The following is a 55959-nucleotide window of genomic DNA, read 5'->3' on the forward strand; positions in this document are numbered from 1 at the left end:
GGGCGCCGGGAACGGTGACTGAGCGGACGGTGGGGCTGATATGCATGGTCATACCCGTGCAGACCGTCGCCACGCGGGAAATTCATCGTGAAGTCGTATCGTGACCGCCATGATCAACGGCGCTCATGTCATCGTCTACAGCAGCGACGCCGAGGCGGACCGCGCGTTCTTCCGCGACGTCCTGGAGTATCCCAACGTCGACGTCGGCGGCGGCTGGCTGATCTTCAAGCTCCCGCCCGCCGAGCTGGCCGTCCACCCGGCCGACGGCGCCGGTTCGCATGAGCTGTACCTGATGTGCGACGACGTCAACGTCACGATCGAAACATTGACCGCCAAGGGTGTTACGTGCGGACCGGTCAGCGAGGAACGCTGGGGTCTGTTGACCAGCATCCGGCTTCCCGGCGGCGGCGAACTCGGCCTGTACGAACCGCGGCATCCGCGGGCCACCGAGCTGTAGCGCTACTCCTCGCGCAGCCTCGACTCGACGAACGCCTCCAGCGCCTCCCACTGTTCAACCGCCTTGGCGTACGGAGGGTTCGGCCGAAGCACCGTGTCCGGATCCAGTGCGTGGGCGACGAAACGTCCCAACGGCTGGTCGGCGTCCAGCGTCTCCTCGACGGTGGTGTCCTCGGCGTAATCGCCGACGTCCCTGAGGAATTCGACGGCCAGTTCGAGCTGGTCGCGGTCGACGGAATCGGGGCCGTCGGCAAGGTCGTCGGCGATGCCGGTCAGCACGTAGATGTTGTCGTCGGTGACGTCAATCTGCAGCGAACCGTCGGTGGCCGCGGTGCGGATGTCGTCGTAGGTCGCCAGATCCGACAAGTCGTGGTCGTGTTCGTCGGCCAGATAGCGCGCCAGCGACCGCTCCGAGCCGAACACGCTTATTCTTCCGTTGCGGCCCAAGAAGATCGGCTCGTCGTCCAGGTAGCAGCGCAGCGTGTAGTACGTACCGGCGCCGGTCATGATCCGGACCGGGTCGATGCCGACCTTGACCCAGAAATCGTCGTCGCTGCCCAGCACCAGGCCTTCGGCGTGGTCTTCGAGGGCGTCGGTCTCCTCGACGTCGTCCTCGGTTTCCTCGGCCTCGGTGTCGACGGTTTCCTCTTCGACCTCTTCGGGCTCTTCGGGCTCGGGGGCCGGCTCGGCCAGTTCTGCTGCCGCCTTCTCCGATGCGGCCGCGTCGACGTCGGGGGTGCTGACGATGGTGTCGATCGCGTCGACGACGTTGTCCCAGCCGCGCCCGATCACCGCTTCGATTTCCGCCCAGCGCTTGCGGCCGCTGCGGCCGCCGAACGCGTCGATGCCGCCGCCCAGCGTGGACAGCACCGGGTTGCCGTTGAAGAACTTGCTGACCGCAGGCAGCTCGCACACCGATCCGATCGACGACACGATGGCCAGCGTGCGGTGCAGCTCGTTGACCGCCTCCTCGTTGAGCTTCTCGGCGACCAGCTCCGGTACACCGACGAGGTCGTACTGCCGCTCTTCCGCGGGGTCCAGCCGGTGCGCGTTCGCCTCGGTCAAGGCCTGCCACGCCGGGTGGTCGCTCAGGTCGTTGTCGGTGTTGGTCCTGACGAACGCCGCCAGGTCGGCAGCCGACTCGAACGCATAGAGGTCCTCGTCCTTGCCGAGGAAGGCCTCCCACTCGTCGCCCTCGTCGCGCCAGCGTGGAGCCCACAACGTGTAGAGGTCACCCTTGGTCAGCCCAAGCCGGATCGGCACGATGTCAGCAGCCATGCGCGACAGCCTAACCATCGGGATCGTCGCTTCGCGGTGATGGTCACCCGGCCAGGGAGATGACGGCCAGCGCGGCCACACATGCAAGCACGACGGCGGTGGTCAGACCGTAGACGACCAGCCCTGCGATGCTCATCGTGAAGCGGCCCATCAGGTCGCGGTCGCGCCCGATGCCGATCATCGCGAAGAGCAACGGCACGAGCAGAACGGCGTTCAGGACCTGGGTGGCCACCAGGATCGTCACCAGCGGAGCCCCCGGGATCAGCACCACCAAGGCGCCGAGCCCGGTGACGACTCCGAATGCCAGGTAAAAAGTCTTGGCCTCGCTGTACGGGTCATCCAGCGCCGCTTCGACGCCTGCATATTCACAGACCGAATAGGCCGTTGAAAGCGGCAGTATGGACGCGGCAAGCAGCGCGGCGCCGATCAGTCCGACGGCGAACAGCGTCGCCGCGGCTTCCCCGGCGAGCGGTTGCAGCGCCACCGCGGCATCCGCCGCGTCGGTGATGGAACGGCCGTCTCGGTGCAGTGTCGCTGCGCAGGCCACCACCACGAAAAATCCGATGACGCCGGTGAGTACGGCGCCGGTCACCACGTCGATGCGCTCCAAGGACAGGTCTTCTGTGCGCAGCTTCTTGTCGACCGCGTACGACTGGATGAACGACAGACCCCACGGTGCCAGCGTGGTGCCCACGGTCGCCGTGATGATGGCGATTGCCTCGCCGTTGGCAGGCATCGTCGGCACCAGGAGTCCACGCATCGCGGCGTCCCATTGGGGGTGGGCCAGGAAGCCCGACGCGATGTAGGCGAGGAACACCGTCGACAGCGCCAGCAGGAAATGCTCGACGCGATGGAAGCTCCCGCGTAGCACGAGCAGAGAAACGATCACCGCCGCCGCAGGCACACTGATGTAGCGGGTGACTCCGAAGACCTCGAAACCCGCTGCGATACCGGCGAATTCGGCGCACGTCGTACCGATGTTGGCGACGACCAGCGCAGCCAGCACCGCGCCGCCCACTCGGACCCCGTAGCGCTGGCGCACCAGGCCGATCAGGCCCTGTCCGGTGACCACCCCCATGCGGGCGGCCAGGCTGTGGAAGAGCACCAGCGCGACGGTGGACAGCAGTAGCACCCACAGCAGCTGGTATCCATAATCGGCACCGAGCAGCGAATACGTGGTGATGCCGGCGGGGTCGTCGTCCGAGAGCCCGGCGAGCAGGCCGGGGCCCAGCACCGCCAGCAGTGCACCGACGCCTAATGCCTTGCGTCTCCTCACGCGCCGGCTCGGCGTTGCAGAGTATGACGGCGACGGGGCCATACGTGAAAGCGCAGAAGCCGTCGACCTCTCAACACTGGAGGACGCGCGAGACGACTCTGCCAATGCCTCGCGTGTTCGACGGGCATGGCGGCGACAACCTTGGCCGCATCGGCGTCGGGCATTGCCCGCAGCACCCGCTCACCGACGAGCGGGTGGCTGGCGCGGACCACCTCGGCGGCGATCCCAGGGCCCTTTGCGGCAAGCACCTCGGTGGCGGACTCGATGTCGAGCCGACTGACGAGCATCGCCAGGCCCCGCGCGTCAAGCAGGTGCACTGCCGAACGCGGCGTTGCCAGCTGCACGGCATGGCCGCGGTCCGATGTCAGGTGCAGATCCGTCCACGCGACGGCATCGCCGCGGGCACGCGCGGCCAGCCGGCCCAGACCAAGCCGCCGCAGAACGGCGCCGAAGCCGACCTCCACGCCGACGACTTCGAGGCGGCCCTCGCCACTACGGGCGAGCACCACGTCGGCGACCCGCGCGAGCCGCTGACCCGCGATGTCGACGATCTGCGTGTCGAGAACGTCTCGCACTAGCAGGAGTTCGTCCTCGTCGAGGGCGTCGGCGATTGAGGTGATCACGAAATGGGGCCCTGCGGAGGCCAGCTGGATGTCTGGGTGCTGGAAGGATCCGACCTGCGACCACGGCACCAGCAGGTCGTGTGCGCCGCTGCGGCGCACCAGCATCCGATCGACCAAGGTCGGACCGTTCTGCTCGCCCAGGCTCACAGTCAGATCCGCGAGACGGCCGATCACTCGGCCGTCCGGCCCGCGGACGTCCTGGCCGAGCACCCGACTCATCAACAGCACATCATGAGCATGCCCCACGCGGCAGTGATTCCTGCAGCCAAGTGCGAATTATTCTAGAGCGGTGGGTGTTTCGACCACATCTGTCGATAATGCGTGCACGGGTGCGGGGCGAAGGGCGACGAGCGCCACACCTAAGACAAAGATCAGCGCGGTCAACACCGGCAACCGGCCGTTCGGCGCAAACCCCACCGAGGCCAACACCTTCAGTGCATAGGCCGACATGAGCGCGCCCACCAGCATCGCGGGCTCGGCCCAGCGCCTGCCGAAAGAAATGTGGATCGTGCGAAGTGGCGCAGCGAAAAACGCTTTGCCCCAAGCCAACAACGATATCTCCACCGCGGTGACCGCCGAAAGGACCGCCACCCACTCCAGCCGTGCGAGCCACCAGGCTGTGGTGCCCAGGTCGGGCTGGGGTAGGAGTCCGGCGGGATAGGCGACGAGGGCGACGATCACGACCGGGATCATGTGCCACAGATACAGTGCCATCACGTTGGTGTTCGCCACCGACAAGACCCGTTGGAGGCGAGCAGGTCGCAGCAGGCGATTGACCAACGGCGCGGCTGCCATCGCGATACCCGCCTGCGCGAGGCCGAAGGCGAGCATGGCCAGCGTGGGGGGCAGGTCGTTGTCCACCATTTGGCCGGGAACACCGATCATGCTGACCGGGTACGGTCCGAGTTCGAGCAACAGGGCCAGTACGATCGCCGATCCAACCGCCAGCAGCAGCGACCGTTTACCGCTGAATAAGCCAGCGCGCCAAGCAATTCCGATTTGGTACAGCGCAGCCCAGCAGAAGAGGTAGTTCAGCGAGTCCACGTAGGGTACGCCTGCGCCGATCGAGAGCGCATCGACGACCGCGACCCCGACAGCCAGCGCCGCGGGCACGGCCAGACCAAAGCGGCGGTGCGCGGCAAGCGCGAGCGGTGTCAGTGACACCAGCACCAGATACACCGCGAGGAACCACAAGTGCATGGCCACGGCCCAGCCCGCGTAGTCCAGGGTCGATGCGGCCACGCCCACGAACGGCAGGACGCCGACCACTACCGCAACCACTGCCACGTACGCCGTCGTCGGACCGAGAACCCGGGCCAATCGACGACGGAGCCAGTCCTCGCGCGACTCGTCGCGGTCACGGCGGTCCGGCCACGACACCGCACTCGCGTATCCCGCGGCCAGAAAGAACACGGGCACCGCCTGGAAAGGCCAGGTGAGCCACTGCGTCCACGGCATATCGACCAACGGGTTTTCTCGGCCGAAGGCTCCGTCGTCGTATGTCACACATGCGGCCAGCCAGTGACCGAACACGATCACGACCACACCCGACACGCGGTAGAAGTCCACCGCAAGGTTGCGAATCGGCCGCCGCACGATTCCCATTATCCGGCTACGCGGTTGGCCGCCAGAATCCCTGAAAATTCTGGCCGGCGTTGGCGGTGCGTATCGGCGAGAGTTGCACCGGATCTCCCGCCTCGATCATGGTGCCGTTACCGACGATCATCGCGACGTGACCGTCCCACACGGCGAGGTCGCCCGGCAGTAGTGATCCGGGCTCGACGGCGGCGCCGATGTCCTGCTCCTGCGCAAGCCGTGGAATGTTCAGTCCCGCTTCGTGATACGCCCACTGGGTGAGTCCACTGCAATCCAGGCCGACGCCTGGCGTCGTACCGCCCCATTGGTACGGCACGCCAAGCTGAGTCATGGCATGCCGCACGGCACTGGCCGCCACCGCGTTTGGCGCCATCGCGGTGCTGCCGTCGGGCAACCGGACGGCGACGCCGTCGCCGAACGTGGCCGCATCGGGTAATGGCATGGCGGCCTCGTGTGGTGACGAGCCGGCGAGATCGGCGAGCCCGGATCCCAACGCGCCGCCCGCACCGGACAGACCGCTCAGCGGAGCGCCCATGCCCGATCCCATCGAGGGCATCGAAGGCGGAACGAAGCCGGCCGGCGACGTCGGCGTGGGGCCGGTTGGTGCCGCCTGCGCCGTCAGGGCCGCCGAATGTCCATCGAGCTCCCCGCGCAGCTCGTCGACCACGGCGATGGCTTCGGCCAGCGCTCGTTGCGCCTCGGCCTGCAGCTCCTCGGCGACACCCGGGGAGTCAAGGTGCGGTTCGAGTGCGGCCGCCCTGGCCTCGAAGTCCTCGACGATGGCGTGCAACCGCTCGTTGGCGCGCGCGACGGCGGCTGCCGCTGCGCCTGCCGTCGCGCCGAGCTTGTCGGCCCTGGTGGCGATGGCGTCGATGGCGGCGACCGTCGCCGCCGAGAACCCGGCCGCGCCGTCGGCCCCTGCACCTGACCACCAACCGCCGGTCTGGTGCCAGGCTCGGCCGGCGGCCGCCGACACGTCGGCGAGCGCATCACGCACCCCGCCCAGCACGCTCGCCGGGTCGGCAGCCGGATCGCCGGACCATCCAGGGCCGACCAACGACTGCACCTCACGGATCGGCGTGGCCAATGCCGCCACCAGTGCGCTTGGCATGGCTAGATCACCGGCAAAGCCGCGCCCACGCGGTGGTCGGCGGCTTCGTACGCCGCCGCCGATGAATGCGCCGTCGCGCCGCCCGCCGAAACCCTGTCAGCGAGCACCGAAACCGCGCGCGACTCACGAGCGACAGCTTCGGCCAATGCGGCCACGAAAGGAGCGGCAACGGGGCCCATCACGGTCGCGATGGCCGCTGTTGGCAGTGTTGACAACGTCGACGCGATCGCGGACAGGTCGGCGGCGTGAGCGGAAATGGCGGCGCCGAAGGCGCGCACAGCGTCGGTATCGGCGAACATGCGGTTAGGACGTCCTCGGCCGGCCACCGGTTCCCTTAAGGTCAGCGCATGGATGTGCGCGTCATCGACCACCCGCTGGCCGCCGCGCGGCTGACCAAGCTGCGCGACGAGACAACAGACAACGCGGTGTTCCGGGCGGCACTTCGTGACCTCACATTGATGCTCGTGTACGAGGCCACCCGCGACCTGGCCACCGAAACGATTCCCGTTCGCACTCCGCTGGCCGACACCACCGGCGTCCGGCTGGCCAATCCGCCGTTGCTCGTTCCGGTGCTTCGCGCAGGGCTTGGCATGGTCGATCAGGCGCACGCGCTGATCCCCGAAGCACGCGTCGGCTTCGTCGGCGTTGCCCGTGATGAGGAAACCCACCAGCCGACACCATATTTGGAGTCACTACCCGACGATCTGAGTACACAGCCGGTGATCGTGCTCGATCCCATGCTGGCCACGGGCGGCTCGATGGCCCACACCATCAAGCTGCTGCACTGCCGCAATGCGGTTGACATCACTGCGATTTGCGTGGTCGTGGCGCCCGAAGGCATCGCGGCGATAGAAAGGGTGGCACCCGACTTGCGGCTGTTCACCGCGACCATAGACGAACGCCTCAACGACATCGCCTATATCGTTCCGGGACTGGGCGACGCCGGCGATCGCCAGTTCGGTCCGCGCTAGAACCGCTGCGCCACGCCTACCAGTTCGTCCTGGATTGCGCGAGCCTTGGCCCGCGTGGCAGTCAGGTCGCCGGTGTTGGCGCAGCGAACTTCGATGTAGGACTTGACTTTCGGCTCGGTGCCTGACGGCCGCACCACCATTCTGACCCAATTGTGGTCGTCGCCGCCGAAGAAGATCAGTGCATCGGTGCGGCCCTGGCCGTGTTCGCGCATGAGATCGGTGACCGTCACGTCGAAGCCACCGAGCCGGTCGGGCGGCGACTGGCGCAGCCGGGACATCACGGCCTGGGCCTCCGGGGCGTCGGTGACCGGATGCGAGACAGCGGCCGTGGTGTGCACACCGTGGCGGCGGGCGAGCTCGTCGAGCGCGTCGAGCACCGTGCGGCCCCGATCACGCAGCGCGGCAACCAGATCGCACGCCAGCACGGCCGCGCTGATGCCGTCCTTGTCGCGGACCGCGGCGGGGTCGACGCAGTGGCCGATCGCCTCCTCGTAGGCGTAGACGAGCGTGCTGCCGGGCAGGTCGACGTCGGCGCGCGACAGCCACTTGAAACCTGTGAGTGTCTCGACGTGGCGGGCGCCGTGATCCTTGGCGATCGCGGCCAGCAGGCGTGAGGACACCACCGTGCTGGCGACCACGGTGCGTTCGGTGACGGGGCCCGGCTCGATCTGGGAAAGAATGTAATCGCCTAGTAGCCAACCAGTTTCGTCGCCGGAGAGCATGCGCCACCCGTTAGGCGTCGGGACCCCGACGGCACACCGGTCGGCATCGGGATCGAGCGCGATGGCGATCTCGGCGTCGACGTCGGCAGCCAAGGCCAGCACGGCGTCGGTGGCGCCCGGTTCCTCCGGGTTCGGGAACGGCACGGTAGGGAAGTCCGGGTCGGGCGCGAACTGATTCTCGACGACGTGAATGTCGGAGAACCCGGCCCGCACGAGTGCGTCCATCACGAATTCGCCGCCGACTCCATGCAGAGGTGTGAGCGCCACCCGCACCGCTCCGTGCGAGTGGCGGATCTGTGCCGCGCGCTCGATGTAGTGCTGAACCGCGTCGACACCTGCGGGCTTGACCGGCCGCCGGGGTATCTCATCGGCGAAGGGCGCCTCGGCGATGGCGTCCTCGATTTCGCGGTCGACGGGCGGCACGATCGCGAACCCACCCTCGAAGTAGACCTTGTAGCCGTTGTCGGAGGGCGGGTTGTGCGATGCGGTGATCTGGATGCCGGCCGCGGCGCGGTTATGCCGCACGGCGAACGCCAGCACCGGTGTCGGCACGGCGGCGAACATCAACGTGACCACAAACCCCTCGGCGGCAAGCACTTCGGCGGCGGCCAGGGCGAACTCCTCGGATCGGTGCCGGCCGTCGCGTCCGACCACCACTGGCTTTCCGGCCAGGCCATGGTCCTTGAGCACCTTGGCGATCGCCCACGTGGTGCGAAGGACAACCGCGAGATTCATGCCGTTTGGTCCGCCGCGCAGTGGTCCTCGCAGCCCGGCCGTGCCGAAGGTCAGCGATTGTGCGAACCGCTCGGTGAGCTCGTCGTCGGTGCACGCCGCCAATTCGGCTGCGGTCTCGGGATCGGGGTCGTGAGAAATCCACTCCTGCGCGGCGGTCGAGGTCCGCGACTGAGTCATGGCGCTAGTGTGCCCGCTTTGGCGTCTGCGTAAGCCAGCTTGCGGAGCACCGGGGCCACGAGCATCAGCAGGTCGAACTCCAGCTGCGAAAGGTTGTCGCGCATCGTCGTATGCAGCCACGCGTCACGCTCGGCGCGATCCGCCTCCAGCAGCGCCGTGCCCGCATCGGTGATCTCGATGAGCTGACGACGCCGGTCCGTCTCGTCGGGCCTGCGCTCGATCAGGCCGCGGCCGACCAGTTCGTTGATGCTGTCGGTCAGCGACTGAACCCGAACATGCAGGCGGACCCCGAGCTCGGCCGGCGTGGTCACGCCCGTACGGCTCACCTCGCCGAGCAACTCCAGCTGGCTCAGGGTCAGGCCGTGGTCGGGCCGGTGCCTGCGCATCTGCCTGGTCACGGCCATCATCGATTCCCGCAGCTCAGTGGCGGACGACGCAGCGGTGGACATAACCAAGTTATACCTTGGTAATCTAGCGCTGTCACGCCTAGGAACGCGTGTTGCATGCAAGAAATGGCAAGGGCATACTTGTAATTAATGGTGATTCGACGACTGCTCCGCTGGGCCTTGCTGATAGCGCTGACGGCCGCGGTCACCGTCCCGCTCACCCGCGTCGGCGTGCCTTCGGCGGCACTGTTCGCAGCGCTGGTCGTCGGCATCGTGCTGGCCCTCGGCTCGTTGGCGCCCGACCGGATACCCCGCAGGGCGGGTGTCGCCGCGCAGGGAGTCCTCGGCGTCTACATCGGCACGATGGTCCATCAGGACGCGGTCGGCGCACTGGGCTCCGATTGGCCGATCGTGCTCGCCGTCGCCGTCGCGACTCTTGCGCTCAGCGTCGCTGCGGGGGCGGTGCTCGGGTTGCACCGCGACGTCACTCCACTTACCGGGTCGCTGGCATTGGTCGCCGGTGGTGCATCGGGTCTTGTCGCGATCGCCCGGGAACTCGGCGGCGACGACCGCGTGGTCTCGGTCGTGCAGTACCTGCGGGTCGGATTGGTCACCGCGTCGATGCCGGTGGTCGTCACGTTGGTCTACCACGCGGACAAGTCACACGGCTCCAGTCCGATCACTCAAACCGGTGCTGCCCCTTGGTATCTCAGTGTCAGCATGCTGATCGTGCTCGTCATTGCCGGGGCCACGCTCGGGCGTTTGGTTCGATTGCCGGGCGCGGGCCTGCTCGGGCCGTTGGCGTTGACGGTGGTGCTGCAGCTGACCGGTCTGTCCTTCGGGCTCGCCGTCCCGGCGGTGCTGGTGCAGATCGGCTACGCGCTGATCGGCTGGCAAGCGGGTGTGGCGTTCACGCGCGAGTCGTTGCGCGCGGTCGGACGCATGCTGCCCGCGGCGGTGGGCCTGATCGTCGTGCTCGGAGTCGCGACAGCCGGCCTCGGTGTGCTGCTGGCGCATGTCGCCGGGCTCACCCCGCTGGAGGGCTACCTCGCGACCAGCCCCGGCGGCGTCTACGCCGTGCTGGCGACCGCCGTCGAAACCGGCTCCAACGTGACGTTCGTCATCGCCGCCCAGGTGGTGCGGATCCTGCTGATGCTGTTCGCGGCGCCACTGTTGGCGCGCGGCGTGGTCAGGCTCGGCGAGAGGTTCGGCCGTCAGACGCGCGCGATCACGGCCGACAGCAGAGAACCCATTCGCGTCGCGGACTGACGCCCTGCCTCCAGCACCTCGTCATGGCTGAGTGGATGGCCGCTCATCCCGGCCGCCAGATTGGTCACCAGTGACACCGCGAGCACGTTGGCGCCCGCGGCGCGCGCGGCGATGGTCTCGTGCGCGGTCGACATGCCGACCAGGTCCGCGCCGAGCGTGCGCAGCATCCGGATTTCGGCCGGCGTCTCGTAGTGCGGGCCGGGCAGCGCGGCGTATACGCCTTCGGCCAGCGACGGATCGATCTCGTGGGCGATGGCCCGCAGCCGCGGCGAGTAGGCGTCGGTCAAGTCCACGAATTGCGCCCCGACCAGCGGCGATCGGGCGGTGAGGTTCAGGTGGTCGTTGATCAATACCGGCTGGCCGACGCTGTAGTCCTCGCGAAGCCCGCCTGCCGCGTTCGTCAGCACCATCGTGTGCACACCCGCCGCGCACGCCGCGCGTACCGGGTGCACGACGTGGCGCAGGTCGTGTCCCTCGTAGGCGTGGATCCTGCCGACGAGCACCAGCACATGGTGATCGCCGATCCGCAGCGACAGCACCTGGCCGCCGTGTCCGGCCGCGGTCGGCGGGGTGAAGCCGGGCAGCTCGGCCATCGGAATCACGGCCACCGGATCACCGAGCGCGGCGACGGCGGGGGCCCAGCCGGAGCCGAGGACAACGGCGACGTCGTGCTTGCCGACGCCCGTGCGGTCACCGATGGCTACCGCCGCTAGTTGTGCCACCGCCCCCGGGCTCGTCATCCAGGCGAGCTTAACTGTCGGGCAGCGGCCCAGTGTGCAGTGAGATACTGCTGAGATGCCCACCGCCACCGCGTCGAGTTGCGTCGAAGACGCCGTCAATCGACGCCGCGGCGACCTGGTGGAGCTGTCGCACTCGATCCACGCAGAGCCGGAACTCGCATTCGCCGAACACCGCAGCTGCGCAAAGACGCAGGCACTCGTCGCCGAGTACGGCTTCGAAATCACCGCGGCCCCCGGCGGGTTGGACACCGCCTTTAGGGCCGACTACGGCAGCGGCCCACTGGTTGTCGGCATCTGCGCGGAGTACGACGCGCTGCCCGACATCGGACATGCCTGCGGGCACAACATCATCGCCGCGTCCGCGGTAGGCACCGCGCTCGCGCTGGCCGAAGTCGCCGACGAGCTCGGCTTGACGGTCGCGCTGATCGGCACACCCGCAGAAGAGGCCGGCGGCGGAAAAGCGTTGCTGCTCAAGGCCGGAACGTTCGACGATATCGCCGCCACCGTGATGCTGCACCCCGGCCCCCTTGACATCGCGGCCGCGAGGTCGCTGGCGCTGTCCGAGGTGACCGTTCGCTACACCGGTCGCGAATCGCATGCTGCCGTCGCGCCCTATTTGGGTGTCAACGCCGCCGACGCGGTCACCGTCGCGCAAGTGGCCATCGGGCTGCTGCGCCAGCACCTGGTGCCCGGGCAGATGATGCACGGCATCGTCACCGACGGCGGCCAGGCCACCAACGTCATCCCCGGCCGGGCCGAACTGCGCTACACGATGCGCGCCGTCAACTCCGAATCACTGCACGAACTCGAGGACAAGATGGCCGGCTGCTTTGCGGCTGGATCGGTGGCCACCGGCTGCACGCACACGGTGACCGAGACCGCGCCCGCATACGCCGAGCTGGCGCCCGATGCGTGGCTGGCGTCCGTGTTTCGCGCAGAGATGCTGCGCCTTGGCCGCCAGCCAGTGGCCGAGGACGTCGAGGCCACGCTGCCGCTGGGCAGCACCGATATGGGCAACGTCACGCAGGTCATGCCGGGTATTCACCCGATCGTCGGCATCGAGGCGGGCGGTGCGTCCATCCACCAGCCGGCGTTCACTGTTGCCGCGGCGGGCCCCAGCGCGGACAAGGCCGTCGTCGAGGGCGCGATCATGCTGGCGCGCACGGTCGTGCGCCTAGCCGAGACGGCGACCGAGCGGGACCGCGTGCTCGGGCTGCAGGCAAGGCGGGCGTCATGAGTCTCGCCGACGCCACCGAGCTGTGGCTGGACGCCCACTACGACGATCTGATCGCGTGGCGCCGCCACCTGCACAAGCATCCCGAGCTTGGCCGCCAAGAGTTCGCCACCACCCAGTTCGTCGCGTCACGCCTGGCCGACGCCGGGCTGAATCCGAAGGTTTTGCCCGGCGGAACGGGGCTGACGTGCGACTTCGGGCCCGAGCACGGGGCCAAGATCGCGCTGCGCGCCGATATGGATGCACTGCCGATGGCCGAGCGGACCGGTGCGCCGTACGCCTCGGTGGTGCCCAACGTCACGCATGCCTGCGGCCACGACGCGCACACCGCGATCCTGCTGGGCGCGGCGCTGGCGCTGGCGTCGGTCCCCGAACTGCCGGTCGGTGTGCGGCTGATCTTCCAAGCCGCCGAGGAGCTGATGCCCGGCGGCGCGATCGACGCGATCGCGGCGGGCGCGCTGACCGGAGTGTCACGCATCTTCGCGCTGCACTGCGATCCGCGGCTGGCGGTCGGCAAGGTCGCGGTGCGGCCGGGCCCGATCACGTCGGCGGCCGATCAGCTCGAGGTCACGCTGCAGTCGCACGGCGGACACACGTCGCGTCCGCACCTGACCGGCGATCTGGTCTACGGGCTTGGCACGCTGATCACAGGTGTGCCCGGTGTGCTGTCGCGGCGTATCGACCCGCGCAACGGCACTGTGATGGTGTGGGGTGCGGTCAACGCCGGTGTCGCCGCCAACGCCATTCCGCAGACTGGCACACTTGCAGGCACCATCCGCACGGCCAGCCGCGATACCTGGGATTCACTGGAAGGTATTGTGCGCGAGATCGTTTCGTCGCTGTTGGCTCCGCTGGACATCGAGCACAGCCTGCAGTATCGCCGCGGCGTGCCGCCGGTGGTCAACGAGGAGATCTCGACGCGCATCCTCACCCACGCGATCGAGGCGATCGGCTCCGACGTGCTCTGCGACACGCGCCAGTCCGGCGGCGGCGAGGACTTCTCCTGGTATCTCGAGGAAGTCCCCGGCGCGATGGCACGTTTGGGCGTGTGGACGGGCCGCGGCCCGCAATTGGATTTGCATCAGCCGACGTTCGACCTCGACGAGCGGTCACTGGCCGTGGGGATTCGCGTGCTGGTCAACATCGTCGACCAAGCCGCAGCGTTCTAGGTGGTGCCGGGGCCGATATTGCGCGCCGGGCGGGTTCGCAGATCGTGCACGTATTCCGCTGGGGCACCGGCGATTTCGGCCGCATCGGCCATGACGCCGAGATAGCGCGCCGACGGTAGTCCGCCTTCCCACGCGTCGACCACGTACAGCCACGCCAGCGCCGGATCGATCGTCGTATCGGACGACGTGCGCTCGACGCGGCAGCGGATCTTCTTGTGAATGCCCAGCTCTGAGCCTTCCCAGCGGTCGAGGTTCTCCTCGTCTTCCTTGGTCATGTCGTAGAGCACGACGAACACCTTCGACTCCGGGTCTTGAACCACAGTGGCCAATGCGCCGTCCCAGCCGATGTCCTCGCCGCCGAATGTCAAGCGCCAGCCGTGCAGCCAGCCGGTTCCCGCCATCGGCGAATGCGGAGCACGCTCGAGCATCTGTTCCGGATGCATGTTCGATCCGTAGGCGGCGTACAGCGTCACGGGGAAAGCCTAAGGGTTCGCGTACTAGCTGGGCGATCAACGGTCGGCTTGGCTAGGTTAGGGCGGTGGCAACCCGCATCGTGATCGTCGGCGGCGGGCCCGCCGGTTATGAGGCCGCACTCGTCGCCGCCGCTCGCGGTCCCGAAATCGCCGAGGTCACCGTCGTCGATAGCGACGGTATCGGCGGCGCCTGTGTGCTGTGGGACTGCGTGCCGTCCAAGACGTTCATCGCCTCGACGGGTGTGCGCACCGAGCTGCGCCGTGCCCCAGATCTGGGCTATGCGCTGGAGTTCGAGGACGCCAAGATCGAGCTTCCGAAGATCAACCAGCGCGTCAAGACACTGGCGGCCGCACAGTCCGCCGATATCGCCGAGCGGTTGCGCAGCGAGGGCGTGACGCTGATCGCCGGACGCGGGGAGTTGGTCGACGACGTGCCGGGCATGGCCGCGCACACGGTCAAGGTCACCGCTCACGACGGTACGGTCAGCAAGCTCAAGGCCGACGTCGTGCTGATCGCCACCGGCGCGAGCCCGCGCGTGCTGCCGGGCGCCGAGCCCGACGGCGAGCGGATCCTGAACTGGCGACAGCTCTACGATCTCGACAAGCTGCCGGACCATCTGATCGTCGTCGGATCCGGTGTCACGGGCGCCGAATTCGTCAACGCCTACACCGAACTGGGCGTGACGGTCACCGTCGTCGCGAGCCGCGACCAGATCCTGCCGCATGAGGATTCCGACGCCGCCGCCGTGCTGGAGGACGCGTTCGCCGAACGCGGCGTGACGCTTGTCAAGAACGCCAGAGCCGAGTCCGTGACCCGCACCGGCTCCGGTGTGCTCGTGACGATGACCGACGGCCGCACGGTCGAGGGCAGCCACGCGCTGATCACCGTCGGGTCGGTGCCGAACACCAGCGGCCTTGGCCTCGACCGCGTCGGCATCGAGCTCGGACCGGGCAATTACCTGACCGTCGACCGCGTCTCGCGCACGACGGTGCCCGGCATCTATGCGGCCGGTGACTGCACGGGTTTGATGCTGCTGGCCTCGGTCGCGGCCATGCAGGGCCGAATCGCGATGTACCACGCGCTCGGCGAGGGCCTCAGCCCGATCCGGCTGCGCACGGTCGCCGCGGCGGTGTTCACGCGGCCCGAGATCGCCGCGGTCGGGGTGCCGCAGGCCAAGATCGACGACGGCTCTGTCCCGGCCCGCACGATCATGCTGCCGCTGAACACCAATGCCAGAGCGAAGATGTCAAGCCTGCGCCTCGGTTTCGTGAAGATCTTCTGCCGGCCCGCCACCGGCGTGGTGATCGGCGGTGTCGTGGTCGCGCCGATTGCTTCCGAGCTGATCCTGCCGATCGCATTGGCCGTGCAGAACGGCAACGACGTCGGGGACCTGGCGCAGACGTTCTCGGTCTATCCGTCGCTGTCCGGCTCGATTACCGAGGCGGCGCGGCGGCTGATGGCGCACGACGATCTGGACTGATCCCAGTAGCCTTGGAACAGTGACCGAACCGATCGCAGGCAACGGGCCCACACTGCTGGGCCCTGAGCAGCGGCGACAGGCCTGGGAGCGGCTCGGCAGCGAGCAGTTCGACGTCGTGGTCATCGGTGGCGGCGTGGTCGGTGCCGGTGCTGCACTGGACGCGGCGACCCGTGGGCTGCGGGTGGCGCTCGTCGAGGCCCGCGACTTCGCCTCCGGCACGTCGAGCCGCAGCAGCAAGATGTTCCACGGCGGCCTGCGCTACCTCGAGCAGCTGGAGTTCGGGTTGGTTCGCGAGGCGCTGCACGAGCGCGAGCTGTCGCTGACCACGCTGGCGCCACATCTGGTCAAGCCCTTGCCGTTTCTGTTCCCGCTGACCAAGCGGTGGTGGGAACGGCCGTATGTGGCTGCGGGCATCTTCCTCTACGACCAGCTCGGCGGAGCGAAATCCGTTCCGGCGCAAAAGCATTTCTTCAAGGCAGGCGCGCTACGACTCGCGCCTGGTCTCAAGCGCAGCTCACTGATCGGCGGCATCCGCTACTACGACACCGTCGTCGACGACGCCCGGCACACCATGACGGTGGCGCGCACCGCCGCGCACTACGGCGCTGTGGTGCGGTCGTCCACGCAGGTCGTATCGCTGCTGCGCGAAGGCGACCGCGTTGTAGGCGTCGAGGCGCGCGATTCGGAGGACGGCCAGATCACCGAGGTCCGCGGCCACGTGGTTGTCAACGCCACCGGCGTGTGGACAGACGAAATCCAGGCGCTGTCCAAACAGCGCGGCCGGTTCCGCGTGCGTGCGTCCAAGGGTGTGCACATCGTCGTGCCGCGCGACCGCATCGTCAGCGAGGTCGCGATCATCTTGCGCACCGAGAAATCCGTGCTCTTCGTCATTCCGTGGGGCACCCACTGGATCATCGGCACCACCGACACCGACTGGAACCTCGACCTCGCGCACCCGGCGGCCACCAAGGCCGACATCGACTACATCCTCGGACACGTCAACACCGTGTTGGCCACGCCCTTGACGCATGACGACATCGACGGGGTGTACGCCGGCCTGCGCCCCCTGCTGGCCGGGGAGAGCGAAGAGACATCCAAGCTGTCGCGTGAACACGCCGTCGCGGTGCCGGCGCCCGGTCTGGTCGCGATCGCCGGCGGCAAGTACACCACCTACCGGGTGATGGGCGCGGACGCGATCGACGCCGCCGCCGAATACATCCCCGCCCGGGTCGCGCCGTCGATCACCGAAAAGGTCCCGCTGATGGGCGCCGACGGCTACTTCGCGCTGATCAACCAGACCGAACATGTCGGCCTGCATTACAACCTGCACCCGTATCGCGTGCGTCACCTGCTCGACAGGTACGGCGCGATGATCGGCGAGGTGTTGCAGATGGCCGAGGGGCGGCCGGACCTACTTACGCCGATCACCGAGGCGCCGGTGTATCTGAAGGTCGAGGCGTGGTATGCGGTGGCCGCCGAGGGGGCGCTGCACCTGGAGGACATCATGGCGCGGCGGATGCGGATCTCCATCGAATACCCGCACCGCGGCGTGGACTGTGCGCGCGAGGTCGCCGAAGTCGTTGCGCCCGTTCTGGGTTGGAGCGCAGAGGACATCGACCGTGAGGTCGCGACGTATTGCGCGCGTGTCGACGCCGAGGTGCGGTCCCAGCAGCAACCCGACGACGAGTCCGCCGATGCATTGCGGGCAGCCGCGCCGGAGGCGCGCGCCGAGATCCTCGAACCGGTGCCGCTTTCGTGAGGCCGGCGCCGCTACCCGTGCGCGACGGCCTCGGCCCTGCGCGGGTGCGGATGCGCGGCGGCCTCGTGGTCGACGAGTTCCTGAATCGGTGGGGTCCCGACGCCGCCGCGAAAGTCCGCGCAGGAGAAGTGATTCTGGGCGATGGTGGGGTGGTCACCGAGGCCACCGTGTTGTCGGCCGGCGCACATGTGTACTTGTATCGCGAACTGCCCGAAGAGGTTCCGGTGCCATTCGACATTCCGGTCCTGCACCGCGACGACGACCTCGTCGTGGTCGACAAACCGCACTTCCTTGCGACGATGCCGCGCGGCAAGCACGTCGCACAGACCGCGTTGGTGCGGTTGCGCCGCGACCTCGGGCTGCCGGAGCTGTCACCCGCGCATCGGCTGGACCGGCTGACCGCGGGCGTGCTCGTGTTCACCACGCGCAGAGAAGTTCGGGGCGCATACCAGACGCTGTTCGCCCGCGGCGAGGTCCGCAAGACGTATCTGGCCAGGGCGGCGGTCAATCCGGACGTCGAGCTGCCGACGGTGTTGCGCAGCCGAATCATCAAGCGCAGGGGTCACTTACAAGCCGTCGAGGAACCCGGCGAGCCGAACGCCGAGACGCTGATCGAACACGTCAACGACGGCCTCTATCGCCTGCGCCCGCGGACCGGCCGTACACACCAGCTGCGCGTACACATGACCTCGCTCGGGCTACCGATCGTCGGGGATACGTTGTACCCCAACGTGATTGATGTACCCGCCGATGACTTCTCGCGGCCGCTGCAGTTGTTGGCGCACAGCATCGAATTCGCCGACCCGGTGAGCGGGCGCCCACGCCGCTTCGTCAGCACGCGCACCCTATGACCGCATCCGTCGCTGCGCTATGGCGCTACTCCGTCAAATCCATGGCGGGCGAACAGGTGTCGGAGCTTGTCCTCGGACCCGGCTCGGTGGTCGGTGACCGCGCCTACGGCTTCGTCGAGGCCGACACCGGTCGACTCGTCAGCGCCAAGCGGTACGCGGCATTGCTCGAATGCTGCGCCCGCTCAACGACAAACGGCGTCGAAGTCACGTTCCCCGACGGATCCGTCATCAGTGACTCAGACGAGTTGTCACAGCGGGCGAGCGCGCTGCTGGGCCGAGACGTCCGCTTCGTGCGATACACCGACAACGAGGCGCAATCGGTTCTCGCTGCGGCCGCGCCCGAGACCCTGGCGGACTTCGCTCCGGTGCACCTGCTCGCCGTGAGCGCGCTTCACCAGGTAGCGGCCGAGCACCCGGATGGCGTATGGGATGCACGACGGTTCCGCCCCAACGTGCTGATCGACGACGCCGGCGAGGGCGACGGGACAGAGGGCTGGCTGGGATGCGACGTCCACCTCGGCGCGCAAGTGGTCGTACACGCGGTCATCGCGACACCGCGGTGCGTGATGACGACGCATGCCCAAGGCGAGCTTCCCCGTGATCGGGCAATCCTTCGCACGCTGGCTAGGTCGAGGCGTCGGGACGCCGGACCGTTCGGCGAGTCGGCCGCCATCGGTTCTTACGCCGACGTGGTGACTCCGGGCGTCGTGCGTCGCGGAGACCGGGTGCGCGTCGAACGCGTCGAGCCGCGCCGCGGTGTACTCGCCGCCGCGCTGCAGGCCCTCAACGACGGTCGGGCGAATCCGCCCCCGCGGCAATCACGGCGCGATTCCGATCCGCCACCGTCGGAAGGTCCATCTTGACCACCCGCCGGTCATAACTCAGAAACCCGTTGACCTCGTTCTCGACGTCCGTTGTCTGCGTGTAGATCGCGCCCGACAGGTTCGCCCCCCGGATGAAATCCTCGAGATCCTGACTGACCTTGACGTAGCGCTCGGTCAGCCGCGCCTGGTTGTCGGACATCTCGTAGGCCTCTGGTCGTCCGGGCCACCGGTTGTCGTCGAGGACCAGCCCCAGGCCGCCGTACTCGCCGTCGACCGTCACCCGCGGGTCGAGCGGGTCGGGCAGCACCGGACGGCCGGGGCCGACATAGGTGTGATCGTCCCAGATGTCTCCCGCATGGCTGTCGGGGCGCGATTTGCAGCAGTTGGCCCCGCTGTTCGCGTCCACGAGGCGCGTGGGGTCGGCCGCTTTCACCGCGTTGGTGATCCTGGCGGTGTCGTATTCGGCCCAGCCCTCGTTGAAGGGCACCCAGCCGACGATCGACGTGACGCTGCGCAGCTGATCGATCATCTCGAACAGCTCGCGCTCGAAATTCGCCTTCGCCTCAGGAGGTGGATCCGGGAGTGGGCCGGTCGGGACGTCGAGCGATACGTACAGCGACGGCATGTCCTGCCACACCATCAGCCCGAGCTTGTCCGCCCAGTAGTACCAGCGCGCCGGCTCCACCTTGCCGTGCTTGCGGACGAAGTTCATCCCCAACTTCTTGATCTGCTCGAGATCGAACTTCAGTGCATCGTCGGTGGGAGCGGTGTAGAGCCCGTCGGGCCAGTACCCCTGGTCCAACGGGCCGTGCAGGAAGGTGATCTTGCCGTTCAACGCGATCCGCGGCCTGCCTTTCGAGTCCCTGACCGTGCCGATCGTGCGTAACCCGGCATAGCTGGAAACCTCGTCGACAACCTGCCCCGTCGGGCTCAACAGCCCGACCTTGAGGTCGTACAGATACGGGTCGTCGGGAGTCCACAGGTGCCCGTTCGATATCGGCAGACGAATCGCCTGACCCGCCTTGCCTGTTGCGATCGACACCACGCCGCGGCCCGGTGCCGACACGATCACCACGGCCCGCTCGTTCTTCGTCCCGGAAACCCGTGGCGTGACAGCAAGACTCGTCAAGTCTGAAATGATGTCGAGCTTGTCGATGTGTGCCGCACGCACCGGCTCCATCCACACCGTCTGCCAGATGCCGGACGCGCCTGTGTAGAAGAGCCCGCCCGGGCCGTTGCGCTGCTTGCCGACGGGGAATGGGTTGGCCTCGTTGCGGTCCTCGACCCGCACGGTTATCTCTTGCGAGCCCGGCCACCGCAGCGCCTCAGTGATGTCGGCGCTGAACTCGGTGTAGCCGCCTTCGTGGTGGGCGACTTGCCGGTTGTTCACCCACACGGTGGCGATCTGGTCGACCGCGCCGAAGTGCAGCAGCACCCGCTGCCCACGCCACAGGTCTGGCAATTTGAAGGTCTTGTGGTACCACATCTGGTCGTCGTGGCGCTGGATACCGGACAACGCCGACTCCGGCGGATACGGAACGAGGATGTGCTCGCGGTATGCGTCCGCCGGGGGAGGCGCGGCCAAGGCGGTCTGGGCAGACCGCCCCGCGTAATCCCACACACCGTTGAGGTTCAGCCAACGGCTCCGTGTCATCTGCGGGCGCGGATATTCCGGCAGCGCGTTGCTCGGATCCACGAGATGAGTCCACGGCGTCGACAAGAGCGGCGTCTTCGGCTGCCAGCTCACGACCGCGTTGGCCGGTGGGTCAACCATCATGCTGATAGCCAACAACGCGAATCCCACTGCCGCGAAGCGAGCAGCCACCGTTAATACCCCCAAGGTTGAAACACGGACAAGACCGACGGGCGGCGCGTGCCCCAACCTGACCCCCGCGCACCGTTTTGCGTGCAGCAAACGCACCCACCCAGTCAGCGACGAAGAAAACCAGAGGTTCCTGACGGATTTCGCCGAAGCAGATCGGGAGGATGCGGTTGCCGAGGCAAATGTAGCCTAGAGCGGAACAAGATCGCTACAGATAACTAAAATGCAATTCTGACAACAACTTTCGTAGTACATGCGATAGCGGACATGATCATACCGCAATGCCAAAACCCGAGCGAAAACCGCAGGTCGCAATCGAACGCGCAGCGGGCAGCTTGACGCCTCAAGCGTGCGATCCTTCCGCAAGGAGCAAAACATCTGCGCCGACGTACGGATGCACGCGTTCAGCCACGGCAATGCGCACCCCCCTGCGACAATCGTGTTGTGAAGATCTGGTCGTTGGCATGCGCAAGCCTGATAGTCGGCGCGGGATTGACAGTGATGGGGACGCCGGCAGCCACCGCCACCGTGTGCGGCTCCGTTGGCGGAGCACGTGTCGATGTCAGCGGATGCGCCGACCCGTTCAACGAACTGAACGACGCGCTGTATGCACCTCCGCCTCCGCCGCCGGCACCCAACGTCACCGTCTGCGTCAACGCCGGCCGACGGATAAGCGTCAGCGGCTGCGTCTAGCGGCGTTGTGTACCTGATCACCGGCGCAGGCGGAGGATCCGGAGGCGTCAGCCGCCAAGTCGTCGAGCTGCTTGTCGATGCCGGCGAGCCGGTGCGGGCGATGGTGCGCCGCGACGACGAGCGTGCGGACCAATTGCGCGCACTGGGTGCAGAAGTCGTGGTGGGCGACCTGACTCGGGCCAACGACATCATCGACGCGATGGCAGGCGCCAACCGCATGTTCTTCAACATGAGCGTCTCGCCCGACTATCTGCGAGCCACGGCAGAGGTGTGCGCGGTCGCGCTCGAGCGCGGCGCGCTCGACGTGATCGTCAACATGTCGCAGATGACGGTGTCGCAGATGACCCTGACGAGCACGCAGGAATCCCGTCAGCACCGGCTGCACTGGCTGGCCGAGCATGTGCTGAATTGGTCGGATCTGCCGGTAATCCACGTCAGGCCAACGGTTTTTCTGGACAATCCGTTGTTCACGATCCTGGGGGCACTCGGCGTGCGTTCACGCGGGGTGCTGGCGCTGCCTTTCGGTGCAGGTCGGACATCGCCGATCGCCTCCGCCGATGTGGCCCGGGTGGTGGCCGCGTTGTTGCGCGATCCCGACAACCGTCTCGGCCACGTGTACGAACTGACCGGTCCTGCTGTGCTCGACATCGACGGGCTCGCCGAGCAGTACACCCGCGCGTTGGGTCGGCCGATAACCGGTGAGGACGTACCGGCCGACGACCTGGCGCACGTGCTCGCGAACGCCGGCCTGCCTGAGCACGTCCAACAGCACATCGTGACGATGGCGCGGTTGCATCGCGAGGATCGCTACAACCGAGCCACCGACGACGTCGAGCGGATCATCGGACGGCCCGCTCAAACTGTCGAGCAGTACGTGGCGTCCAATCCCGATCTGTTCTACTGACGGGCGTGAATCGCGAAGCCTTCGAGCGACTTTTCGACATGACGGGCCGCACCGTCATCGTGACGGGCGGAACCAGGGGCATCGGGCTGGCACTGGCGGAGGGCTTCGTACTCGCCGGCGCGCGCGTCGTCGTGGCCAGCCGCAAACCCGACGCATGCGAGCAGACCGCCGATCATCTGCGTGACCTCGGCGGTGAGGCGATCGGTGTGCCGACGCATCTGGGTGACGTCGATGCCCTCGGCACGCTCGTGCAGCGCACGGTCGACGAGTTCGGCGGCGTCGACGTCGTGGTGAACAACGCGGCCAACGCGCTGGCACAACCGTTGGGGGAGATGACCGTCGACGCGTGGACCAAGTCGTTCGAGGTCAACCTTCGCGGCCCGGTCTTCCTGGTGCAGCACGCGCTGCCTCATCTGAAGGCGAGTTCGCGTGCCGCGGTGTTGAACATGATCTCGACAGGCGCGTTCCAGTTCGCGCCGGTGGTGTCGATGTACGCAGCGGGCAAGGCCGCGTTGTTGTCGTTCACCCGGTCGATGGCTGCGGGCTTCGCGCCATTCGGCATCCGGGTCAACGCGATTGCGCCGGGACCCGTCGACACCGACATGATGCGGAACAACCCGCATGAGGTGGTCGACTACATGGCCGGCTCGACACTGATGAAGCGGCTCGGATCGCCGGACGAGATCGTCGGTGCCGCACTGCTGTTGACGTCTGATGCCGGCAGCTACATCACCGGGCAGGTCGTCATCCCTGACGGCGGCGGAACGCCTCGGTAGCCTCGCGGATGTCGCCGCTGGTCGACGCCAGGATCTGACTGCGGTTCTCCACGTGCAGCGCAGCCTCCAGGCTCGGTGCTTCCAAGTTCGCCCACAGCACCTGCTTGGTGGACTCCAGGCCGAATTTGCCGTAACCACACAATGTGTCGGCGATCTCCAGCGCGTCGTCGACTACCGATGACGACAGCCGCGAGACGATGCCGAGCCGCAGCGCCTCGTCGGCATCCACCACTCGGGCCGTCAGGATCAGGTCGAACGCGGGCCCGCCGCCGATGATGCGCGGCAGCGTGTAGCTGACGCCGATATCGCAGCCGCCGAGGCCGAGCTTGATGAACTGCGTGCAGAACCGGGCTGATTCGGAGGCGATGCGGATGTCGCACGCCAGCGCGATGCCGAACCCACCGCCGTACGCCGCCCCGTTGACCGCCGCGATCACCGGCTGCCGAAGCCGCTGTATGCGCGTGGTGAGGTCGGCGATGCGCTCCTGCCAGCGCATGCCCGACCGCGGGAACTCGAGTCCGCGGCCGGCTTCCGGCGGGTTCGGGTCGGTCAGATCGAGCCCCGAGCAGAAGCCCCGCCCCGCACCCGTGAGTACGACGACGCGGCACTCGTTGTTCGCGCCGATCTCGTCGAACGTGCCGTGCAGCTGTTCGACGAGTTCGTGATTGAGCGCGTTGAGCTTCTCCGGACGGTTCAGCGTGACGACGGCGACGTCGGGACGCGGGTAGGTCAGTTCGAGGTGCGGCATGGCCACACGCTAAACCTGGCTGCGCCACCCGCTGACGCCGACGGCGATCATCCGCAGCTGCTTGATCGCGGTGCGTTTGATTTCGTCGATTGCGGCAGGATCGTTGGCGTCCTCGATGGCCTCGGCGATCACGATCATCGAGTTCACGAACAGGCTGGCCAGGATGTTGAGATCCTCGCCGCTCCAGGTGTTGAGGCCGGGGAAGCGCGCAAGGTCGATCGCCAACTCCGAGGTGATCAGCCGGATCTCGGTGCGGATCGCATATCGCAACACCGTCACCCCGGTGGACCGCTCACGGCCGATGAACCGCCAATGCTCGCGGCGCTCGTTGACCCCGTCGATGAGGATGTCCACTGAGGACTCGATCACCCGGTTCGGGTCGAACTTGCCGGCCCGTGCGCCGCGCAACATGTCGCGCAAGCTGCGGAACGATTCGTCGATGAGGACCAGGCCGAGCGCCTCCATCGACTCGAAGTGCCGATAGAAGGCGGCGGGCACGATGCCCGCCTCACGAGTGACCTCGCGCAGGCTCAGTGCGGAGAAGCTGCGGTCTTCGAGCAGCCGCAGCGCCGCGGCGACGATGGCCTGGCGGGTGGCCTCCTTGCGCTGCTCACGGGACAGCGTTTCGCGGGAAGACTCACGCGATCGCGACTTCCCCGAGCGGCTCGACCGACCCACTCGTGAACTAGGAGTACGACTGTTCACTGTGTGAAACCTACCACAACCTGCTCGAATCAATTGACGCGCTGCTGCAAGACCCCTCACAGTGTACATATGTTCACCGAAACTTTGACGAGGCGAGTGCTTCGGTCACCGCTGGTCGACCTGCTCACCGGGCCGCACGGCGTCGACCGCTACACCGAGCTCGTCGCCCCCACCTGGACGCAGGCTGACCCCCGCGCGAAAGTGATCGCGGTGCGGCGCCAGACACCGCGCAGCGTCACCCTCACACTCGAGGCGAATCAGGCGTTCACCGGCTTTCGCGCCGGCCAAAACATCAACCTCACGGTCGAGATCGACGGCCGTCGCCGCACCCGGCCCTATTCGCCCGCCAGCGCCGAGGGCGCCCGCTATATCGAACTGACGATCGGCCGCCACGACGGTGGGCTGGTGTCCACCTACCTGTACAAGCACGCCCGCCCCGGCATGGTGGTTGGCCTCGACTCGGTCGGCGGGGAGTTCGTGCTTCCCGCGCACCGGCCCCGCCGAATCCTGTTCGTGTCCGGCGGCAGCGGCATCACGCCGGTGATGTCGATGCTGCGCACCATTCGTGCCGAGGGATCCGACCGCGAGGTGGCTTTCATCCACTACGCGCGCAACGCGCAGGAGGCCTGCTACCGCGAGGAGCTCGACGCGATGCACGGCGTCCGGGTATTGCACGGTTACACGCGCTCGGCCGAAGGCGCTGATCTGGAAGGTCACTTCGGTGAGGAGCACCTGGCCGCCGCGATGCCCGAACCGGACGCGGTGTTCGTGTGCGGGCCGCCGGCGTTGGTGGCCGCGGTACGCGAACACTGCGCGAATGTCAGCTCCGAGAGCTTCGTCCCGCCTGTTTTCGACGCTCAAGCGTCGGGCGGCCGAGTGTCGTTCACAGGTAGCGCCGTCGAAATCGATGACGACGGCCGGCCCCTGCTCGAGCAGGCCGAGGCCGCGGGCCTGACGCCCGAAAGCGGATGCCGAATGGGCATCTGCCACAGCTGCACCCGCCGCAAGACCCGCGGCGCGGTGAAGAACCTCGTCACTGGAGCGGTGTCGAGCGCCGAGGAGGAAGACGTGCAGATCTGTGTGTCCGTCCCCGTCGGCGACGTCGACATTGCTCTCTAAATGAAAGGAGAAGTCATGACCGTCTCTACTACTCCTGCCCCGAAGATGATCCAGAAGACCGTCGCGGGAGAGACCATCACCATGACCCCGGAGCAGGCCGAGGCATTCGGCCGCGAGCTCGATGCACTGAAGGAACGCGTAATCGCCGACCTCGGCGATCGCGACGCCACGTACATCCGTCGAATGATCAAGGCGCAGCGGACCTTAGAGGTCGGCGGACGTGCGCTGCTCTTCGGCAGCATCTTCCCGCCCTTCTGGCTTGCAGGCACCGCGATGCTGGGCCTGTCGAAGATCATCGACAACATGGAGATCGGCCACAACGTCATGCACGGCCAGTACGACTGGATGGGCGACCCGGCCATCTCCAGCCGAGGCTTCGAGTGGGACACCGCATGCCCCGCCGATCAATGGCGGCACTCGCACAACTACATGCACCACACGTACACGAACATCGTCGGGATGGACCGCGACGTCGGATACGGCATCCTGCGAATGAGCGAAGATCAACGCTGGCGGCCGTACTTCCTCGGCAACCCCGTGTACGCGTTCCTTCTGATGGTGCTGTTCCAATACGGCGTCGCGCTACACGAGATGGAGACCGAGCGCATCCGCGCCGGCGAGATCACCTTGGCCGACAAGCGTGAGATCCTCGAGGGCATCTGGCGCAAGACGAAGCGACAGGCGCTCAAAGACTATGTGGCCTTCCCGCTGCTGGCAGGCCCGTTCGCGCCGCTGGTGCTCGCGGGAAACGTCACAGCCAACCTGATCCGCAACGTGTGGTCGTTCATGATCATCTTCTGCGGACACTTCCCCGACGACGTTCAGGAGTTCTCCATCGAGGAGACCAAGGCCGAGACACGCGGAATGTGGTACTTCCGACAAGTCCTCGGATCGGCAAACCTGACCGGTGGCAAGCTCTTTCACATCCTGAGCGGCAACCTGTCCTTCCAGATCGAACACCATCTGTTCCCCGACATTCCGGCGCATCGCCACGCCGAGATCTCTGAACAGGTGCGCAAGATCTGCCACCGCTACGGCGTCCCGTACAACAGCGGTCCGCTGCCCAAGCAGTTCGCCACCGTGGTGCGCAAGATCGTCAAGCTGGCGCTGCCGTCACGTCTGACAGACCGGGCACCAGAACGAGATACGGTCCCCGCCGCTGTCTGATTCGATGCGGGTGCCGCAGCGGCGGCAGGGCCGCCCGGCGCGGCCGTAGACCCACAGTTCACGGTCGCGCCTGGTATCACCGGTCGTGGTGCGGTTCCAGCGAGAACGGTTGAGCCACAACATGTCCCGTGCCCGCTGAACCATGCGGAGCGGATCCTTGACGTTGCCGACCGGCGTGGTCGGTAAATGCCCGGTGACAAAACACAGTTCGTTGCAGTACACGTTGCCGACGCCGGCCATCACTCGCTGATCGAGCAGAGCCTCGGCTAGCGGACGGTCCGGATTGGCGATCAGATTCGCCACCGCAGTCCGGGGATCCCAGTCGTCGCCGAGGAGGTCGGGTCCGAGATGGGCGACGGCCTCTTCGTCGCGGTCGCGTTCAAGAACCTCCAGCACACCGAGGTCGATGCCCGCGGCCTGAACGTCACCGGCTTCCAGGATGATCCGGATGCGGTGACCGGCGCGGCTCGGTTTGTCGACCGGGTTGATCTTCCAGCTGCCGTCCATCTTCAGATGGGAATGGATGCTGGCCGGGCCGACGCGGATGAACAGATGCTTGCCCCGGCTGATGACCTCGTCGACGACGTGTCCGGTCAAGTCGACGGTGGCGTAGCGAGGAACGCGAACGTCACATCGGGTCAGGGCTTTTCCGGCCAGGGCGTCGCGCAGAATGGCGGCGGTGTGCCAGACGGTGTCGCCCTCGGGCATGCGCTACCCGATCATCTTCAGCGAAAGTTCCCACAGCCGTTCGGCATTGGCCGGATCGAGCGCATATGGGGCGACACCGCCCTCGCCGGGTTTCCCGCGCCGTTCGACTGGCAGGGCCTCGTTGCAGTTCTCGAAGTAGCGCCCGCCGACGCCGTCCAGCAGCGGGGAAGCGGCAAGCAGCACCGACGTCGCCGCGCCCTGCTCGACGGTCTTGAAGTCCGAACCGGCCGCGCGGAAAGCGTCGAGCGCCTGCGCGGCGTAGTGCTTTGGTAGGTGGCGCTGTAGTGGGGTGGCAATGCCGCCCGGCATGAGTGCGTTGGCCACGATGCCGTCGGGTGCCCACCGGCGGGTGGCATCGACCGCGAACAGCACGTTGGCGGTCTTGGACTGCCCGTACGCGCCGAACGGGTCGTAGTCGCGAAAGTTGTAGTCGATGTCGTCGAACACCACGGGCGACCGCAGGTGCCCGCCGGAGCTCACGGACACGATGCGGGCCGGTGCGGCCGCGGCCAGCGCATCGTGGAGGCCGACCGCGAGCGCGAAATGTCCGAGATGGTTGGTGGCGAACTGCATTTCGTGCCCACTCGCCGACAATGTCAGCTCCTGGATCGCCATCACGCCGGCATTGTTGACCAGGATGTCCAGCGGCCCGGTCCAGGCGCTGACGAAGGCGGCGACGCTTGACAGATCGGACAGCTCCAGCGCGGCGACACTGACGGCGTCGTTGCCTGTGCCCGCGCGGATATCGGCGGCCACCCGCTCACCGGCTTCGGTGTTGCGCACCGCGAGCGTGACCGCCGCGCCCGCGCTTGCCAGCGCCCGTGCCGTCTCGACTCCGATACCCGAGGACGCGCCCGTCACTACGGCACGCTTACCCGACAGGTCGACGCCGTCGATGACCTCGGCGGCCGTCGATGTGAATCCGAACGGTGTAGCGATGCGGGATGCAGTCATGATCACCGCAATCGTAGGCCGCGGGGCGTGCGTGCGAACCCGGCGCCGACCAGCGCCTCCTGCACCGCGGCGCGTTGGCCCTCCGCGCCCGGTTCGAGCACTGACACGCCGTTGACCTTTTCCACCAGGAACGACTGGACGCGCCCGCTTCCGACCAAGTCGGCGATCGCGGCCGCGGCGGCGACGTGTGCGTCGGCGTCGTCGGTGAAGCTGAGCAGCGTGCGTCCACCACGCTCGATGAACCAGGCCAGTTCACCGTCGACCAGGGCTACCAACGCGCCCGCTTTACGGCCAGGCCCTTGCGCCGGCCACGGCAGCGCCGCGCCGTACGGATTGGCGGGATCGGCCGCCGCTATTACCACTGCGTGATACTCGCGGCGCTCCGGATCGACGCCGTCGAGGTACGACCGCAGCCGATCCACCGTCGACGCCACCGCGAACTGCGCGCCGCCCAACGACTCGACGAAATAGCCGCGCTGGCATCGGCCCGCATCCTCGAACGCGGTGAGCACCTTGTACAGCATCGCGAAACCGCCCGGCACTTCCTCGGCTGCGACTGCGCCCTTGGTCAGTACGCCGTAGCGGTTCAGCAGCAGCTCGGCCTGGAAGTGCGCGCGCACAGTGGACTCGGGTTCGGGTGTCGGCAATGCGGACCAACGGCCCGCGACCGACGGGTCGGCGGTGCGAGCCTGCGCGTGCGCGACGGAATAGCGGCTCAGCAGCGGCGGCCGCTGGCGTTGCCGGTGCGCCGGGCTGCCGCGGCGTCCCGTCGCTCTGCGGCTGCCCATGAGCAGCGCCCGAACCGGTGCGAATGTGTCACCGGTGATCCAGCCGGCCCAAACCAGTTCCCACAGAGCCTGTTTCACTTCTTCTGTCGGATTGTCGGCGAGTTGCCGGAAGAAATATGCGCCGCCGCGACCGAGTGTCTCCATGATCGCTCGGTGGGCATCCGTGAACTCGATCTCGGTCGGCGCGGCCAGTGACAGCGACGCCGACTCTGCGGGATGGAACGCGATCCAGCCGTCGCCTCCACCGATCTGCCCGACTCCGGACCAGGTGATCTCGCCGGAGGCCAGCAGCTCGTCGAGCATGGCGGGCTGGTAGTCGCGGACGCGTTGCCCGAACACGAGCGGCTCGACCGCCGACGCCGGTATCGGCACCCCGGCCAGTTGATCGATCACGGCCGCGAGCCCGTCGACGCCCGAACTGTGCGTCGACCCCACCTGTTGCCACGCCGGCAGGAAGCGGGCGTATGCGGCGGTGCTGACCGGTTCTACCTGCGCCCGCAGCGCGGCCAGCGACCGACGCCGCAGGATCTTCAAAACGTCGGCGTCACACCACTGCTCGCCCTCTACGTTGCTGGTGAACTCGCCGCGCACCAGCCGTCCGTCGATGGCCAGCCTGCCCAGCACATCGGCGGTCACCCGCAGGCCCAGACCGAAGCGCGCCGCTGCGTCGTGCGTGGTGAAGGGGCCGTGGGTGCGCGCGTAGCGGCCGAGCAGCTCGCCGAGCGGATCGTCGACCGATTCGGTGAACGCCACCGGCACCCCAACCGGCACCGCCACTCCGACACCGTCGCGCAGCAGCCCGATGTCTTCGACGGCGACCCACCACGTTTGGCCGGCGAACGAGACGGTCAGCGCGCGCTTGGCAGCCCTCAGCCCGTCCAGCCAGCCACCCACGTCGGTGGTGGTACATCGATCGGCGATCTCGTGTTCGGTCAGCGGGCCGAGGATCCGCATCAGGTCGGCGATGCCCTCGGCGTCGCGTGCCCTGCGATCCTCGCTGAGGTGCTGCAGCTGCCGGATGGTCGTTTCGATGACCTGCGGATCGAGCAGCTCGCGCAGTTCGACCCGGCCCAGTAGCTCGGCGAGCAGCACGCTGTCCAATGACAGTGCCGCGGCGCGACGTTCGGCCAGTGGACTGTCGCCCTCGTACATGAACGCGCCGACGTAGCCGAACAGCAGCGACGCGGCGAACGGTGACGGGGTGGCGGTCTCGACCTCGACCAGGCGCAGCCGCCGCTGCGCGACCCGGTGCATCAACTCGGTCAGCGCCGGAACGTCGTAGACGTCTTGCAGGCATTCGCGGACGGCTTCCAGCACGATCGGGAAGTCGGGATACTTGCGCGCGACGTCGAGCAGTTGCGCCGCGCGCTGCCGCTGATGCCACAGCGGCGAACGCTTGCCGGGATGGCGGCGCGGCAAAAGCAATGCGCGGGCGGCACATTCGCGGAACCGTGATGCGAACAACGCCGACCCGCCCACCTCGGCGGTGACGATGGGTTCGATCTCGTCGGCGTCGAACACGAACAGGTCCGCGCCAGGGGCGGCGTCTTCGGTGTCGGGCAGGCGCACGATGATGCCGTCGTCCGACGCGGTCGGCTTCTCATCGATGCCGTAGCGCTCCCGCAGCCGTCGCGACACTGCCAACGCCAGCGGCCCGTGCACCCGAAGGCCGTAGGGGGAGTGCAGGATCACCCGCCAGTCGCCGAGCTCGTCGCGGAACCGTTCCACCATCAACGTCGCGTCGGTCGGTACCGCGCCGGTGGCCTGCCGCTGGTCGTCGAGCAGCCGCCACAGGTTGTCCGACGCGTATTCGTCGAAACCCATTGCGCGGCAACGCTGCGCGAACTCGTCGCTGCCTAGCCGCGCCAGTTCTCCGGTGAACGCGCCGACGGCCGCACCCAACTCGGCGGGCCTGCCGACGCTGTCACCGCGCCAGAACGGCAACCGCGCCGGTTGTCCGGGCGCCGGAATCACGAGCACCCGGTCGTGCGTGATCTCGGTGATCCGCCAACTCGTCGCGCCGAGGGAAATCACGTCGCCGGGCCGCGATTCGTAGACCATCTCCTCGTCGAGTTCGCCCACCCGCGAGGGTTTCTCGGAGTCGGTCGCCAGGTAGACCGTGAAAAGGCCGCGGTCGGGGATGGCGCCGCCCGACGTCACGGCCAGCCGCTGCGCACCAGGACGCGCCGTCAATGTGCCCGCGTCGCGGTCGTACACCAGTCGCGGCCGCAGCTCGGCGAATTCGGTCGACGGGTACTTGCCGCTCAACAGGTCCAGTGTCGCCTCGAATGCGCTGCGCGGCAACGTCGCGAACGGGGCGCTGCGCCGCACCGCGTCGAACCACCGATCGGCGTCCAGCGGTTCCAAGGCGCACGCCGCGACGGTGTGCTGGGCGAGCACGTCGAGCGGGTTCGTGGGCACCCGCATGGTCTCGATCTCGCCGGACAGCATGCGCCGCACCGTGACCGCGCAGCCGATCAGATCCGTTCGGTGCTTGGGAAACAGCACGCCCTGCGAGATCTCGCCGACCTGATGGCCGGCACGGCCGATCCGCTGCAGTCCGCTCGCGACCGACGGCGGCGCCTCGACCTGGATCACCAGATCGACGGCGCCCATGTCGATGCCCAGCTCCAGGCTCGACGTGGCGACGACGGCCTTCAGCCGACCCGTCTTAAGGTCGTCCTCGACCTGCGCCCGCTGCTCCTTGCTGACCGAGCCGTGATGCGCGCGGGCCAGCAGCGTCGGCGCACCCGACGCCTGGCCGCTGCCCATGAGCTGGGCGGGCGCGCCGCCGCCGACCTTCGGATTCGGACCGTCGAGAAGCTCGACGCCGGAGCGTTCGGCGTGAATCTCATTGAGCCGCGACGTAAGTCGTTCCGCCAGCCGCCGGGAGTTGGCGAACACGATCGAGCTGTTGTGCGCCTCGATCAGGTCGACGATGCGCTCCTCGACGTCGGGCCAGATCGTGTTGTTCTCGAGGTTGGCCATGTCGGGCACCGGCACCTGCACGGACAGGTCGAAGGTTTTGGCCGCGGGTGGCGCGACGATCGTCGTGCGGGCCTGACCCGACAGGAACCGCGCCACCTCCTCCGGCGGTCGCACGGTCGCCGACAGGCCGATCCGCTGCGCGGGCTTGGCGAGCAGCTGGTCGAGCCGTTCCAGCGACAGCGCCAGATGCGCACCGCGCTTGGTGGCGGCGACGGCATGCACCTCGTCGACGATGACCGTCTGCACCTCGGCGAGCGTCTCGCGGGCCGCCGACGTCAGCATCAAGAACAACGACTCCGGTGTGGTGATGAGGATGTCCGGCGGTTTGGTGATCAGCTCACGGCGCCGCGCAGGCGGGGTGTCCCCGGAGCGCACACCGACGCTGATGTCGGGTGCGGGCACGCCGCGCCTTTCAGCGATGCGGCCGATACCGGTCAACGGTGTACGCAGGTTGCGTTCGACGTCAACGGCCAGCGCCTTGAGCGGCGATACGTACAGCACGCGCGTACCGGCCGCCGCGGGACGCGGCTCTGACGAGGCGAGCCGGTCGATGGCCCACAGGAACGCGGCCAGCGTCTTACCGGACCCGGTCGGGGCGATGACCAGGGTGTTGTCGCCGTCGGCGATCGCCGACCAGGCCTCGGCCTGCGCCGCCGTCGGTGCCGAGAAGGTGCCGCTGAACCACTCGCGGGTCAGCGCGCTGAAACGCCCTAGCGTCATCTAGCCATCGTGCACGCGGGCACCGACAAATATCAGCGATGCTCTGGTGCGACCGCTTCGCCGAGAGCGGACGGTATCCCCGGCACCCGCCCGATCGCGTCGAGCAGGGCATGTGCGCAGGCGTCGGCCACCTGTGCGCCATCGATGGACGGGTCCATCAGCCGCTGCCGGCACATCTCGAAGGTGAAGGCCAGCCAGCCGTAGATAGTGATTCGCAGGTCGCGCTCGACCTTGGAGTCCATGCCCTCGCCGACGGCGGCGTTGATGCGGCTGATGATCCGGTTGGCCTGCCGGTCGTTGTCGATGTCTTCGATGCCGCGCAGGACGGGGTCGGATCGGCCCATGCCCACATATGCAGCCCATGCGCCGTGGGGATGCTCTTCGTCGTATCGCAGGTAGGCCAGCACGCCCGCGCGCAGCTGGCCGAACAGGCTGGCGTCCGGGTCCGGCGGGGCGTTGGTGGCCTCGAAGAGCCGCTCACCCTCCGCCCGCACGACGGCCGCGAAGAACGCTCGCTTGTCGGGGAAGTAGTGGTACATCAACGCACGCGAGACGCCGGCCCGCTCCGCGATCTCGTCGATGCGGACGTCGTCGTAGGGCCGCTGGCCGAACACCTCCGCGCCCAACGCGAGCAGTTCGTTGCGTCGGTCGTCGGGCGACAGCCGCCGTCTGGACTCAGCCATAACCACCATCCTACTTGACACATGTACAACAGCGGCGGAGGCTGGGCCCATGACCGTGTTGGATGACCGGCGAACCTATCCCAAACTTCCTCATCCGCGGCGGCGGATACCCCTTTTCGGCGACGTGTTCTCCTACGACGCCGACGCGCCGTCGCAGTCCGCGCTGCAGATCGCGGAGCAACTGGGTCCCATCTTCGAACTGCGGGCCGTCGGTGTGCGCTATGTCGTCGCGGCCGGCGCCGAGGTCGTCATGGACCTCAACGACGAGACCCGGTTCTGCAAGCACGTGGGCCCGGAGATCGAGGCGCTGCGGATCCTCGGCGGCGACGGCCTGTTCACGGCGTACAACGACGAACCCAATTGGCAGAAGGCGCACGACCTGCTGATGCCGGCGTTCAGCCAGGCCGCGATGCGCCGGTATCACGCGGTGATGCTCGACGTGGCCGCGGAGCTGACCGCGCGCTGGGACGAGCACGGGCGCGCTGCCCGCACGGTCGACGTGTCGGCCGACACCACTCGCGTGACTTTGGAGACGATCGCCCGCTGTGCGGCGGGGTATTCGTTCGGCAGTTTCCGGACGGACACCGTTCCCGCTTTCGTCGAGCACATGGTCGCGGGGCTCAAAGGCGCCGACCGGGCCGGCGTGCTGCGCGCCAGCTGGCTGCCGAAGTTCCTGGCGCGGCGCGAGGAGCGCAAGGTCCGCCGTGAAGCGGCATACATGCATGCGGTCGCCGACGAAATCGTTGCCAAGCGCCGCGAGGAAGGGCTCGGTCATCACGACGACCTGCTGGAGATCATGCTCGCCTCGGACCTCGGCACGGCCAATATCCGGTATCAACTGATCAACTTCCTCGTCGCCGGTCACGAAACCACTTCGGGGGCATTGTCTTTCGCGCTGTACTACCTGTCCCGCCATCCCGAGGTGCTCGCAAAGGCCCGCGCCGAAGTCGACCTTGTGTGGGGGTCACACGAGCGCCCGGACTTCGAGATGGTCGCCAAGCTGCGATACGTGCGACGAGTGCTCGACGAGGCGCTGCGGCTGCAACCCACCGTGCCGGGCTACTACCGGGCCGCTCGCGAGGACACCGTGCTGGCCGGCGTACATCCGATGCGCAAGGGCGACTGGGCGCTGGCGCTGACCCCCATGCTGCATCGTGATCCGCGATGGGGAGCCAACCCCGACCAGTTCGATCCGGACCGGTTCGAGCCAGAGCGGGTCAAAGCCCGGCCGGCGGGTCTGTACAAGCCGTTCGGCACCGGCCCCAGATCGTGCATCGGGCGCCAATTCGCGTTGCATGAGGCCGTTCTCGTCCTCGGCGTGCTGATCCGCCGCTACGACCTGATTGCCGATCCGGCCTACCAGCTGCAGATCCAGGAACGACTGACCATGATGCCCAAGGGGTTTCGCCTCGGTGTGTCGCGACGTGCTTAGCCGAAGTGCACGCCCTGCGCGAGCGGCAACTCCGAGGAGTAGTTGACGGTGTTGGTGGCCCTGCGCATGTAGGCCTTCCACGCGTCGGAGCCTGATTCGCGACCGCCGCCCGTCTGCTTTTCACCGCCGAACGCGCCGCCGATCTCCGCGCCCGATGTGCCGATGTTGACGTTGGCGATGCCGCAGTCCGAGCCGTCGGCCGCCATGAACCGTTCCGCTTCGCGAACGTCGAGCGTGAATATCGATGACGAAAGACCCTGGGGCACAGCATTGTTCAATGCGATAGCCTCGCCGAGGTCATCGTAGGTCAGCACATAGAGGATCGGCGCGAACGTCTCCGTGTGCACCACCTGCGTCTGGGCGGGCATCCGAACCACCGCAGGCGCCACGTAGTACGCGCTCTCGTCGCCAACGTCATGGCGTTCACCGCCGAACACCTCGCCGCCGTCGGCTCGGGCCTGCTCGAGCGCCCTGACCATGTCGCGGTACGCGGTCTCGTGAATGAGTGGACCGACCAGTGTCCCGTCTTCTGCCGGATCGCCGACGGGCAACTGCCGGTAGGCGTTCGCGACTCGGTCCACCACCTCGTCGGCGATCGACGAGTGCACGATCAACCGCCGCAACGTCGTGCACCGCTGCCCAGCAGTGCCCGCCGCGGAGAACACGATGCCGCGCACCGCCAGATCGAGATCGGCCGACGGGGTCACGATCGCCGCGTTGTTGCCGCCCAATTCGAGCAACACCTTGCCGAACCGCTGCGCCACCCGCGGGCCGACCTGCTGACCCATCCGCACAGACCCCGTCGCGCTCAGGAGCGCCACCCGCGGGTCGTCGACCAGGCGCTCGCCGACCTCGCGACCGCCCTGGATCAGCCGGCTCACCCCGCGCGGTGCGCCAACATCAGCACAAGCCCGCTCGATCAGCGCCTGACACGCCAGCGCGGTCAGCGGTGTGAGCTCCGACGGCTTCCACACCACGGTGTCACCGCACACCAGCGCGATCGCGGTATTCCACGACCACACCGCCACAGGGAAATTGAACGCGGTGATCACGCCGACGACACCCAACGGATGCCAGGTCTCCATCAGCCGATGGCCCGGCCGCTCCGACGCAATGGTCTTGCCGTACAGCTGTCGCGACAGGCCTACGGCGAACTCGCAGATATCGATCATCTCCTGCACCTCGCCGAGGGCCTCTGAGGTGATCTTGCCCGCCTCGATCGTGACGAGCGCGCCGAGATCTTCCTTGTGCTCGACGAGCAACTCGCCGAGCCGGCGGACCAGCGCCCCACGCTCGGGGGCAGGTGTTGTCTGCCACGTCGTAAACGCCTGCGCGGCTTCGGCTATCGCGGTGCCGGCCTGCTCACCGGAGGTTTCCGGGATGGTGAAGAGCACCTCGCCGGTGATCGGCGTGCTGGCGTGCAGGCCATGTTCGCCGGGCTCGCCGAGTTTGACGCGCGAGCCTACGGCGTTCAGTGCGTCGCGGACGCGGGTGCGTAGCTCCTCGGCTGTCGGGAGGACAGATGTCTGCGTGGTGGTCATGATGATGCGACTTTCTCGTAGAGGTCATAGGGATCGTGAATGTGGTGGCCGATCCGGCCGGCCAGCCACTCGATGCTGTAGTCAGAAGTGTCCGCCTCATCGGCGGCCTCTGCGTCGGTGTCGAGATTGGACCGGAAAATTCCCGCCGCCGATGCGGGCAGGAAGTCCTCGTAGGCAACGGGTTTCGCCGGGTCGCCGCGGTGGTAATAGGCCAGCCCCGAGGCGGCCATCTCCTCGTCGGTAGCGGGGAAGTAGTCGCCCCACACCGCCGCCGGGTCCGGTGTGGCCATCGCGGCGTCGAAGCGTTGGCGGCCGGTTGCGGTAAGTGCGACGCCGCGCGACTCGACCTCGCCGAAGCGCACGCGCAGTGTGCCGTCGGAAACCGTACCGTCTGCGTTGCGCAGTCGCCGCGGCTCGGCCAGCGCGCGAAATGACGTCTGCCTCAACAGCACATCGGGTCCGTGCCACCGCGGCGGGCCCTGGATCGCATCGATCATCGTGATGCCGCGCGCGGTCATTCGCCGGTACAACTCGTCGATGTCGAGGACCCGCGGAGTCAGGTGGTTGATGTGCGTCGTGGTCACGCCGGCGATATCGGCCGCGACCGCCGAGACTTTGGCCAGTTCTTCGTACCAGCTGCGGTCGATCGGTTCGCGCGACAATGCGAACGCGGCAGCCGCCGCCGCGACGAACCGGTCGGCGCGTCCAGGTTCCGCACCTTGATCCGCGGTGATGCGACGCGCCTCGGCGATGAGCTCAGGGTCGAACAGCCGGCGCTCGGCAATGAACCGTTCGACGCGCGACCGCAATTCACGCGAGAAGAAGCGCGCGTCCGCGGTGGCCAGCATCGAGGTGAACACCCGGAACGGATTGCGGGCCAGTTCATCCGTGTCGATCGGCCGGAACGCCGTCGACACCACGGGTACCGGCGACGCCGCGTCGCGCAGGTCGTAGAACCCGACGGGATACATGCCGAACGCGGCGAATAAGTCGGCGACGTCGGCGAGTTCGCGTGCGCTGCCGACGCGGATCGCGCCATGGCGTTCGACGGTCACCCGCTCGGATGCGCCCAGCTCGCGGTTCACTTCCGCACTGACTTCCACCAGTGTGGTGTAGGCCGGGACTTCGGCGCCGTACATGCGTGACAGCGCGGCGGCGAATTTCGCGCGCAGCTGCCAGGTTTGGACACGTCGACTCATGGGCGGCATCGTCTCCGGTACAGTGCCGCCATGGCCGAGGGCGAGACGCTCGACGACATCGATCGCATCCTGGCGCGCGAACTGGTCGCCGACGGGCGGGCGACGCTGGCCCATCTTGCCACCATCGCTGGGCTGTCGGTGTCGGCCGTGCAGTCGCGGGTGCGGCGGCTGGAGGCACGCGGTGTGATCACCGGGTATACCGCCCGGATCGATCCCGAAGCAGCCGGGCTCATGCTGTCCGCGTTCGTCGCCATCACCCCTCTCGATCCCTCTCAACCCGATGATGCACCTGCCCGGCTCGAGCACATCGAAGCCATCGAATCTTGCTATTCGGTGGCCGGCGAGGAGAGCTACATCCTGTTGGTCCGTGTGGAGTCGGCGCGGGCGCTCGAAGACTTGTTGCAGCGGATCCGGACGACGGCGAACGTCCGCACCCGCAGCACGGTCATCTTACAAACATTTTACACAGGACGCGACTACATCCCGTAATTGTTACGGCGTGAGTGGCGTTTGACCGTAAATAGTTTGTTAAAATGGACGCATGACCGCTGTCTTGGCACGTGAGCACATTGCCCCCGACGACGTCCGCGACGTCTTGGCGCGCAGCATCCTGGCTGACGGGCTGGACTTCGTCCTCGACATCGAGCGCTCGTCCGGCTCTTATCTGGTCGACGCCCGCACCGGCCAGCGCTACCTCGATATGTTCACGTTCTTCGCCTCGTCGGCGCTGGGCATGAACCATCCGGCGCTGGCCGACGATTCCGAGTTCCGTGCGGAGCTGGCCGCGGCCGCGGTGAACAAGCCGAGCAACTCCGATGTGTACAGCGTGCCGATGGCCCGCTTCGTCGACACGTTCGCGCGCGTGCTGGGCGACCCGGCGCTGCCGCACCTGTTCTTCGTCGACGGGGGAGCGCTCGCCGTCGAGAACGCGCTGAAGGTCGCGTTCGACTGGAAGAGCCGGCACAACGAGGCGCGCGGCATCGATCCGGCGCTCGGCACGCGTGTGCTGCATCTGCGCGGCGCGTTCCACGGCCGCAGCGGATATACGTTGTCTCTGACCAACACCGACCCGAACAAGGTCGCGCGATTCCCGAAGTTCGACTGGCCCCGCATCGACGCGCCGTATGTGAGACCGGGCGCGGATATGGATGCGCTGGAGGCGGAGTCGCTTCGACAGGCGCGCGCCGCGTTCGAGGCTCATCCGCACGACATCGCGTGCTTCATCGCCGAGCCGATCCAGGGGGAGGGCGGCGACCGTCACTTCCGCCCTTCGTTTTTCGCGGCGATGCGGGAGTTGTGCGACGAGTTCGACGCGCTACTGATCTTCGACGAGGTGCAGACCGGCTGTGGGTTGACCGGAACCCCTTGGGCCTACCAGCAATTCGATGTCACGCCCGACGTCGTCGCGTTCGGCAAGAAGACGCAGGTATGTGGCATCATGGCCGGGCGGCGGGTCGACGAGGTGCCCGACAACGTGTTCGCGGTGAGCTCCCGGATCAACTCCACATGGGGCGGCAACCTGGTCGACATGGTGCGGTCACGACGCATCCTCGAGGTCATCGAAGCGGACGGGCTGATGGTTCATGCCGCTGAGGCGGGGCGGTATCTCGTGGACCGGCTCGACGGTCTTGCAACGGAGTTTCCTGATGTGGTGCTCGACGTCCGTGGCCGCGGCCTGATGTGTGCGTTCAGCCTGCCGTCGACGGAGCAGCGGGACGAGTTGATTCGGCGGTTGTGGGATCACCGGGTGATCATGCTCGGCAGCGGTTCTCATAGCGTGCGGTTCCGGCCGGCGTTGACGGTGACGCGTGAGGAGATCGACGCCGCGGTCGCGGCCGTGCGCGACGCGCTCAGCTGACTTCGGTGGGCGCCGTGAGGCGCCGGATGGTCGACCGCAGCCGCGGCAGTTCGGCCCGGCCGACGAGTTCGCATTGGTGCAACTCGGCGAGTTTGCGTGCGGCCGGGGTGAATTCGTGGTTGGTCACCACCATGGTCTTCGCGCAGTCCTGCATCGGGGCACCCGCAACGACCTCTTGGACTGCGCTCGCGCCGACGGGGCGTGACTGTCGTTTGCATTGAATGGCAAGACGATTCGGTCGTTTACCGACGATGATATCGACGCCCCAGTCGCCGGTCAGCGACGTCATGATCACGGGCACGCTGCATGATCGGGCGATCCGCGCGACGTGGTCCTCGAACTCCAAGCCCGACATCTCGGAGTTTGGGTCGCTCGCCGTGCTGAGGCCTGCGATGGTGCCGCGCAGGAAGTGGGGTGCGGCCGCGAGGAGGGCGGGTGCGACGGCGCCGGCGACCAGGCTCCACATCGGAGTGGCGCCTGCGATGTACGCGGCGATCCCTGCTCCAATGCCCATGGCGAGGTACATCTTCAGCGTCACGGCGGAATCGTAAATGCGGGCACCGACGCCTGTGGATAACCGGTTTGCCGTGTCGGTGGCCCGTGGCATGATCGAATGTATGTTCGATGGCGTGTCGGATGGTGACCTCATCGATGTGATGGGTGAGGCGACCCGGGACGAGTCGACGGCGATCGCGCAGAGGTTGGCAGCGGTGGCGGAGTTGTTTGTGCGGCGCTCGGGCGAGTTGGCCGATGCTCAGTGGTGTTGTGCTGATGGGTGTGATGCGGTGGCCGCGGAGGTTTCGGCGGTGCAGAACATCAGTCATGCCCGCGCGGTGGGTCAGGTGCAGTTTGCGTGCGCGTTGTGGCATCGGCTGCCGACGGTGGCCCGAGTGTTTTGTTCTGGGGTGATCGATTTTCGGATGGTGTCGACGATCGTCAGCCGCACCGAAAACGTTGCGGCGTCGGTGTGGCCCGAGCTCGATGAGGCGATCGCCCGTCATTGCACCAAGTGGATGAAGCTGTCGGGCCCGAAGTTGCGCGACCGGGTGGATCAGTGGGTGGCCAAGTTTGATCCGGCTGGGGTGCGGGTGCCGCCGACGGTCAACGACAACCGCTATGTCGACATCGACCCGGCGAGCCCCGGTGTCGCGTCGCTCTCGGGCTATCTGAACGCCGCCGACGGCGCAGCACTGGATCAGCGTCTGGACGCGTTGGCGGCCACGGTGTGCGCCAACGATCCACGCACCAAAGAGCAGCGCCGCGCCGATGCGGCCGGGGCGCTGGGGCGCGGGGAGGGCACCCTGGCGTGCCGATGCGGATCAGAGGACTGCCCGGCAGCAGCACAGCGCGCCGCGGCGGCTACCGCGGTGATTCATGTGCTGGCCGAACACGCCACCGTCGAGGGGACTAGTGACCATCCGGGATATCTGCCCGGGTTTGGGATTCTGCCCGCCGAATCGGTGCGCGACCTGGCCACGACAGCGACGCTCAAGCCGTTGGTGATGCCGAGTGCGACACCTGATCCGGGGTATCGGCCCTCGGCGGTGACGCGCGAGTTCGTCAAGTGGCGGGATTTGACGTGTTGCTGGCCGGGCTGTGACAGGCCGGTGGCTCACTGCGATGTCGACCACACGGTGCCCTATCCGGCCGGTCTCACCCATGCCTCCGATCTCAAGCATTACTGCCGTATTCATCATCTGATCAAGACGTTCCACCCAGGCTGGAGCGAGCAGCAGTTACCCGACGGGACGATCGTGTTGACGGCGCCGACCGGGCACGTCTACACCAGCCAACCGCACGGTGCGGCCATGTTTCCCGCCCTGGCGGCACCCATCGCGGCATTGGCGGCATCCAGGGTCGAGGAACCCAGCCCGTGGCGCGACGTGATGATGCCGCGGCGCAAACAAACCCGCGACCAGAACCGCCGCGACCGCATCAACGCCGAACGCCGGCAACGCACCGAACTCATCGCCGAAGAAGAACGCCAACGACAAGCCTGGCTCGCCGCCAACTACGAACCACCACCCTTCTGAAGCGCCCTCCACACCCGGGCCGGAGTCATCGGCAGCTGATGAAGCCGCGCGCCGCAGGCGCGGGCGATGGCGTTGGCCAGCGCGGGAGCGACTGGGTTGTACGGAGATTCGCTCATCGACTTCGCGCCGAGCGGGCCGAGCTCGTCGTACGTGTCGGCGAAGTACACCTCCGTCACCGGCACGTCGGCCAGCTGTGGGATGTGGTAGTTGCGCAGCGTCTGGGTGAGCACCGTGCCGTCGGGGCCGATGTGCATCTCCTCGTAAAGAGCCGATCCGATGCCTTGTGCCACACCGCCTTCTACTTGGCCGCGACACTGCTCGGGGTTCATCACGACGCCGGCGTCGGCGGCCTGCACAGATTGAAGGATCTGCACCTGGCCGGTGTCGGTGTTGACCGCCACACGGAACGCCTGCACGTTGAACGCCACCGATCGCGGCGTGCCGTCGTGACGGCCATGCCCGATCAGCGGCCCAGGCAGGTCGGCGAAGTCGACGAACCGGTCACCGCATTGAACGCCGTGAGTCGTCACGACGCAGGCCCGCGCGGGCACACTGCTCAGCTCTGCCGCGGCGGCGACAATGACCGCGCGCAGTTCGCGGCACGCGGCAAGCACCGCGCGGCCCGCCACCACCGTGCCCGCCGAGCCGAATGCGCCCGTGTCGTAACCGACGGCGTCCGTGTCGGATTGACTGAGAAGCACGCGATCCGAGGTGGTGTTCAACTCCGTCGCCGCCAGCTGCGTGTGGACTGTCGTCGTGCCGTTGCCGAACTCCGCGGTGCCCACCGACAGCGCATACATGCCGTCGGGCGTCAACGATATCGACGCGTCCGCGACGTGGCCGCGCGGCGGAATCGTCGCGATCATCGCGACCGCCATCCCCTCGCCGACGCGCCAGCCCTGCGGCGCAGTCACCCCGTTGCCGCGTACCATCGCGGCCTGCGCCAGATCGAGACATTGGTCGAGCCCGTAGCTGCCGAACGTCAGATCGTCCTCGCAGACATGCCAATCCACAAACGAATCGCCGGGGACCACGACGTTGCGTCGCCGTAGCTCGAACGGGTCCAATGCGAGTCGCTGCGCCAGCTCGTCGAGCGCCGACTCGATCGCGAATATCACCTGTCCGAGCCCGTAACCGCGAAACGCGCCCGACGGAACGTTGTTGGTATATACCGCCTGCGCGTCGACCCGCTTGTTGACGCAGCGGTACACCGACATGGACTCTGCGCAACCGTGAAACATCACGCCCGCGCTGTGATTTCCATATGCGCCCGCATCCGAGAGCACGTCGATGGCCAGCGCCGTGAGCACACCGTCTGCCGCGGCAGCCACGGTCACGTCCACCCGGAACGGATGCCTGCACGGTGCCTTCGTGAACTGGTCGGAGCGGGTGAACTCATATCGGACCGGCCGGCCCAGACGCAGCACGGCCAGTGCCACCAGATCCTCGGTGAGCATCTCCTGCTTCGCGCCGAACCCGCCGCCCACCCGCTTGGTGAACACATGCACCTGCGAGCGGTCCAGCCCGAACACATGGCACAACTCATCGCGCACCAGAAACGGCACCTGCGAGCTCGTCCGAATCACCAAGCGGGCACGCTCATCTCGCCAACCCGTGCAGCCGTGTGTCTCAAGGTGCACATGCTGAACCCGCTGCGTGGTCCACCGTCCCCGCACCACGGCACCGCCCGCATCCTCGGCCGCCGCGAGCACGGCCTCGACAGAGCCCACCTCGCCGTGCAGTTCTGCGACGACATTGCTGTCATGGATCAGCGGCGCGTCCGGCCTAAGTGCCATCTCGGGGTCGAACACCGCGGGCAGCTCGGAATACTCCACAACGATTGCGCGGCAGGCTGTTTCAGCGATAGCGAGGCTGTCGGCGACGACGGCCGCCACTCGCTGGCCGACAAAGCGAACCGTGTCGTCAAGCACATACGTGTCGTCCGGATCATCGCCGCGGTTCTCGTGGCGGGCCCACGAGAACGCGACGTCGGGGTTGTCGCGATAGGTCAGCACGAGGTGCACACCCGGAATCGCTTCCGCCGCCGCGGTATCGATCGACATGATCCGCGCATGCGCCAACGGACTCGATAGCACCGCCAGATGCAGTAGCCCAACGGGCTCGTCGTCCATCGTGTACTGCTCGGTGCCCGTGACCACCGCGACGCCGGCAGGCGCACCGACAGATCGGCCTGCGCCCGAGGGCTTTTCGATGTTCACCTCGCCATCCAGCGCATCGGTGATCGCCCGGTAACCCGTACATCGGCACAGGTTGCCCTTGAGTTGCTGCGGAAGGTCGGCCAGTTGCTCGGCCGTCAGCGTCGACGCCGTGGTCACCATCCCGGCCGTGCAGAAGCCGCACTGGAACCCGCCGGCCTCGACGAACCGCCGTTGCATCGGATGCAGATCCTCAGGGCCGCCCAGCCCCGCGACCGTCGTGACGCTGCGCCCGGCGGCGCGAAACGCGGGGAACACGCAGGAGTGCACCGCCGCACCGTCCACCAACACAGTGCAGGCCCCGCAGTCGCCTGCGTCGCAGCCCTTCTTGACCTCGAAATGTCCATGCTCGCGTAGGAATGTGCGCAGGCACTGCCCTGGCCGAGGCGCGTCGTGCAGGGCGTTGCCGTTCACGGTGGTGCTCATGCCAGCTCCGTGTGGACCTGGCCGGCCAGTAGAAACGTCATCGCCCGTCGCCAATCCGGATCACCATGCGCGTCGCGAGTCCACGCGTCTTCGGGAATCGTCGCCACCGCAGCCCCCACCGCGTCGGTATCCGGCATCGACGGGAACTCGAACACATAGGGCCGCACCGTGGCGGCGGTCACGGACAGCGCGAACCGTCCACCGTCGCCCGGGGCATCGCGCCTGCCGATCACCACCACCGCCGACCGGCCCAGCCGTGACGGAGCCAATTTGCGAAATGCCGTGCGGCCACGCAATGCCGCGGCGGGCAGTCGCACCGAGCGCAGCACGTCGCCGACAGCCAGCGCGTTGGTGGCCATGCCGGTGACGAATTGTGTGGCCGGCATTTGGTATTCGCTGCCGTCGCCGCGCCACACCGTCACGCGCCCGTCCAACGCCGAAGCCAGTGAAATCATCGAACCCGCCGGGAACGACAGACAGAAGTTGCCGCCGACGGTCGCGCTGCCCATGATCTTGAAGGATGCCAGCAGCGCCCTGGCGCACTGATTCAGAAGCGGTGCGGCAACCCAGGCGCTCGGCAGGGCCGCCGCCAGACGCGAAACCTCGGTCACGGTGCAGGTGGCCGCCAGTTCGATTCCGTTGTCGTCCAACACGACCGGCGGCCAGCCCATTGCGGTGATATCCACCAGCCGACGAATATGCGGCTGCGGCTCGGAGAACAACCACGTGCCGCCCGCCAGCACGGCGTCGCCCGGGCCCAGCGGCCACAGCTCGTCGCGGCGCCTCGGCGCGCTGACGCTCTCGACCGTGTTGAGGTCCACCAATTGACGGTAATCAATCGTTGTCCAGAATACGAAGCAGGCAAACGAGAACGGTGCCGCTCTCAGTTCGAAGCGATAATCTGCAACTGATGACTGATGAGGTGGCCGACGTCGAGGGGCAAACACCCGTCGACCATGCGCTCGCGGGCGGCCAGCCCGAGCGCGTCGGTTGGTTCCGGTTCTATTTCGCCGACGAACGCTGGGAGTGGTCGCCTCAGGTCGAGCGGATGCACGGCTATGAACCCGGCACGGTGCATCCCAGCACCGATCTGGTGCTGTCGCACAAGCATCCCGATGACTACGGTCAGGTGGCCGCCACGATCGAGGAGATCCGCCGGACCTCGGGCGCTTTTTCGACCCGCCACCGAATCCTCGACACACACGGCGAGGTTCACCACGTCGTGGTGGTCGGCGATCAGCTCTTCGACAACACCGGAACCGTGATCGGCACCCACGGCTTTTACGTCGACGTGTCACCGTCGGTGCAAGACGTCCGCGACGAAATGGTCAGCGAGGCGGTTGCCGAGATCGCCGAGGCTCGGGGTGGCATCGAGCAGGCCAAGGGCATGCTGATGCTGCTCTACCGGATCAGCGCAGACTCGGCATTTGAGCTGCTCAAGTGGCGCTCGCAGGAGACCAATACCAAGCTGCGCACCCTGGCCGAGCAAATCGTCAAGGACTTCCTCGAACTGCAGTACGACGAAGTTCTGCCCGCCCGTATCGTCTACGACCGGCTGTTGCTGACCGCCCATCTGCGCGCCAGAACCTGACGTTTACTTGGGCATCAACCAGGGAATTCTCCCCGACGTCGGCAATAGGGGGCATTTGAGTACGTGTCCGCGTATCACAATCCCAACGATTTGAAACAAGACGACGCCAACGTCCGCGCCGCCGTGCGGTTCGGCCTGGTAGTGGGCATATTGGGCGTCGCGTTCCTCGTCGTGGCCGCCGTCTGGGTGAGCACCTGCGACGGCGCGACGGCGGACACCGTCGCTTGCGGCCCTCCGCAACGCGCATTGCTGTCCCTCGGTGCACCGCTCATCCTGCTGATCGGCGGGCTTCGGGCGTTCGTCCGCACCTACCAGACATGGCGCAAGCACGAAACGTGGTGGGCGTGGCAGGGCGCGGGCTGGTTTCTGCTCACGCTGATGCTGCTCGTACTGACGATGAGCATGCCGGTGATCGCCGGGCCCGCGGTGTTCGGCGGCTGAGTAGGCATGCCGAGAGAGGAGTACCGATGAAAGGCCCTAAGGATCCAGTCGACCATGCGAGGACGACGCGGCCGTACGCCGGCGAGTCGATGAAGGACAACAAAATCATGCCGGGGCTGATCGTGATCGGCGTCGCCCTGGTGCTTTTCGTGAGCTGCCTCGCGGCGTTCGCCACAAGTCACCGTGACGTCGGTCTGACGTTGGCATTGCTGTCCGGCGCCGGATTCATCATCGGGGCGGCGTGGCTGCTCGTCGAGCACCTCCGGGTCCGCCGGATCGAAGAGCGTTGGTACGCAGAGCATCCCGACGCCCTGCGCCAACGCCCAAGTAGTTAAAGGTCAAACGACAAGCAAAACGCCCCAACCGATCGGTTGGGGCGTTTTGACTTACGAGCTCTAACGCTGCTCTGCCTCTTGACGCTTCTCGGCAGCCTTGGCGCCACCGCGAGCCGATTCGGCCTCGGCTTCCTTCTTGGCGACGTCCTTCTGGGCGTCGGCCTTGTCCTGCTGGGCCTTGCCCTCGCGGGTCAGGTCGTCACGGCCTGTGACGGTGCCGACCGCTTCCTTGGCCTTGCCTTTGACGTCTTCGACGACGCCCTTGATGCCTTCTTCGGGGCCACTGTTCTTCTCGGTCATGCTTACCTTTCCGCTACTTACTGGATCGGTCGTTGCCCACTTCTTGAGCGTGGGAGCCCTTTCGGGCCGCACAAAGGGAATCTCCCCTCGCAATCAAAGGGTTCCCAGCCCGGCTCGGAGCTAAACGCGTCGCTCAATCGTCCGACGGCAGCACCGCAGAGTATCGGGTATAGCCGGAACGCAGCTTGACCTGCTCGGATCCAATCCGTGCCACGTCGTCCCAGGCCGCAAGGAAAGTGCCCCGATGTCGCCACCGCTCAACTGCGGCCAACATCACAGGCTCGGTGGCGGCGGAGCGTTCGTATCCCAGGAATGACGACCTCGTACGCGGACTGACCACCAGTCCCAGCACGCGCGGGGTTGGCGGATTCTGTTCAGGATCACCGGCAATCGCGAGCCGGACGTCGACCACAGTCCCGACCGGATGTGAGCCCGCGTCGATGACCTGCAGGCCGAGAAGCCTACTCAGCTGCATGCCGGCCTCCAGGGATGTGATTGACGATTCGGTCGCGCAGCCAATGCTCGACCCACTCCATGTCGAAAGTCATGTCGGTCGGCTTGAGCTCGACGGTCACAGCGACGCAGGCGACCAAGTTCCACGGGATCTCCTGGAGATGGGATCGCGGAGGTACACCGCCGAAGATCCGCGTGGCCAGTACCTGACCCGACAGCAGCGCGGTCACTTGCGGCGCCTCTGTGCCCGAACCGATATCGCGATCGACCTCGACATCGGCCAGCTCGAGGTCGTCGACGATGCCGACCGGATCGCCGTGGTGGTCGAGCAGCTGACGGTCCAGCAGATGAAGCCGGGCGTCGAGCAGGTGGCCGCGGTGGGGCAAGACGGGCAGCTCGCTCATTGGCCGGCTCCCGTGACGATCATCAGCGGTATGGCCGCCAGCGAGGCAGCCAGAATGATGACCAGGTACACCGAGGCTGCCATGTTGACCACCTTTCCGTTGGTCTGGTCACCCATGTACTGAGAGTCGTTGGCCACGATCAGGATTGGCAGATAGGTCAGCGGAAGCGCGATCGCCGAGAAGACCACCGAGTACTCGGTGACCAGGATCGGGTCGACACCGGTGAACAGCACGGCGGCGCCGACGACGATGGTGACGAACATCACCACGTGGAAGCGGGCGGCCTCGGCGGGCCTGCGGAACTTACCCCACGGCCACCCGAGGAACTGGGCGAGGATGTATCCGCCCGCTAACGCGGTTTCCAGCGCCGCTCCGAACGTCGCCGCGACGATGCCGACAATGACGAAGGCGAGTGCAAGCTTTCCGCCGGCGGCCACGACGGGCATCACCGTCTGCGACAGCGAGGTCACCTCGATCTGATTGGGAAGCAGCGCGATCGCCCCGCAAGCCGCGATGGCGACCGACAAAAGCCCGCCGAGCGGGAAACCGACTATGACATTCAGGCGAGCCGTGCCCAAATCCTTGCTAGTCCAATGCTCTTCGACAGCGCCGGAGGAGAAGAAGAAGACTTCGTACGGTGTCATCGCGGCGCCGAACAACGCAATGGCGAAATACCAGTAGGTGGCCGCGGATTCCATCTCGGGAATCACCGGCGCGGTCGCCTGGTGGGCGAGGTCGCCCCAATTCGGGTGCAGCGCAAAAACGCTGACGACAAAGACGATCAGGCAGAGACCGAGCAACCCGGCGACGTTCTCCATGATCGAGAACTTCACCCGCCAGATCACCACCCAAACGGCGAACGCGGCGACGGGAATCCACATCATCCGGCCCACATCGGTGGCTAGCTGTAACGCCAATGCGACACCGCCGATTTCGGCGGTCAGCGTCATCAGGTTGATGAACAGCGAGGCGGACAGATTGGCGGCCGCCATCCGCGGGCCGAGCCGCTCGCGGATGATCTCGAAGGTCGCCCTTCCGCTGACGGCAGCCACCCGGCCGGCCATGTTGGCGTACAGGCATATTCCGACTACGCCGACGATGACCACCCATACCAGTGCCAGACCGAAGCGAGAACCGACGACGGCGTTGGTGACCAGATCGCCGATGTCGACGAATCCGCCGATCGCGGTGAGGATTCCGAGCGCTATCGAGAAGATCTTGCCCATCAGCGGTATCCGCTCTCCAGGGCATCCGCCGACGCGATCAGATCAGCGCGGGCCTTCTGGACCGTCGGATCGGAAGTGACGTGGCGAACCGTCTCCGCCGCAGCGTTGAGCTGCCCGATGATTGAGGTCATCGACTCGGTCAGCATGCGTTGCCGGCCGATGTCGACCGAGTCGTCCGCCCTCAGGTCGGCAATTCCCTTGTAAGCCTTGAGGACTTCGTCGCGCGCGTCGGACAGCTGGACACTGGTCAGCTGTGACGTGGAGCGGTGGCCGATCCACATGTCCAGCGCCATGGCACCGGTGCGGGCGGCCGTCGTGGTTTCCTCCATCGACTGTGCCAGCTGGCCGGGCATACCGTCTCGATTCGACGGGCAACGGGTCAATAGCAATCCGAGCCCGACGAGGAACAGCGCGATCAGCAGCATCGCCCGAACGCGCCGCACACGCTCGCCCTGATATGCCATAGCTGCTCCCGTCAGTCGGGCAGCGTCTCGTCCGGGTCGAGCTCGACAACCTCGAGCTGCTCCTGCCAGTCGGCGGGGGTGGCCTCCAGCGGCACTGCGTCGGGCGGCTCGGCCGACGCCTCTTCATCAAGCACTGGCTCGACGGGGGTTCGCTGTTGCTCGACGGCATCGGCGACGGGCACGTCGTCGGGAAGGTCTTCGCTGTCTTGCATGCCGGTCGGATAACCCGGGCCGCTGACCCCGAAACCCAAATTGACTCCCCGCGTTATCCCGAATGCGAATGCGCTACGTCCACATCGCGAAAACTCGAAAGCCCGAACGTTTTGCGCCCATAAGCCCAGGGTATGGCGTACCCGTGTCGGTTTCGCTTCCGTTGAAGATTGCCATCGTCGCCGACGTCGGCAGTAGCTTTGGCGTGTCGGGTGGCGCGGACACCGGCGCTCTGAACGTGCACCTCGCCCAGTTGTCAGAGGCGCTAGTCCGCGCGGGGCATCGGGTGACTGTCTACACCCGCCGCGACGACCCGCACCTGCCCGATCGTGTCGAAATGGCGCAGGGGTACACAGTGATGCACGTGTCCGCCGGGCCGGCCGAGCATCTGCCCGAGACTGAGCTGTTGGCGTACATGGGTGCATTTGCGCAGTTCCTCCACACGCAGTGGAGCGCCGACCCGCCCGATCTCGCACACTCGCACTCGTGGACATCCGGGATCGCCACACAGTTGGCGGCCCGACAGCTCGATCTGCCTGCCGTGCAGACGTTTAACGCCCTGGGTTGCGTCCTTCGCCGCCGCGGCGATGACATCAGCCCGCCCCAACGCCTACACCTCGAGGCGATGCTGGCCCGCGGCGCGACGTGGGTCGCCGCCACCTGCACAGACGAGGTGTTCGAACTGGCGCGGATGGGGCGGCCGCGGGCCCGCACCTCAGTCGTGCCCTGCGGAGTGAACCTGGACCTGTTCACCTCCGACGGCCCCAAGGCTCCGCGCGGAACGCGCCATCGCATCGTGAGCATCGGAAGGTTGGTGCCGCGCACGGGGTTCGATGTCGTGGTGCGAGCGCTGCCTCTGATGCCGGTTACCGAACTCGTGATTGTCGCCGGCCCGGACAAACTGTCGCTGGACGCCGATCCCGAGGCATGCAGACTGCTGGAACTGGCGACAACGCTGGGTGTAGCTGACCGGGTGCAGCTGAACGGACCGGTGAATCGCGAAGCAATACCGGCGATCCTTCGGTCGGCAGACGTGGTCGCGTGCACCCCGTCGTACGAAGGTCGTGCCATCGTGGCGCTAGAGGCGATGGCGTGTGGGGTTCCGGTCGTGGCCACGGCGGTGGGTGGACTGGTCGACACCGTCGTACACGACGTGACCGGCCTGTTGGTTCCGCCAAACCGTCCCGACAGGTTGGCAGACGCCATCAACCGTCTGATGCGTGACGACTTCCTTCGGCAATGCCTCGGCGCGGCAGGACGGGATCGCGCCAGGGCGCGCTACTCGTGGGACCAAATCGCGGCCGACACGGCGCGCATATACACCCGACTGGCAATGCGTACTGACGACGTCACGCGCGGTGCGGCCGTGAAATCCCTTGCGACCCAGCTGATCTGATCTCTCGGGTGCTAACTCTTGGCGACTTTGCGGATTAGCTTGGCCGTGCTTCGTTCCAGGATCAGCTGCCGCTCGTCGGGCGCTTTGGTGCGCGCGGCCCGTCGTGCGGCCGCGGCGATGGTCATGCCGGCCTCGTAGCCGTCGACCACCCTGGGGTCGACGTACGACGAGCGCGCAACGGCGGGAGTGTTGCCGAGTTCCTCTGCGACCTCTTTCATCACCGCCGACTCCACCCGTTTTATCACCGTCTTGTTGACAGGAGGGTCTGCGTCGACGAACGCCGCGGCCGCCAGCACCGTGCCGTGCCAGGTCCGCAGGTCCTTGACGGAATACTCTTGTCCGACCAGCTCCTTGAACCGCGCGTTGAGATCCTCGGCGTGAACGTCGGCCCAACCGGAACCGTTGCGGCACACAAGGAATCGTTCGGTACGGTTGCGTCGCTGAAGCAGCGCTCGGACCGACCGGACCACCTCGGGGTCCTCGATCAACAGCGTGCGGCGCACCCCGCTCTTGGCGGGGTAGTCGAACTCGACGGCGTCCTTCTGCAGCGCGACGTGATCGCACAACAACGTCGCGATGCCGTAGGAGTTGTTCTCCTCGGCGTACTGCTCGCCGCCGGCGCGAAAGTAGCCGAGGTCAAGGAGGTGAAGGGCCAGCGCGAGGACCCGATCACGTTCGAGCCCTCGGCGGCGAAGGTCGGCAGCGATGCGCCGTCGCATCTCGGGCAGCGCCGAGGACATCGCCAGCACGCGATCGAACTTCTCCTCGTTGCGCTCCTCCTGCCATCTCTGGTGGTACAGATACTGGCGCCGGCCGGCGACGTCGGTGCCGACGGCTTGGATGTGACCATTGGGATAGGGGCAGATCCACACGCTGCGCCAAGCCGGCGGAATCACCAGATCGCGGATGCGCTGCAGGGTCGCCGCATCGGTCACCGGCGAGCCATCTGGATGGTGGTAGGAGAACCCGCGACCGCGACGCACGCGGCGAATGCCGGGACCGCGGACGACGCTACGCCGAAGTCGCATGTTTGGCGCCTGGCCACCGCGGGGTAATGCACGTGGACGATGGGCAAGAGTAGATCAGCAGCCGGGACGTCATTTCTATCGTCATCGCCGGAATCACTGCATCATGGGCGCCAGGATGAGGAACGCTCCGGCGTATATCGCGACCGCTATCAGAAGCACTACAGCCAGCACGAGGCCGACCGTGATCAATATGCGGCGCAGCGACCGGGTTTCGGGATCTTCGACCCCGTTTCGCGGCTGAATGTCCTCCATGACGAGGGATTACCCGGCGGGACTCGTTGCCACACGTCGTCGCTCACCGCTTATCGGAGCACCGGTGGTTAGCTGGGGGTCGGCCTGGGGTAATCTCGCACAGAACTTTCCTGGAGGTCACATGGCCGACGTCACTAATAGAAATAACGGGCAGCTGCGCAGTGCCCGGTCGGTCGAATTCCGAGTTGCCGCAAGGCTGGAAAACCTTGCCGTGGTGCGCACGCTGGTTGGCGCGGTCGGCACGTACGAGGACCTCGACTTCGACGCTGTTGCGGACCTGCGGCTCGCTGTGGATGAGGCGTGTACGCGACTGATCCGATCGGCCGTGGAGGACTCGACCCTGCTGCTTGTGGTCGACCCGAGGGAGGACGCGGTGGTCATCGACGCGTCCACGACGTGCAAGAGCCCGGACATTCTCGCGCCCGGCAGCTTCAGCTGGCACGTGTTGAGCTCCCTGACCGATGAGGTGCGGACGTTCTCCGACGGGCAGGTCCCCGAGGAGGGCCGGGTATTCGGGATTTCGATGACGACAAGGCGAGCGAGTTCGCTGCGGTGACTCCGTCGTCATCCCAGGGTTCGTCATCACGACAGAACTCTGAATACGCGGATGTCGCAGAGATGTTCCGCGAGCTCAAGGATCTGTCCGAAGATTCCGGGCAGTTTCAGCGGCAGCGTGACCGCATCGTCGAGCGGTGCCTGCCGCTGGCCGATCACATCGCCCGCAGATTCGACGGGCGTGGCGAGCCGCGCGACGACCTGGTTCAGGTGGCACGGGTCGGGCTGGTGAACGCGGTGATCCGGTTCGACGTCGACGCCGGATCGGATTTCGTGTCGTTCGCCGTGCCGACCATCATGGGCGAGGTCCGTCGGCATTTCCGCGACAACAGCTGGTCGGTCAAAGTGCCGCGCCGACTCAAGGAGCTGCATCTGCGGCTCGGTGCCGCGACGGCCGATCTCTCTCAACGGCTGGGGCGCGCACCCACCGCGTCCGAGCTCGCGGCAGAGCTCGACATGGACCGCGACGAAGTAATCGAGGGCCTGGTCGCCGGCAGTTCCTACAACACGCTGTCAATCGACAGCGGTGGCAGCGGCACGGACGACGCGCCCGCGATCGCCGACACCCTGGGCGACATGGACCTTGGTCTCGACCAGATCGAGAACCGGGAAGCGTTGCGGCCCTTACTCGCTGCGCTACCCGAGCGCGAGCGCACCGTATTGCTGCTGCGGTTCTTCGAGTCGCTGACGCAGACTCAGATCGCCGAGCGTGTCGGCATCTCGCAGATGCATGTTTCGCGCCTGCTGGCGAAGTCGCTAGCGCGTCTTCGCGACCAGCTGCAGTAGCCGAGGCGGCTCACCCTGGACGGCTGACAGGGCGACGTCGACGCTGCGGGAGATCGGCAGGGCCGAATCCGGGTCGCAGATGCGAAGCAGTCGGGTAACCGCCGAGCTGGGCACCAGGGCCCATTGGATCTTCTCCCCGGCGCAGCGCACGTTGACCGTGTGCAGCGCGGAAAAACCCGACGTGCCGAAGAAGTCGACTCCCGTCAGGTCCAGCACCAGCCGCTCGATGTGCGGAGCATGACGCAACGCGTAGTCGACAAATTCCTGGGCGTTTGCTGCGTCCAGTTCGCCGTGCGCGGTGATCACCGCCATAGAGGGTTGCAGCCACCGGGTCGCGAAATGGGCGGTGCGGCAGGCGGCGCGTTCGTTGAGAGCTTCCGGCGAAGCCGGTTGAGCGTGAGTAACCGTAGACATTGTGACTCCATCAGTCGGAATGCGTGATTTCGTACTGTGGTTCACGTCAAGTTGATGGCCCTGCGTCCTCAAAGCCTTCGCCACAGGGCGGGAGTTCCGCGCCCTGCACGTCGATGACGTTTCCAGCTGGCTGTGAACTCAACCTGATCAGAACCCTACGCTCCCTGATGGCCTTCGGCAATTGATCTAGACGGATTCTGTCGGAAAAACCTCAGGTCAGCCAGCCGCGCTGACTTTTCCACGCGGGTCCAGCATCGGGCGCATCGTCCCGGGTCACGACGGCCTGGATCAACCCGTACGGCCGGTCGTCGGCGTGGAACACCTCGTTGTGGTTGTCCACGCCGAACCGCGACAGGTCGTAGCGGAAATGGTGTTTGTTCGGCGCCGACAGTCGCACTTCCGCGATTGCCGGGTAGTGCTCCAGGACGGCCTTGCCCATTTCGTACAGCGTTTGCTGAAGTGCCAGCGAGTGGACTAACGCGAACTGCGTCACCAGGTGGCCCCTGACTCCCGCGTATATGTCGTCCCAGTCGGCTTCCGTGCGACAGAACCGCCACTGGGCGACCAGTGACGTGGCCATCACCCGATCGTGGGTGGGTTCGAGCACGGTGTAACGGTCCGTCAGAAACCCTGCGAACTCCGACCCGGTGGATTTGAGGATGACCAGATCTTTGAGCCCGCCGACCACCCACTCGCCGCCGTCCCGGTCGACAGTGACCGCCGCAGTACGCACTTCCTCACCCTTGCGGGTCCACGTGTGGTCATGCTCGACACCATCGATGACGACTCGCTCCCAAGCGAATTCCTCGATTTCGATGCGGGCGGCCCGAACCGGTTCGACATCGCGGACGAAGTGGCGGGCCAGCTCGAGGCCGTACTCCTCGATCGAGGCCAGTCCCTTCTCTTTGGCGTAGGCGTACGCGGTCTGCTTCTGACTGTCGGTCGGCAGCACATTTGTCTGATCGCCGGTGAGATACGCGGCGCTGAAATCGCCTCGCAGGCAAGTGGATACATTGATGTCGCGAATCTCATGCCTGGGAGAGTCGCGGTAGATCCGCACCACCCGGTTCTCGGCCTTGCCGTACTGGGTATCTCCGAGAATGATCTCCGACACGTTCAGCTCCCTCGATAGGTCGAATAGGCGTATGGCGACAGCAGCACCGGGACGTGATATTTGCCCGCGCTGTCGGAGATTTCGAACGCGACGACTATCTCCGGATAGAAGCCGGTGACCCCCTGGACGGCGAAATACGCTGCGGTGTCGAAGCGTAATCGATGGACACCGGACAACTGGCCGCTGTAGAGCTCGCTGACCCTGCCGTCGCCGTCGGTGCTCGCTTCGGCCAACACGGTGCCGTCGGCACCGGTCAAAGCGACGGGCACACCGGCGGCGGGAAGGCCGGTGACCGCATCGAGAACGTGTGTGCTGATCTGCGCCATGGCGCCCTCCTGTGACAGCAGCCGCTGCAGGCGAAGCCGATTGATCTTCATCA

The 55959-nt window shown here is 66.7% G+C and carries 58 protein-coding genes (2 of these 58 running past the window's edge); 24 read left to right on the plus strand and 34 right to left on the minus strand.

The genetic code is table 11. From position 1 onward, the window contains the following. A protein-coding gene (locus ACWW36_RS15810; protein WP_456136955.1) for an alpha/beta fold hydrolase crosses the window boundary here: on the minus strand, positions 1-52 show its 5' portion. The gene continues 776 nt to the left of window position 1, outside the view; 52 of the gene's 828 nt are visible here — the first part of the coding sequence; it begins with the start codon at positions 50-52; its stop codon lies off the left edge, out of view. Positions 53-109: 57 nt separating this feature from the next. Between ACWW36_RS15810 and ACWW36_RS15815 the strand changes: the two genes are divergently transcribed. Further along, positions 110-457: a VOC family protein gene (locus ACWW36_RS15815; protein WP_456142503.1), complete on the plus strand. Its 348-nt coding sequence runs from the start codon at positions 110-112 to the stop codon at positions 455-457. A 2-nt stretch (positions 458-459) separates the two neighbouring features. Here the strand turns inward: ACWW36_RS15815 and satS are convergent, their stop codons facing one another. Genes satS through ACWW36_RS15845 form a run of 6 tightly spaced genes read right to left on the minus strand, consistent with a single transcriptional unit; the run spans position 460 to position 6639 of the window. Next, a complete protein-coding gene (gene satS, locus ACWW36_RS15820) occupies positions 460-1734 on the minus strand; it encodes a protein export chaperone SatS (RefSeq protein WP_456136956.1) in 1275 nt (424 codons plus the stop codon). Positions 1735-1777: 43 nt separating this feature from the next. After that, positions 1778-3010, minus strand: a complete 1233-nt coding sequence (locus ACWW36_RS15825) for an NRAMP family divalent metal transporter (protein ID WP_456136957.1) — start codon at positions 3008-3010, stop codon at positions 1778-1780. After that, a complete protein-coding gene (locus ACWW36_RS15830) occupies positions 3007-3852 on the minus strand; it encodes a PRC-barrel domain-containing protein (protein WP_456142504.1) in 846 nt (281 codons plus the stop codon). Before ACWW36_RS15830 ends, ACWW36_RS15825 begins: the two co-directional genes overlap by 4 nt. A 57-nt stretch (positions 3853-3909) precedes the next feature. Beyond that, positions 3910-5229: an acyltransferase family protein gene (locus ACWW36_RS15835; RefSeq protein ID WP_456136958.1), complete on the minus strand. Its 1320-nt coding sequence runs from the start codon at positions 5227-5229 to the stop codon at positions 3910-3912. 16 nt (positions 5230-5245) lie between these two features. Further along, a complete protein-coding gene (locus tag ACWW36_RS15840) occupies positions 5246-6340 on the minus strand; it encodes a C40 family peptidase (protein WP_456136959.1) in 1095 nt (364 codons plus the stop codon). 2 nt (positions 6341-6342) lie between these two features. Beyond that, complete coding sequence (locus ACWW36_RS15845) at positions 6343-6639, minus strand: hypothetical protein (RefSeq protein WP_456136960.1); 297 nt, start codon at positions 6637-6639, stop codon at positions 6343-6345. Positions 6640-6687: 48 nt separating this feature from the next. On the opposite strand from ACWW36_RS15845, the gene upp reads away from it, so the two are divergent. After that, positions 6688-7311 carry a uracil phosphoribosyltransferase gene (gene upp / locus ACWW36_RS15850; RefSeq protein ID WP_456136961.1) on the plus strand — a complete coding sequence of 208 codons (624 nt, stop codon included), beginning with the start codon at positions 6688-6690 and terminating at the stop codon, positions 7309-7311. On the opposite strand, the gene ACWW36_RS15855 is transcribed toward upp, so the two are convergent. Both ACWW36_RS15855 and ACWW36_RS15860 read right to left on the minus strand, forming a co-directional pair. Next, complete coding sequence (locus tag ACWW36_RS15855) at positions 7308-8945, minus strand: phospho-sugar mutase (RefSeq protein WP_456136962.1); 1638 nt, start codon at positions 8943-8945, stop codon at positions 7308-7310. The genes upp and ACWW36_RS15855 overlap by 4 nt on opposite strands. Continuing rightward, complete coding sequence (locus tag ACWW36_RS15860) at positions 8942-9394, minus strand: MarR family winged helix-turn-helix transcriptional regulator (protein ID WP_456136963.1); 453 nt, start codon at positions 9392-9394, stop codon at positions 8942-8944. The genes ACWW36_RS15855 and ACWW36_RS15860 overlap by 4 nt, the downstream gene beginning before the upstream one ends. Before the next feature lie 87 nt (positions 9395-9481). Between ACWW36_RS15860 and ACWW36_RS15865 the strand changes: the two genes are divergently transcribed. Then, a complete protein-coding gene (locus tag ACWW36_RS15865) occupies positions 9482-10600 on the plus strand; it encodes an AbrB family transcriptional regulator (protein WP_456136964.1) in 1119 nt (372 codons plus the stop codon). Here the strand turns inward: ACWW36_RS15865 and ACWW36_RS15870 are convergent. After that, on the minus strand, positions 10546-11340 hold the full coding sequence (locus ACWW36_RS15870; protein ID WP_456136965.1) for a purine-nucleoside phosphorylase: 795 nt from the start codon (positions 11338-11340) through the stop codon (positions 10546-10548). The two genes, ACWW36_RS15865 and ACWW36_RS15870, sit on opposite strands and share 55 nt — an antisense overlap. Before the next feature lie 55 nt (positions 11341-11395). Between ACWW36_RS15870 and ACWW36_RS15875 the strand changes: the two genes are divergently transcribed. Next, the gene (locus ACWW36_RS15875) at positions 11396-12577 is read left to right on the plus strand and encodes a M20 family metallopeptidase (protein WP_456136966.1); all 1182 of its coding nucleotides are present in this window, start codon (positions 11396-11398) and stop codon (positions 12575-12577) included. Then, positions 12574-13743, plus strand: a complete 1170-nt coding sequence (locus ACWW36_RS15880) for an amidohydrolase (RefSeq protein ID WP_456136967.1) — start codon at positions 12574-12576, stop codon at positions 13741-13743. Before ACWW36_RS15875 ends, ACWW36_RS15880 begins: the two co-directional genes overlap by 4 nt. Here the strand turns inward: ACWW36_RS15880 and ACWW36_RS15885 are convergent. Beyond that, a complete protein-coding gene (locus ACWW36_RS15885; protein ID WP_456136968.1) occupies positions 13740-14216 on the minus strand; it encodes a gamma-glutamylcyclotransferase in 477 nt (158 codons plus the stop codon). The two genes, ACWW36_RS15880 and ACWW36_RS15885, sit on opposite strands and share 4 nt — an antisense overlap. 65 nt (positions 14217-14281) lie before the next feature. On the opposite strand from ACWW36_RS15885, the gene ACWW36_RS15890 reads away from it, so the two are divergent. Genes ACWW36_RS15890 through ACWW36_RS15905 form a run of 4 tightly spaced genes read left to right on the plus strand, consistent with a single transcriptional unit; the run spans position 14282 to position 19170 of the window. Further along, complete coding sequence (locus ACWW36_RS15890; protein ID WP_456136969.1) at positions 14282-15697, plus strand: NAD(P)H-quinone dehydrogenase; 1416 nt, start codon at positions 14282-14284, stop codon at positions 15695-15697. A gap of 19 nt (positions 15698-15716) precedes the next feature. Beyond that, positions 15717-17456, plus strand: a complete 1740-nt coding sequence (locus tag ACWW36_RS15895; protein WP_456136970.1) for a glycerol-3-phosphate dehydrogenase/oxidase — start codon at positions 15717-15719, stop codon at positions 17454-17456. Continuing rightward, entirely contained in the window at positions 17453-18307 is an 855-nt protein-coding gene (locus tag ACWW36_RS15900; RefSeq protein WP_456136971.1) for a pseudouridine synthase, read from the plus strand. The genes ACWW36_RS15895 and ACWW36_RS15900 overlap by 4 nt, the downstream gene beginning before the upstream one ends. After that, on the plus strand, positions 18304-19170 hold the full coding sequence (locus tag ACWW36_RS15905) for an MOSC domain-containing protein (protein WP_456136972.1): 867 nt from the start codon (positions 18304-18306) through the stop codon (positions 19168-19170). Before ACWW36_RS15900 ends, ACWW36_RS15905 begins: the two co-directional genes overlap by 4 nt. Here ACWW36_RS15905 and ACWW36_RS15910 read toward each other — a convergent pair. Continuing rightward, on the minus strand, positions 19091-20908 hold the full coding sequence (locus tag ACWW36_RS15910) for a glycoside hydrolase family 2 protein (protein ID WP_456142505.1): 1818 nt from the start codon (positions 20906-20908) through the stop codon (positions 19091-19093). The two genes, ACWW36_RS15905 and ACWW36_RS15910, sit on opposite strands and share 80 nt — an antisense overlap. A gap of 489 nt (positions 20909-21397) precedes the next feature. Between ACWW36_RS15910 and ACWW36_RS15915 the strand changes: the two genes are divergently transcribed. Genes ACWW36_RS15915 through ACWW36_RS15925 form a run of 3 tightly spaced genes read left to right on the plus strand, consistent with a single transcriptional unit; the run spans position 21398 to position 23326 of the window. Beyond that, on the plus strand, positions 21398-21646 hold the full coding sequence (locus ACWW36_RS15915) for an RNA-binding protein (protein ID WP_456136973.1): 249 nt from the start codon (positions 21398-21400) through the stop codon (positions 21644-21646). A gap of 7 nt (positions 21647-21653) precedes the next feature. Continuing rightward, a complete protein-coding gene (locus ACWW36_RS15920; RefSeq protein ID WP_456136974.1) occupies positions 21654-22550 on the plus strand; it encodes an NAD(P)H-binding protein in 897 nt (298 codons plus the stop codon). Positions 22551-22588: 38 nt separating this feature from the next. Beyond that, complete coding sequence (locus ACWW36_RS15925; RefSeq protein WP_456142506.1) at positions 22589-23326, plus strand: SDR family NAD(P)-dependent oxidoreductase; 738 nt, start codon at positions 22589-22591, stop codon at positions 23324-23326. On the opposite strand, the gene ACWW36_RS15930 is transcribed toward ACWW36_RS15925, so the two are convergent. Together ACWW36_RS15930 and ACWW36_RS15935 are read right to left on the minus strand one after the other, a co-directional pair. Beyond that, positions 23295-24074: an enoyl-CoA hydratase/isomerase family protein gene (locus tag ACWW36_RS15930; protein ID WP_456136975.1), complete on the minus strand. Its 780-nt coding sequence runs from the start codon at positions 24072-24074 to the stop codon at positions 23295-23297. The two genes, ACWW36_RS15925 and ACWW36_RS15930, sit on opposite strands and share 32 nt — an antisense overlap. A gap of 9 nt (positions 24075-24083) precedes the next feature. After that, positions 24084-24779 carry a TetR family transcriptional regulator gene (locus ACWW36_RS15935; protein WP_456136976.1) on the minus strand — a complete coding sequence of 232 codons (696 nt, stop codon included), beginning with the start codon at positions 24777-24779 and terminating at the stop codon, positions 24084-24086. Between the two features lie 69 nt (positions 24780-24848). Between ACWW36_RS15935 and ACWW36_RS15940 the strand changes: the two genes are divergently transcribed. Further along, positions 24849-25898 carry a ferredoxin reductase gene (locus tag ACWW36_RS15940; RefSeq protein ID WP_456136977.1) on the plus strand — a complete coding sequence of 350 codons (1050 nt, stop codon included), beginning with the start codon at positions 24849-24851 and terminating at the stop codon, positions 25896-25898. Positions 25899-25913: 15 nt separating this feature from the next. After that, positions 25914-27065, plus strand: a complete 1152-nt coding sequence (locus tag ACWW36_RS15945; protein WP_456136978.1) for a fatty acid desaturase family protein — start codon at positions 25914-25916, stop codon at positions 27063-27065. Here the strand turns inward: ACWW36_RS15945 and nei2 are convergent. From nei2 to ACWW36_RS15965, 4 genes are read right to left on the minus strand one after another with little or no spacing between them, the layout of a single operon-like run. Further along, positions 27012-27773 carry an endonuclease VIII Nei2 gene (gene nei2 / locus ACWW36_RS15950; protein ID WP_456136979.1) on the minus strand — a complete coding sequence of 254 codons (762 nt, stop codon included), beginning with the start codon at positions 27771-27773 and terminating at the stop codon, positions 27012-27014. The two genes, ACWW36_RS15945 and nei2, sit on opposite strands and share 54 nt — an antisense overlap. 3 nt (positions 27774-27776) lie before the next feature. Continuing rightward, on the minus strand, positions 27777-28727 hold the full coding sequence (locus tag ACWW36_RS15955; protein ID WP_456136980.1) for an SDR family NAD(P)-dependent oxidoreductase: 951 nt from the start codon (positions 28725-28727) through the stop codon (positions 27777-27779). Between the two features lie 2 nt (positions 28728-28729). Next, on the minus strand, positions 28730-33223 hold the full coding sequence (locus ACWW36_RS15960) for an ATP-dependent helicase (protein WP_456136981.1): 4494 nt from the start codon (positions 33221-33223) through the stop codon (positions 28730-28732). A gap of 32 nt (positions 33224-33255) precedes the next feature. Further along, positions 33256-33906 carry a TetR/AcrR family transcriptional regulator gene (locus ACWW36_RS15965; RefSeq protein ID WP_456136982.1) on the minus strand — a complete coding sequence of 217 codons (651 nt, stop codon included), beginning with the start codon at positions 33904-33906 and terminating at the stop codon, positions 33256-33258. A gap of 49 nt (positions 33907-33955) precedes the next feature. Here ACWW36_RS15965 and ACWW36_RS15970 point away from each other — a divergent pair, with 49 nt between their 5' ends. Continuing rightward, positions 33956-35338, plus strand: coding sequence for a cytochrome P450 (locus tag ACWW36_RS15970; RefSeq protein ID WP_456136983.1), 1383 nt, complete (start codon positions 33956-33958; stop codon positions 35336-35338). Here ACWW36_RS15970 and amaB read toward each other — a convergent pair. Both amaB and hglS read right to left on the minus strand, forming a co-directional pair. Continuing rightward, positions 35335-36879, minus strand: coding sequence for an L-piperidine-6-carboxylate dehydrogenase (gene amaB / locus ACWW36_RS15975; protein WP_456136984.1), 1545 nt, complete (start codon positions 36877-36879; stop codon positions 35335-35337). The genes ACWW36_RS15970 and amaB overlap by 4 nt on opposite strands. Beyond that, complete coding sequence (gene hglS, locus ACWW36_RS15980; RefSeq protein WP_456136985.1) at positions 36876-38078, minus strand: 2-oxoadipate dioxygenase/decarboxylase; 1203 nt, start codon at positions 38076-38078, stop codon at positions 36876-36878. The genes amaB and hglS overlap by 4 nt, the downstream gene beginning before the upstream one ends. A 30-nt stretch (positions 38079-38108) precedes the next feature. On the opposite strand from hglS, the gene ACWW36_RS15985 reads away from it, so the two are divergent. Beyond that, positions 38109-38567 carry an Lrp/AsnC family transcriptional regulator gene (locus ACWW36_RS15985; RefSeq protein ID WP_456136986.1) on the plus strand — a complete coding sequence of 153 codons (459 nt, stop codon included), beginning with the start codon at positions 38109-38111 and terminating at the stop codon, positions 38565-38567. A 52-nt stretch (positions 38568-38619) separates the two neighbouring features. After that, positions 38620-39936: an L-lysine 6-transaminase gene (gene lat, locus ACWW36_RS15990; RefSeq protein ID WP_456136987.1), complete on the plus strand. Its 1317-nt coding sequence runs from the start codon at positions 38620-38622 to the stop codon at positions 39934-39936. Here lat and ACWW36_RS15995 read toward each other — a convergent pair. After that, positions 39929-40462: a restriction endonuclease gene (locus ACWW36_RS15995; protein ID WP_456142507.1), complete on the minus strand. Its 534-nt coding sequence runs from the start codon at positions 40460-40462 to the stop codon at positions 39929-39931. The two genes, lat and ACWW36_RS15995, sit on opposite strands and share 8 nt — an antisense overlap. Before the next feature lie 91 nt (positions 40463-40553). On the opposite strand from ACWW36_RS15995, the gene ACWW36_RS16000 reads away from it, so the two are divergent. Next, the gene (locus tag ACWW36_RS16000) at positions 40554-41969 is read left to right on the plus strand and encodes an HNH endonuclease signature motif containing protein (protein ID WP_456136988.1); all 1416 of its coding nucleotides are present in this window, start codon (positions 40554-40556) and stop codon (positions 41967-41969) included. Here the strand turns inward: ACWW36_RS16000 and ACWW36_RS16005 are convergent. Then, entirely contained in the window at positions 41948-44611 is a 2664-nt protein-coding gene (locus ACWW36_RS16005) for a molybdopterin-dependent oxidoreductase (protein WP_456136989.1), read from the minus strand. The two genes, ACWW36_RS16000 and ACWW36_RS16005, sit on opposite strands and share 22 nt — an antisense overlap. Further along, entirely contained in the window at positions 44608-45432 is an 825-nt protein-coding gene (locus tag ACWW36_RS16010) for an FAD binding domain-containing protein (RefSeq protein ID WP_456136990.1), read from the minus strand. The genes ACWW36_RS16005 and ACWW36_RS16010 overlap by 4 nt, the downstream gene beginning before the upstream one ends. 89 nt (positions 45433-45521) lie before the next feature. Here ACWW36_RS16010 and ACWW36_RS16015 point away from each other — a divergent pair, with 89 nt between their 5' ends. From ACWW36_RS16015 to usfY, 3 genes are all read left to right on the plus strand, one after another. Beyond that, complete coding sequence (locus ACWW36_RS16015) at positions 45522-46202, plus strand: PAS and ANTAR domain-containing protein (RefSeq protein WP_456136991.1); 681 nt, start codon at positions 45522-45524, stop codon at positions 46200-46202. Positions 46203-46292: 90 nt separating this feature from the next. Further along, entirely contained in the window at positions 46293-46643 is a 351-nt protein-coding gene (locus ACWW36_RS16020; protein WP_456136992.1) for a hypothetical protein, read from the plus strand. Positions 46644-46669: 26 nt separating this feature from the next. Next, complete coding sequence (gene usfY / locus ACWW36_RS16025) at positions 46670-46978, plus strand: protein UsfY (RefSeq protein WP_456136993.1); 309 nt, start codon at positions 46670-46672, stop codon at positions 46976-46978. 60 nt (positions 46979-47038) lie between these two features. On the opposite strand, the gene mbp1 is transcribed toward usfY, so the two are convergent. The 6 genes from mbp1 to ACWW36_RS16055 all read right to left on the minus strand — a co-directional run bounded on the left by mbp1 (position 47039) and on the right by ACWW36_RS16055 (position 50037). Continuing rightward, positions 47039-47278, minus strand: a complete 240-nt coding sequence (gene mbp1, locus ACWW36_RS16030; protein WP_456136994.1) for a microaggregate-binding protein 1 — start codon at positions 47276-47278, stop codon at positions 47039-47041. Positions 47279-47411: 133 nt separating this feature from the next. Continuing rightward, positions 47412-47753 (minus strand): PRC-barrel domain-containing protein, encoded by a 342-nt coding sequence (locus ACWW36_RS16035; RefSeq protein WP_456136995.1) that lies wholly within the window; start codon positions 47751-47753, stop codon positions 47412-47414. Next, entirely contained in the window at positions 47740-48135 is a 396-nt protein-coding gene (locus ACWW36_RS16040) for a PRC-barrel domain-containing protein (RefSeq protein WP_456136996.1), read from the minus strand. The genes ACWW36_RS16035 and ACWW36_RS16040 overlap by 14 nt, the downstream gene beginning before the upstream one ends. Continuing rightward, entirely contained in the window at positions 48132-49361 is a 1230-nt protein-coding gene (locus ACWW36_RS16045; RefSeq protein WP_456136997.1) for an NRAMP family divalent metal transporter, read from the minus strand. The genes ACWW36_RS16040 and ACWW36_RS16045 overlap by 4 nt, the downstream gene beginning before the upstream one ends. Then, on the minus strand, positions 49361-49825 hold the full coding sequence (locus ACWW36_RS16050; protein WP_456136998.1) for a hypothetical protein: 465 nt from the start codon (positions 49823-49825) through the stop codon (positions 49361-49363). Before ACWW36_RS16050 ends, ACWW36_RS16045 begins: the two co-directional genes overlap by 1 nt. Before the next feature lie 11 nt (positions 49826-49836). After that, on the minus strand, positions 49837-50037 hold the full coding sequence (locus ACWW36_RS16055) for a hypothetical protein (RefSeq protein ID WP_456136999.1): 201 nt from the start codon (positions 50035-50037) through the stop codon (positions 49837-49839). A gap of 161 nt (positions 50038-50198) precedes the next feature. Here ACWW36_RS16055 and ACWW36_RS16060 point away from each other — a divergent pair, with 161 nt between their 5' ends. Beyond that, complete coding sequence (locus ACWW36_RS16060; protein ID WP_456142508.1) at positions 50199-51431, plus strand: glycosyltransferase; 1233 nt, start codon at positions 50199-50201, stop codon at positions 51429-51431. An 11-nt stretch (positions 51432-51442) separates the two neighbouring features. Here ACWW36_RS16060 and ACWW36_RS16065 read toward each other — a convergent pair whose 3' ends face one another. Further along, the gene (locus tag ACWW36_RS16065) at positions 51443-52459 is read right to left on the minus strand and encodes a DNA topoisomerase IB (RefSeq protein WP_456137000.1); all 1017 of its coding nucleotides are present in this window, start codon (positions 52457-52459) and stop codon (positions 51443-51445) included. 93 nt (positions 52460-52552) lie between these two features. Then, positions 52553-52711 carry a hypothetical protein gene (locus ACWW36_RS16070; protein ID WP_456137001.1) on the minus strand — a complete coding sequence of 53 codons (159 nt, stop codon included), beginning with the start codon at positions 52709-52711 and terminating at the stop codon, positions 52553-52555. A 121-nt stretch (positions 52712-52832) separates the two neighbouring features. Between ACWW36_RS16070 and ACWW36_RS16075 the strand changes: the two genes are divergently transcribed. Both ACWW36_RS16075 and ACWW36_RS16080 read left to right on the plus strand, forming a co-directional pair. Further along, on the plus strand, positions 52833-53267 hold the full coding sequence (locus ACWW36_RS16075; RefSeq protein WP_456137002.1) for an ATP-binding protein: 435 nt from the start codon (positions 52833-52835) through the stop codon (positions 53265-53267). 62 nt (positions 53268-53329) lie between these two features. Next, complete coding sequence (locus ACWW36_RS16080; protein WP_456142509.1) at positions 53330-54052, plus strand: RNA polymerase sigma factor SigF; 723 nt, start codon at positions 53330-53332, stop codon at positions 54050-54052. Here the strand turns inward: ACWW36_RS16080 and ACWW36_RS16085 are convergent. The 3 genes from ACWW36_RS16085 to uraD all read right to left on the minus strand — a co-directional run. Next, on the minus strand, positions 54023-54466 hold the full coding sequence (locus tag ACWW36_RS16085) for an STAS domain-containing protein (protein WP_456137003.1): 444 nt from the start codon (positions 54464-54466) through the stop codon (positions 54023-54025). The genes ACWW36_RS16080 and ACWW36_RS16085 overlap by 30 nt on opposite strands. A 211-nt stretch (positions 54467-54677) precedes the next feature. After that, entirely contained in the window at positions 54678-55580 is a 903-nt protein-coding gene (gene pucL / locus ACWW36_RS16090; protein ID WP_456137004.1) for a factor-independent urate hydroxylase, read from the minus strand. A gap of 2 nt (positions 55581-55582) precedes the next feature. After that, positions 55583-55959: the 3' portion of a 2-oxo-4-hydroxy-4-carboxy-5-ureidoimidazoline decarboxylase gene (gene uraD / locus ACWW36_RS16095; protein ID WP_456137005.1), read on the minus strand. It continues 403 nt past the right edge of the window; 377 of the gene's 780 nt are visible here — the last part of the coding sequence; its start codon lies beyond the right edge, outside the window; it ends in the stop codon at positions 55583-55585.

Source organism: Mycobacterium sp. MMS18-G62, from assembly GCF_053877835.1.

Coding starts and splice junctions, on each gene's coding strand:
- ACWW36_RS15815 (WP_456142503.1), top strand. CDS start 110: ATGATCAACGGCGCTCATGTCATCGTCTACAGCAGCGACGCCGAGGCG.
- satS (WP_456136956.1), bottom strand. CDS start 1,734: ATGGCTGCTGACATCGTGCCGATCCGGCTTGGGCTGACCAAGGGTGAC.
- ACWW36_RS15830 (WP_456142504.1), bottom strand. CDS start 3,852: ATGAGTCGGGTGCTCGGCCAGGACGTCCGCGGGCCGGACGGCCGAGTG.
- ACWW36_RS15840 (WP_456136959.1), bottom strand. CDS start 6,340: ATGCCAAGCGCACTGGTGGCGGCATTGGCCACGCCGATCCGTGAGGTG.
- ACWW36_RS15845 (WP_456136960.1), bottom strand. CDS start 6,639: ATGTTCGCCGATACCGACGCTGTGCGCGCCTTCGGCGCCGCCATTTCC.
- upp (WP_456136961.1), top strand. CDS start 6,688: ATGGATGTGCGCGTCATCGACCACCCGCTGGCCGCCGCGCGGCTGACC.
- ACWW36_RS15855 (WP_456136962.1), bottom strand. CDS start 8,945: ATGACTCAGTCGCGGACCTCGACCGCCGCGCAGGAGTGGATTTCTCAC.
- ACWW36_RS15860 (WP_456136963.1), bottom strand. CDS start 9,394: ATGTCCACCGCTGCGTCGTCCGCCACTGAGCTGCGGGAATCGATGATG.
- ACWW36_RS15865 (WP_456136964.1), top strand. CDS start 9,482: ATGGTGATTCGACGACTGCTCCGCTGGGCCTTGCTGATAGCGCTGACG.
- ACWW36_RS15870 (WP_456136965.1), bottom strand. CDS start 11,340: ATGACGAGCCCGGGGGCGGTGGCACAACTAGCGGCGGTAGCCATCGGT.
- ACWW36_RS15875 (WP_456136966.1), top strand. CDS start 11,396: ATGCCCACCGCCACCGCGTCGAGTTGCGTCGAAGACGCCGTCAATCGA.
- ACWW36_RS15880 (WP_456136967.1), top strand. CDS start 12,574: ATGAGTCTCGCCGACGCCACCGAGCTGTGGCTGGACGCCCACTACGAC.
- ACWW36_RS15905 (WP_456136972.1), top strand. CDS start 18,304: ATGACCGCATCCGTCGCTGCGCTATGGCGCTACTCCGTCAAATCCATG.
- ACWW36_RS15910 (WP_456142505.1), bottom strand. CDS start 20,908: ATGATGGTTGACCCACCGGCCAACGCGGTCGTGAGCTGGCAGCCGAAG.
- ACWW36_RS15925 (WP_456142506.1), top strand. CDS start 22,589: ATGACGGGCCGCACCGTCATCGTGACGGGCGGAACCAGGGGCATCGGG.
- ACWW36_RS15930 (WP_456136975.1), bottom strand. CDS start 24,074: ATGCCGCACCTCGAACTGACCTACCCGCGTCCCGACGTCGCCGTCGTC.
- ACWW36_RS15940 (WP_456136977.1), top strand. CDS start 24,849: ATGTTCACCGAAACTTTGACGAGGCGAGTGCTTCGGTCACCGCTGGTC.
- ACWW36_RS15945 (WP_456136978.1), top strand. CDS start 25,914: ATGACCGTCTCTACTACTCCTGCCCCGAAGATGATCCAGAAGACCGTC.
- nei2 (WP_456136979.1), bottom strand. CDS start 27,773: ATGCCCGAGGGCGACACCGTCTGGCACACCGCCGCCATTCTGCGCGAC.
- ACWW36_RS15955 (WP_456136980.1), bottom strand. CDS start 28,727: ATGACTGCATCCCGCATCGCTACACCGTTCGGATTCACATCGACGGCC.
- ACWW36_RS15960 (WP_456136981.1), bottom strand. CDS start 33,223: ATGACGCTAGGGCGTTTCAGCGCGCTGACCCGCGAGTGGTTCAGCGGC.
- ACWW36_RS15965 (WP_456136982.1), bottom strand. CDS start 33,906: ATGGCTGAGTCCAGACGGCGGCTGTCGCCCGACGACCGACGCAACGAA.
- ACWW36_RS15970 (WP_456136983.1), top strand. CDS start 33,956: ATGACCGTGTTGGATGACCGGCGAACCTATCCCAAACTTCCTCATCCG.
- amaB (WP_456136984.1), bottom strand. CDS start 36,879: ATGACCACCACGCAGACATCTGTCCTCCCGACAGCCGAGGAGCTACGC.
- hglS (WP_456136985.1), bottom strand. CDS start 38,078: ATGAGTCGACGTGTCCAAACCTGGCAGCTGCGCGCGAAATTCGCCGCC.
- ACWW36_RS15985 (WP_456136986.1), top strand. CDS start 38,109: ATGGCCGAGGGCGAGACGCTCGACGACATCGATCGCATCCTGGCGCGC.
- lat (WP_456136987.1), top strand. CDS start 38,620: ATGACCGCTGTCTTGGCACGTGAGCACATTGCCCCCGACGACGTCCGC.
- ACWW36_RS15995 (WP_456142507.1), bottom strand. CDS start 40,462: ATGTACCTCGCCATGGGCATTGGAGCAGGGATCGCCGCGTACATCGCA.
- ACWW36_RS16000 (WP_456136988.1), top strand. CDS start 40,554: ATGTTCGATGGCGTGTCGGATGGTGACCTCATCGATGTGATGGGTGAG.
- ACWW36_RS16005 (WP_456136989.1), bottom strand. CDS start 44,611: ATGAGCACCACCGTGAACGGCAACGCCCTGCACGACGCGCCTCGGCCA.
- ACWW36_RS16015 (WP_456136991.1), top strand. CDS start 45,522: ATGACTGATGAGGTGGCCGACGTCGAGGGGCAAACACCCGTCGACCAT.
- usfY (WP_456136993.1), top strand. CDS start 46,670: ATGAAAGGCCCTAAGGATCCAGTCGACCATGCGAGGACGACGCGGCCG.
- mbp1 (WP_456136994.1), bottom strand. CDS start 47,278: ATGACCGAGAAGAACAGTGGCCCCGAAGAAGGCATCAAGGGCGTCGTC.
- ACWW36_RS16035 (WP_456136995.1), bottom strand. CDS start 47,753: ATGCAGCTGAGTAGGCTTCTCGGCCTGCAGGTCATCGACGCGGGCTCA.
- ACWW36_RS16040 (WP_456136996.1), bottom strand. CDS start 48,135: ATGAGCGAGCTGCCCGTCTTGCCCCACCGCGGCCACCTGCTCGACGCC.
- ACWW36_RS16045 (WP_456136997.1), bottom strand. CDS start 49,361: ATGGGCAAGATCTTCTCGATAGCGCTCGGAATCCTCACCGCGATCGGC.
- ACWW36_RS16050 (WP_456136998.1), bottom strand. CDS start 49,825: ATGGCATATCAGGGCGAGCGTGTGCGGCGCGTTCGGGCGATGCTGCTG.
- ACWW36_RS16055 (WP_456136999.1), bottom strand. CDS start 50,037: ATGCAAGACAGCGAAGACCTTCCCGACGACGTGCCCGTCGCCGATGCC.
- ACWW36_RS16065 (WP_456137000.1), bottom strand. CDS start 52,459: ATGCGACTTCGGCGTAGCGTCGTCCGCGGTCCCGGCATTCGCCGCGTG.
- ACWW36_RS16070 (WP_456137001.1), bottom strand. CDS start 52,711: ATGGAGGACATTCAGCCGCGAAACGGGGTCGAAGATCCCGAAACCCGG.
- ACWW36_RS16075 (WP_456137002.1), top strand. CDS start 52,833: ATGGCCGACGTCACTAATAGAAATAACGGGCAGCTGCGCAGTGCCCGG.
- ACWW36_RS16080 (WP_456142509.1), top strand. CDS start 53,330: ATGTTCCGCGAGCTCAAGGATCTGTCCGAAGATTCCGGGCAGTTTCAG.
- ACWW36_RS16085 (WP_456137003.1), bottom strand. CDS start 54,466: ATGTCTACGGTTACTCACGCTCAACCGGCTTCGCCGGAAGCTCTCAAC.